The following is a 57,671-nucleotide window of genomic DNA, read 5'->3' as shown; positions in this document are numbered from 1 at the left end:
TTTTAACGAAAACAGAATCCGGCTTATGGCCTGCTTTTTTAAAGTTTTAGAAGATTTTTTCTACCATATTTTTCGGCTCTAAATTTTCATCCAGAACTATTTCGAAATCAATAACTCCCAACACCAATTCTTCCGTAGTAATTACTTCAACCTTCCACCTTCCTGGCCAAATATTGCTTTTGTAGGTGTACCCCCTGAACCCATTGTCCCTTCCACCAGTAATTTCATAGCCTATATCTTCCACTAATTCCCATTCCATGGTGTCATCATTATACCATTTCCAGCGATGAATTATAGATTTCTCCAAATCGGTGGGTGCGAAAACAGAAGAAAAGATATATACTTTTTCCTTAGGTCTAAATATAAATTGGGTACGATGCGATCTCCAAAACAGATAGGATTCATTTTTTTCGTATGCAACTATGTAACGGTTTCCTTTTTTTTCCACATTATGAGCAACTATTCCTTCATCGAGTGCTAATGGTACCGGTGGAATTAAACGAAAAAAATAAAAAAGATTGATTATAACATAGATGGAAAGTACTAAAGCAACTAGTTTACCTAAATGTATTTCTAGGCGAGTACTTGGGCTAAGTGAATAAATAATTGTTATCAAAGTAATTGTACTACCAAGACTTATGAATCCTGAAATAAGAAAGACAGTAGGATTTATCTCTGCAATGAAAACTGGAATCATAAATGTGAAGAATGTAAAACTAATAAAGAAGTAAACACTAAACTGTAAATACTTATTTGATATCCGCTGTTTCAAAAACTCGTTGGCAACCAATAAAAAAATGAGGATTACAAAAAAGGAAACGGTTTTGGAGAGGGATACGCTCCGGGAAAAATAAATCACATAGGCACTGGATAGGGCTCCAAAAAAGAATTGTATAGCTAAAGGTAAATATTCTTCAAAGCGTTCAAGGAATGTATTTTTCCATTTTCCGTCATCCGCTAAATTATAAAGATAAAGTGCTATACTTAAGTTGGTCATATGCAAACACAACATAACCAAATCATAAGTTCTATCTATACGTCCCAAAGTAAGAACATCGAAAATAAAACCACCAATAAAAAAGAGTATAGGAGCATATTTTTCATGCCTTCTAATAAATTTACGGAAGGCACTATTTCTGAACTGGACTATTGTTCTTTTCATGCGAATTATTCGGCCATCAAAAGTAGTTTTATTAGTTGATTATAATAGACTTAAATAATCGTATTTTTAGCTTCTTGGGTAAGCTTTTAAAGTATTATTATGACTTGAAAAAGCTAAAGACACTACTTCCATATTTTCTAAAATTATCAAAATGGGGTAAATGTTCCAAAGAAGTCTGTTTAGCATGTTCTACTACCAATACACCATCTTCCAAAAGCATATTATTTTCGAAAACCAAAGCTGGTATTTTTTCAAAATCACTAAGTTCCATGCTATAAAATGGGTCGGCAAAAATGATATCGAATCTGTCATTATTTTTATCCAAAAAAGTAAAGACATTGTTTTTGAACGTTTTTATACCCATATCCAGCTCCTTGGAAATTTTAGAGATGTAATTAATGCAGCCCTTATCTAAGTCAACCGATACAATATCCTCAACGCCCCTAGAGGCAAACTCAAAGCTAATATTTCCTGTTCCCGCGAAGAGGTCCAAGACCTTTAAATCAGGAAAATAATATCTATTGTTTAGAATGTTAAATAGTCCTTCTTTTGCCATATCCTTTGTAGGCCTTACCGGCAGGTTTTTAGGAGCTATTAGTTGTCTTCCTTTATGTTTTCCTGAAATTATTCTCATTAAAGACTATTTATTACTGTAAAATCAATAGTAGATGATTCAGGATCGTCTAAATCTAAATGGTTGGGAGACAACGGAACAAATATGGAAAGATTTTGAATGTATGAATAGCATAATTGGAATATTTCGTCATCTTCATCAATGCTTCCAAAAAACTTAACTTGAATAGACGCTGGATCTAACTCCAATTGCTCTAAAACAAAAAGTAGATAATATGCAAAATCCTCTTTAGTGGTATAGGTAAAATTATTATAGAGCACCAGGCTTTTTTGTCTTAAGATGATGACATCCATTTGTTGTACACCGACTTGTACAAAACAGATAGGTTCTTTTTGATTACTATAATTGTCTAATAAGGACTGTATTAGAACCGAGCCATTGTGCATATACGTAAACTCGCCAAACAGTTCATAGATGTAATTATTTACATTCATGTAAGGGACATACACGTTTACAATATCAAGATTTTCCAACTCGTCGAAAGCTAGAGTATCTGTAGCTAATATTTTGGTATTGAACTTAAGGTAATTGGCAAGCTCATCCTCTTTAAACAATGGTTTGGGCACCAAACCAAAGAGATTGTTTTTATGAATAGCTACAACTTCATCGAATTGTTCATCTTTCACTCCGGTTGAAGTAAAAAGTTCTTTCAATTCCTCTAAAAGCGCCATAGGGTTTAATTCCTCGGAAAAAACTTTGTTTTTGGATAATATCACTTTGTGCGATACAGTATCCGCAATACAAAAAGAAAGTCCATTCAAGCTAACCTGAATGGACATTTTCTTAAAACTTTTTTCGGCTATGTCTAGTCCCTTATTGATCGTTCTTTTTGTCATAAATTGGAGGCCAGTTACCGCTGGTACTAACTTCAGTTAATGAACCTACCCTTATTTCAGTTCCGTTAACCTCTTCCACACTCACTTGTGCATTTTCACGCGCCAATAAATCCTTTGGTTGATCGTACAAGACCACACTTTTATCAACTTTGGCTTCAAAAACTGGAGCCCTGTAACCGCTTTTATCAATAACATCTGCATCCATGGTAAATTTTTCACCATTCGGTGCAGTAGGCACAGTAGCCAAATCCTTATATCTAGTGTCACTTTTAAATAAAGAATCCTTAACGGAAACAGTACCTAAAGTGTCAATAATTTTAACTTCTTGCAACATATCAATTTGATAGGTCTCATCATATTCCAAAAATGAGGAGTCTCTTTGTTGGGTAATTACGTAATTTCCGGTATCGATAAACTTTATTAGGCTCGGGAAGTCCTTTGCATACTTTCCATTAACAGTTTTATAAGCTTCTTGAGCGTTTCTAATATCCTTTAGTTTTGCTACTACTTTTCCAAAGCGTTCTACTTTAGCCTCGTTAAACTTAATAGGCCCTGTGATAGAGTTGTAAATCATGTAGCCTAAACCGATACATGCAATCCAAAGTACAATCTGAATTATGGTCTTCATTTCTTAAGTGTTAATTTAATTTAGTGGTTGTAACAAATCTACAATTTTTTTTTAATCGCAAAAGTTTTTCCCCTAAAAATCCTGTTATATTTGGGGTTCCATGAAAATACAGACGCCCACTGCTTTCTTTAAAGAGTTGGAAACCAAGTTTCCACATAAACCTACACTTAAGCAAGAGATTGCCCTTGAAAAACTGTCCAGTTTTACATTGTCAAAAAAGAAGGACGAAGTTTTCGTGCTTAAAGGTTTTGCGGGTACCGGAAAAACAACTTTGGTAGGTACTTTGGTAAAGTGTTTGTGGAAAACAGGCATGAAATCCGTTTTAATGGCACCAACGGGTAGGGCGGCCAAAGTAATGTCCAACTATTCCAAAACACAGGCGTATACGATACATAGGAAAATCTATTTTCCGAAAAAACAAAGTGGGGGTGGCGTCCAGTTCGTTATGGCGCCAAATAAGCATAGGGATACCCTTTTTATTGTGGACGAGGCATCCATGATTCCGGATACGCCTGCAGATTCCAAGTTATTTGAGAATGGTTCTCTCTTGGATGATCTGCTCATGTTTGTATACTCAGGTCATAATTGTAAATTACTTTTAATTGGGGATACTGCGCAACTACCACCAGTGCATTTGGAGTTAAGCCCTGCTTTGGATGAGGATAAACTTGCATTAAATTATAATAAGGAGGTGGAACGATTGGAGTTGGATGAAGTTGTACGTCAAGCCGAGGATTCCGGTATTTTAGTGAATGCAACTATGTTGCGAGAACAATTAAATGGAGATTATTTTGATCGCTTTAAGTTTGATGTTTCATCTTACACGGATATTGTACGGCTGATAGATGGACACGACATACAAGAGGCCATAGACGAATCTTATTCCCAAAACGGAAAGGAAGAGACTGCTATCATCGTTAGGTCAAATAAGCGGGCAAACCTTTATAACCTTAATATTAGGGAGCGCATACTATTCTTAGAACATGAATTGGCTCCAGGCGATTTCATGATGGTCGTTAAAAATAATTACTTCTGGCTTAAACCAAATTCGGAAGCAGGATTTATAGCCAATGGCGATATTATAGAAATTTTGGAAATCTTCGCCTTTAAAGATTTGTATGGTTTTAAATTCGCAGAAGTAAAAGTTCAAATGGTGGATTATCCTAATATGAAACCTTTTGAAACCGTTCTTTTATTGGATACCATAAAAGCAGAATCCCCATCACTTTCTTATGAAGATGGTAATCGACTCTATCAAGAGGTAATGAAAGACTATGCTAACGAAAAATCTAAGTACAAAAAATTCTTGGGAGTAAAGAACAACAAATACTTTAATGGACTTCAGGTAAAATTCTCCTATGCAATAACTTGTCATAAGTCCCAAGGTGGACAATGGAACACAGTGTTTGTGGAGCAGCCCTATCTTCCAAATGGCCCAGATCGGGAATATCTCCGGTGGTTATATACAGCAATAACAAGAGCTAAGGAAAAACTGTATTTAATAGGCTTCAAAAGTGATTTTTTTCTTGAATAGGAAAAAAGTACATTAGTAGAGGAATTTGAAGAATCGTTGAATATTTAGATCTCTTATTCGGTTGAAAACAGAATTTATGACCTCAGAAACCATAATAAGTATTTTTTTGGGAGTAGGACTAGCCGCATCTGTCGGATTTAGGGTTTTCTTACCATTGTTCGCATTAAGTTTGGCTGCCTATTTCGACGTTTGGGCACTAAATGAAAATTGGCAATGGATTGGAAGTTTGGCTGCCCTCATTACGTTAGGGGTCGCTACTTTGGTCGAAATCTTTGCCTATTTTATTCCATGGGTCGATAATTTATTGGATAGTTTTGCAGTTCCGTTGGCTGCAATTGCCGGTACGGCGGTAATGGTTTCTACAGTGGCCAATTTGGATCCTGTTGTAACATGGTCTTTGGCTATAATTGCAGGTGGAGGTACGGCAACTGCAATTCGGGGAGCAGGAGCAACAGGTAGAATGGTGTCTTCAACAACTACTGGAGGATTGGCTAACCCTGTATTTGCTGTTGTGGAAACAGGAACGGCAACCGTAGTGAGTATAGCCTCAATTTTCGCTCCAATACTGGCTGCCGTTCTGGTCATCATTATTTTAATAATTATTTTTAGGATTTATAGAAGTTTAAGACCTAAAGCAAAAACTTAAAAATTACGTGAAGATTATAGCCATGATACCGGCCCGATACGCAGCTTCAAGATTCCCTGCAAAATTGATGCAAGATCTTTCTGGTAAACCCGTAATTGTTCGTACTTACCAGGCGGCGGTGAAGACTGGACTTTTTGATGCCGTTTATGTCGTTACGGATAGTGATGTAATATTTGATACCATAAAGGCAGAAGGAGGTAAAGCCCTGAAGAGCAAGAAAGAACACGATTGTGGAAGCGATAGAATTGCCGAGGCCGTAACGGATATGGATGCCGATATTATTGTAAACGTACAAGGCGATGAACCCTTTACCGATAGGGAAAGCCTTGCCGGGGTAATCGATGTTTTTAAGAACGATAAGGAAAAAGAAATAGATTTGGCCTCTTTAATGGTTAGAATAAAGGATGAGGAAGAGATAAAAAACCCAAATACCGTAAAGGTTATTGTTGATCATGAAAATTTTGCACTTTACTTTTCTAGGTCGCCCATCCCATATCCCAGGGCAAAGGGAGATGATACGGTGTACTACAAACACAAAGGAATTTATGCTTTTAGAAAAAGAGCATTGATGGATTTTCAAAGACTGCCTATGTTGCAATTGGAAGCAACCGAGAAAATAGAGGCTATAAGATATTTGGAATATGGAAAGAAAATTAAAATGGTGGAAACGACGGTTACCGGTATAGAAATTGATACGCCAGAGGATTTGGAAAAGGCACAGGCAGCATGGAAATAAGTCTTGAGGAGATAAAAGTCGTAGGCTTTGATGCTGATGATACACTTTGGGTTAATGAAACCTATTTTAGGGATGCCGAAGAAAGATTTGCAGAGCTCTTGGAACCTTATGAAACCAAAAATAAAATAGACCAAGAGCTGTTTAGGATGGAAATGAAGAATTTGGAGCTCTATGGTTATGGAATAAAAGGCTTTATGCTTTCGATGATAGAAGCGGCCTTGGAACTTTCGAATAATGAAATTTCTCAAAAGACATTATCTGAAATCATAAATCTAGGAAAAAATATGATAGCCCATCCTGTTGAAATTTTAGATGGTGTAGTGGAGGTTTTGGATGGGTTGGAAGGAAAATATAGATTGATAGTTTTGACGAAAGGAGACTTATTGGACCAAGAGAGAAAACTTGGTAGGTCAAACTTGTCCGAATACTTCCATCATGTAGAAGTCCTTAGTGACAAGAAGGAGAAGAATTATCAGGATTTGTTGGACCATTTGGAAATAGATGTGAAAAATTTTCTTATGATTGGCAATTCTTTAAAATCTGATGTGCTGCCTTTAGTAAATATCGGTGCTAAGGCGGTCCATGTACCTTTTCATACAACTTGGAAACATGAGGAAGTAGAAGAACCAAAAGAGAAAGAAGGATATATTACCGTTTCAAAACTGACGGATATCCTCAAGTACCTTTAAAATGAATCAATGGAAATAAAAAAGGATATAACACTAAAAAATATTCCCACCAGGGCTTCGGAAAAGTATAGAAACTTTCCTATGGTTCCAAGGGTTGTTTTCGGTAGTGGAAGTTTTGATCAATTAGGGGACATACTTCTGGAAAAAAGAAAGAATTCCGAAGCTCCTGTTATCTTTTTGGTTGATGACGTTTTTGAAGGGTCAGAGTTACCTACAAGAATTCCACAGGTGTTTTGCGATCAGATAATTTTTGTTTCCGCTGATGAAGAACCAAAAACAGCTCAAGTTGATGCTTTGGTGAAAATGATTAGGGAGAATTACTCGGAGCAACCTACAGGGGTGATTGGTATTGGAGGTGGTACACTATTGGATTTAGCTAAAGCGGTTGCCATTTTGATTAGCAATGAAGGCAGTGCAGCAGATTATCAAGGTTGGGATTTGGTTCAAAGAAAATCAATATACCATGTAGGAATACCAACCATAAGTGGTACGGGTGCTGAGGTATCTAGAACTACTGTACTTCTGGGACCTGAAAAAAAATTAGGAATTAACTCGGATTATACCACGTTTGATCAAGTGATATTAGACCCTGAATTGACAAAAGGTGTGTCCAAGGAACAATGGTTCTATACCGGGATGGACTGTTTTATTCATTGTATAGAAAGTTTAAACGGCACCTATCTAAATGCATTTAGCCAGAGCTATGGCGAAAAAGCTTTAGAACTTTGTAAAGAAGTCTTTCTTAATGATTTGACTGAAAAAGAATCTAGGGACAAGCTAATGATGGCCTCGTGGCATGGAGGTATGAGCATTGCATATTCCCAAGTAGGTGTAGCGCATGCCATGAGCTATGGATTGGGATATCAATTGGGGGTTAAGCACGGTTTAGGAAATTGTCTAGTTTTTCAGTACTTGGAAGAGTTCTATCCAGAAGGTGTTGCGCTTTTTAATAAGATGAAGGAGAAGCATCAAATTGAATTACCCAAAGGAGTTTGCAAAAATCTCAAGGAAGGTGAATTGGATGCCATGATTACTGTAGCTATGGGTATGGAGCCATTATGGGAAAATGCCTTGGGAGACCATTGGCGTTCAATTATTACACCCGGAAAATTAAGGGCTATATTCAAAAAGATATAGGCCAAAACCTTCATATTATTTACCATTTAAATAGTACAATGCAAAAATTTGCCAAGTTCATCTATTTTAAGCTTATGGGCTGGACGGTAAGTGGAGACTTCCCATCCCATTTGGATAAATGTGTCATCATTGTTGTACCACATACCAGTTGGTGGGATTTTTTATTAGGACTCATTATTCGAAAAGTGTGGAACGAAGAAATCAATTACATTGGCAAAAAAAGTTTGTTCGATTCTCCTTTTGGCTGGTTTTTTAGATGGACAGGCGGGGCTCCGATAGACCGAAGTAAGAATAGTGATACGGTTAGTGCGACGGTTAAAATTTTTAAGGAACGGAAAAAATTCAGATTAGCCCTTTCACCGGAAGGCACCCGAAAAAAGGTGGAAAAATGGAAGACAGGATTCTATTACATTGCTAAACAAGCTGAGGTTCCCATTGTTTTGGTAGCTTTTGATTTTGGAAAAAAGGAGATTAAGGTATCCGAACCTAAATGGCTAACAAATAATATCGAGACTGATTTTAAAACCTATGCCCAATTTTATGAAGGTGTAATGGGCAAAACGAGATAGATTATGTCAAAGTAAACAACATCATGTTTGTATGAATATTCACTTTTTTACTTTGACATAATTTCGTAATTATTAAAATACATTTCACTAATTAAAAGCGGCACTCAATTTCCTACATCAGTACTACTCCTCCATAGTATGATAAACGTTCTGCACGTCATCATCTTCTTCTATCTTCTCAAGAAGTTTTTCTACATCGGCAGCTTCCTCTTCGTTTAATGCCTTCGTAACTTGTGGAATACGTTCAAATCCAGAGGAAAGTATTTCAATATTTCTATTCTCCAATTCTTTTTGTATGGCACCAAAACTCTCAAATGGGGCATAAATAAGTATACCATCATCGTCCACAAAAACTTCTTCGGCACCAAAATCAATCATTTCCAATTCCAATTCTTCGGGGTCTATACCTTCTGCTGGAATCCTAAAGTTACAGGTATGGTCAAACATGAACTCCACCGACCCCGAAGTTCCTAAACTACCGTCACATTTATTAAAATAACTTCTGATATTGGCAACGGTTCTAGTGTTATTATCCGTCGCCGTTTCAATTAATATGGCAATACCGTGGGGGGCATATCCTTCAAAAAGTACTTCTTTAAAATCCCCAAGACTTTTGTCGCTCGCTCTTTTTATAGCACGCTCAATATTATCCTTGGGCATGTTCACTGCCTTTGCATTTTGTATAACGGCTCTCAATCTAGAATTTGCATCTGGATCTGGTCCTCCCTCTTTTACCGCCATTACAATATCTTTACCAATGCGAGTAAATGCCTTGGACATTGCCGCCCATCTTTTCATTTTACGTGCTTTTCTAAACTCAAAAGCTCTTCCCATAATCTTATTCTAATTTAATGCAAGCAAATTTAACAAAATTCGTAAATGTTGGAACTGAATTCTAAAATGCTGTTAGGAGTAATCAATCACTTTCAACGATATCTTCGATACTTCTAGCAAGTTCAAAATCCTTTTCCGTAACTCCATTGGCATCATGCGTGCTTAACCTAATATTTACTGTTTTGTATACATTGCTCCAGTCTGGATGATGACCCTGAGCTTCACACTCAAAGGCAATTCTTGTCATAACGGAAAATGCCTCTTTAAAATCCTTAAATTCAAAAGTGGTCTCAATTGCTCCGTCTACATATTCCCAGCCATCTAATTGGCCTAAGTAATCTTCTATTTGTTTATCTGTAAATTTTTCCATGAGTTAAGTTTTTAAAATTTATTTCAAAATATGATGGTCAATAATATCTTGGTACGTAAATCTTAAGTTCTTTGGGAGATTGTTCGATTTTGGTAAGACGGCTAAATACCTATCCTCGTTCGTTGTATAAACTCTTTTAATAATAGGGTTGAATTTGCCGACACGTTCCAAAACTTCTTTTACAAAGTCTTCATGATGAACTAAATCAGTACTACCAAGATGAAATATACCTGTTTTGTTTCTATTGATAAGATAATGAATTTGTTGGGTTAGCTTGTTATCATTAGTAACATTTAATATTAAGTTAGGAAAAACTTCAACCGGTTCGTTGTTCAAAATCAAATCTTTCATTTGTTTAATGCGAGGAGAGCTATTTCCAAAGACCATAGGTATTCTTAAAATACCCATTTTTCCCTTAGGTAGACGCATCAACATATTCTCTATTTTAATTTTTAACCTCCCATAAATACTTTCCGAAAGGGTTTTGTCATTTTCGTAGGAAGGGTACTTACTGTAGGCATCAAAAACATTCGCTGAAGAAAGGAAATAAAGCTTACAATCGTTGCGTCCTATATATTCCACCAAATGTTGATGGGCTATAATTTGAGCTGCAAAATTACCCCTTAAAGAAGAAATGATTACTTGGGGTTTTACTGATTCCAGAATTTCGAAAATGTCATCTTCTTCCAAATTAAATTGAAAAAACTGCTTATTCCTTTCAAAGGACCTTCTAGAATGGAAATAGGTACCATACGTATCAAAATAATTACAAAGTTCCTTGTAAATAGCGTTACCCAGGAAACCGCTTCCTCCTAATATTAAGACCTTTTTCTTTTCCAAACTAGAAAATTGATAAATCGGATAATGTAGTTAGTCTTTCCAATACCGCCATCCCCCTGGTGGAGTTTCCTTTTTTGTTCAGGCCTGGAGACCAAACTGCCACACAAAATTTTTTGGGTAACAAGGCCACAATGCCCCCTCCAACTCCACTTTTTCCGGGAAGGCCAACTCTAAAGGCAAATTCACCTGCCTCGTCATAAAAGCCACAGGTTAACATGAGGGCATTAATTCTTTTTACCTGATTTACAGTTAAAAAATCTTGTTGACGTTTACATTTACCCCGATTTATGAAAAGATAGAACGTGTCACACAATTGGGAACAGGACATGGATAAGGAGCACTGGTAAAAGTAAAAATCCAAAACTTCTAAAACATCATTTTTAAGATTGTCGTAGGACTTTAGCAGGTTGGCAGCTGCATAATTTTTGAACCCTGTTGCTTTTTCAGAATTAGCTACATGTTCATCATAAGCGATAGAGGTGTCTCCACTTATTTGCCTAACAAATTCCAAAAATTCCCTTTTAGGATTTTTTAGTTCACTAACCAGAATATCAGCGATGACAATCGCTCCTGCATTTATTAGCGGGTTTCTCGGTATTCCATTCTCCTGCTCCAAAAGGGACAAATGGTTAAATGGATCTCCAGAGGGTTCCACATCCAAACGATCCCAAACTTTTTCCCCGATTAGATTCATAGCCATGGACAATGTGAGGACCTTGGAAATACTTTGAATGGAGAAACGCTCTTGGGAATCACCCACATTATATTCATTCTTATCAATATCCAATAAATGAATTCCAAATTTTTCAATGTCTATGCATGCCAATTCTGGGATATATGTGGCCACCTTACCTGTATCAGGTTGGTTTGTAACCTCTTGAAAAACGGTATTTAAAATAGTATTGAAATCTGGCATTTAACCTTTGTAAAACGGAAGTTTAACTACCGTGGCAGGCACAGCGTTTTTACGTATTTGTATGTTGATTTTACTACCAATCTCTGAAAATACAGTTGGAACATAGCCTAAACCAATTCCTTTTCCTAAAGAGGGTGACATGGTTCCAGAAGTGACCATACCCATTTTTTTGCCTTGACCATCTACAATGTCATACCCTTGTCTGGGAATTCCCCTTTCGTCCAATTCAAAAGCAATCAATTTTTTTTCAGGACCATGTTGCCTTTCTTTTTCCAGGGCCTCACTATTAACAAAATCCTTTGTAAATTTTGTAATCCATCCAAGACCGGCTTCGATTGGGGAGGTTCCGTCATTTATATCATTGCCATAGAGGCAATAGCCCATTTCTAGGCGTAATGTATCCCTAGCGGCAAGACCGATCGGTTTTATGCCAAAGTCCGACCCAGCCTCGAAAACCTTGTCCCAAATTTGCTGTATTTCACTGTTTTTACAATAAATTTCAAAACCACCAGAGCCTGTATATCCAGTAGCTGAAATAATAACATATTCAATTCCGGCAAAATCGGCAACCTCAAAATGATAGAATTTTATAGCCGATAAGTCAATGGAAGTCAAGGACTGCATTGCTTCAACAGCTTTTGGACCTTGAATGGCCAATAACGAATAATCTTCCGATAGATTACGCATTTCTGCATTAAAATCGGAGTTGTATTTAGAAATATGCTCCCAATCCTTCTCAATATTCGAGGCATTTACAACTAACAAATATTGTTCTTCTTTTACCTTATATACAATAAGGTCATCTACGATTCCGCCTGTTTCATTGGGTAGGCAACTATATTGTGCTCTCCCAATAGTTAATTTAGACGCATCGTTGGAAGTCACTTTTTGGATAAGATTTAAAGCATTAGGGCCACTAATTAAAAACTCACCCATATGCGAAACATCGAAGACACCAACGGCTTTTCTAACCGTTTCATGTTCTGCATTTACACCTTCATAGGAAACAGGCATATTATAACCAGCAAAGGGAACCATTTTAGCTCCCAAATTCTCGTGTGTTTGTGATAGGGCGGTATTTTTCATAACAGTATTTTGTGAATCGCAAATTTATAGAATTAAATAGGATAACATTGGTAGGTCTTCTTATGATTTACTTAAATTTTGTTTTAACTTGACCGAGCATATTACATGGTTTAATTGAAGTATATGAAAGCACCTCTTTTATTAATAGCATATCTCTTTTCTCTAATAACAGCGGGACAAGATATTCCACAAGACTATTTGACCTCGGACTTTCATAAAGAAAGAAGGGAAAAGGTGCGCGAGCTGATGTCTCCTAATAGTGTATTGGTGTTTTTTTCCAATGCGGAAAGAAATAGGGCGAACGATGTCGACTATGTATATCACCAAGATCCAAACTTTTATTATTTGACAGGGTATAAAGAGCCAAATGCGGTTCTTTTAATTTTTTCGGATTCACAAATAAATGATAAGGGTAACAAATTTGATGAATTGATATATGTACAAAAGCGAAACGCCAGAGAGGAACAGTGGACGGGAAAGCGCCTAGGGGTAGAAGGGGTTAAGAATAATTTAGGTTTTGATATGGTTTTCAATGGGGAAGACTTTGTAAACTTACCCATAGATTTAAGTTCTTTTGAATTGGTTTCTTTCTTTGATTTCGAGAATGATTACCGAGATAATAGGGGCGATGCAGATTTATTCGATTTAATAAAGACTTTTAAGATGAAGGCCAATTATCCTTCGGATTATGACCCTATAAGGCAGCGACTTTATTCAATGATAAATGCAGCAAAACCAGATAATACAGCCGAAGTGGCAAAGATGGTTAGTAGGTACCTAGAACGTTATGAAAACTTACAGCGTGATGAGTTTTTGGTGGATTTTGTAAATGCCCCGGATGATTCCGATAGGCTGGAAGTGAAGGAAAAGGTAAACCTAGCGCTATCCTCTAATAATTTAGACTCTAGCATGATTGCAGAAATTATGAGTACCATGCGCGAAACCAAAACCTCGGAGGAGATGAAGCTTCTTAAAAAGGCCATTGAAATTTCTTCGGTAGGTCAAATAGAAGTTATGAAGGCCATGCACCCTAATATGTCAGAAACCGAAATCCAAGGCGTCCACGAATATGTATATAAAAAATATGGTGCGGAGTATGAAGGATACCCATCTATTGTGGGCGGCGGAAACAATGGATGTATTCTACATTATATAGAAAATAGTAAACCGGAAGTGGGCAATGATTTGGTATTGATGGATTTAGGAGCAGAGTACCATGGATATACGGCAGATGTTACCCGAACCATTCCTGCTAACGGGAAATTTACACCGGAGCAAAAGGCCATTTACGATATTGTCTATGAAGCTCAAGAAGCAGGAATAAAAGCAAGTGTTGTAGGGGCACCTTTTCAGGCCCCTGGAAAAGCCGCTTTAAAAGTAGTCGAAGATGGTTTAATGAAACTGGGAATTATAACGGAGTCTAGCGAAGCCAGAACTTACTTTCCGCATGGAACTTCCCACTATTTAGGTTTGGATGTCCACGATCAAGGAACGTATAGGCCATTTCAGCATAATACGGTCATTACGGTTGAACCTGGTATTTATATTCCGGAAGGCAGCGATTGCGATAAAAAATGGTGGGGTATTGCTGTGCGTATAGAAGATGACATCCTGATTACCGAAAATGGTCCAGAAAATTTATCGGCAATGGCACCTAGAACCACTGAGGCTATCGAGGCAATGATGAAACAACCGAGTCCCTTGGATGATTTTAAACTGCCCAAGTTGGATTAACGGTTTAACAAAAAATAATTTAAATCTGAATAGGTCTTTATTTTAAGGGACTTTTTTTCCTTATTCATTACTTTTTGAATTTGTGGAGGTAGTGGGAGCTTTTTCCCTATGGTTTCTTCCACCACATCCAAAAACTTTACAGGATGTGCCGTTTCCAAGAATATGCCATACGTATTCGGGTGGTTTTCCTGATATTTTTTCAACCCTAAATAACCTACTGTCCCGTGCGGGTCCGCGCAATAACCGCTGGACTCATAAATTTCCAAAAGCGCTTTTTTTGTTTCCAGGTCATTGAAGGAGTAGGAGGAAAGATGATCTTTAAGTCTATTAAAATCATCTTGGAACAGATGTCTTATCCTAACAAAGTTACTTGGATCCCCAACGTCCATGGCATTCGAGATCGTAGTCGTAGAAGGTTTAGGTTTATAGGATTGCGTTCTCATAAACTCCGGCACTGTATCATTTACATTGGTTGCGGCAATAAAATGTTTTACTGGCATACCTAATCTTTGCGCAACCATACCTGCACAAATATTTCCAAAATTGCCTGAGGGAACGGAAAAAACAATCTCTTTATTAACTGATTTCACCTGTTTGTAGGCAAACAAAAAATAAAAGAGTTGTGGTAGCCAACGGGCAACGTTAATGGAGTTCGCCGATGTCAGTTTCATTTCCTTTAAAAGTGTTTCATCCAAAAATGCTTTTTTGACCATGGCCTGGCAATCATCAAAAGTGCCATCCACCTCTAACGCCGTAATATTTTTTCCTAATGTTGTAAGTTGTCTTTCCTGGATGTCACTTACTTTTCCACTGGGGTAAAGTATAACAACTTTTACACCTTTTACACCTAAAAATCCGTTCGCTACGGCACCACCGGTATCTCCGGAGGTCGCCACCAATACAGTTACCTCATTCTTTTGATCCTTAGAAAAATAACCTAGGCATTGCGCCATAAAACGAGCGCCAACATCTTTAAATGCCATGGTTGGACCATGAAAAAGTTCTAACGTAGCGATATTGTTTTCTATTTCTATCACTGGAAATTCGAAGTCCAACGTATTTTTTAAAATTTCTAGAAGAACATCATTCGGAATTTCATCGCTAACGAATTGATGTATGGCGTTAAAAGCAATTTCAAGGTTTGATAACTCTTCTATTTTTTCAAAGAAACTGTTTGGTAGAGGCTCGATATTTTCAGGGAAATAAAGGCCTTTATCCGGAGCGATACCATTGATTACAGCCTCTTTGAAAGAAACCTTAGGGGCTTTTTTGTTTAAACTATAAAATTCCAACGTGCTTTTATTTTTAAGATTGAGTATACAATTCCTTTTAAAGAATTTTAATTCCTTGTTGATTTATTTTGGAAACATGTACATCATATTCAATACCTATCTTATCGTATACTTCAGCCATGGCAATAGCAACTTTTTGAGCAATTTCCAAGCCCTTACTAAAAGCAAATATGGAAGGCCCAGAACCGGAAATCCCTGCTCCGAGAGCTCCAGCTTGAAGCGATGCATTTTTAACTATGTCAAAACCGGGTATAAGAATGGATCGTATAGGCTCTACAATATGGTCTTCCAAAGAACGACCGATTAGTTCATAATCATTCTGTAAAAGCCCAGCAATTAAACCACCAACATTTCCCCATTGTTTTATTGCCGTTTCCATGGATAAAGTAGTCTTAAGAATTTTTCTGGAATCAGATGTTTTTATCTCTATTTGTGGATGTATGACAGTGGCATATAATTCACTCGGTGCTTTTATTGGCACGATATCCAAAGGGGTATAACTTCTTACCAAAGTAAAGTCGCCGAATAGGGCAGGAGCTACATTATCTGCATGTGCAACATCGCTTGCTAGCCTTTCACCCTCCATGGCAAAAGTCACCAATTCTGTTTTAGAAAAGGGATTTCCCAACAAATGGTTCATCCCCCAAACGGCTCCTGTTGAACTGGCCGCACTACTACCAATACCACTTCCTGGTTTTATTTTTTTATAGATTTCAATTTCAAAACCTCCAGAATAATCAGATGCTTTCAAAAATTCAAGCCCAGCGACACCGGCCACATTTTTTTCTGTTTCTAAGGGTAGTTCCTGTCCAACTACTTTCGTTATCGAAATCCCCTTTTTATCAACCTTTCTTACTACCATTTCATCTCCGACGGCATCCAAAGCTACGCCCAGTACATCAAATCCACATGAAATATTGGCAATGGTGGCAGGGCAAAATACCTTGATTTTTTCCATAATCAAAAATTACCTATTCTAATTATATCCGCAAAGATACCTGATGCCGTAACTTCTGCTCCGGCCCCAGCACCCTTAATGATTAAAGGCAGATTGGGATAACGCTCCGTATAAAATAAAACGACATTGTCACTTCCTTCCAAATTATAGAAATCATGCCCCTTGGGAATTTCTTGTAACCCTACACTGGCTTGTCCATTTTCAAACTGTGCTACATATTTTAACCTGCTGTTTTTTGCTTTTGCATCACCGTAGATTTTTTGGAAATCGTCCTCATATTTTACGAGTGACTCAAAAAAGGCTTCATTATTGTTTGTGGCCAAACTTTCTTGTGGCAAAAATGAATCGTTCTTAATGTCCTTAATTTCCAACATATGTCCGCTTTCCCTAGCTAGGATTAATATTTTACGCATTACATCGATTCCACTAAGGTCAATTTTTGGATCGGGCTCCGTATAACCTTCCTCTTGTGCTTGTTTAACAATATCATGAAAGGTTGTTGTGTCGTCGAAATTGTTGAATACAAAATTTAGACTACCTGATAAAACGGCTTGTATTTTAAGAATTTTATCTCCGGAGGCAATCAAGTTTTTTAAGGTATCTATAATCGGTAGGCCCGCACCTACATTCGTCTCAAAAAGGAAAGGCGCGTTATATTCCCTAGCCAATGATTTTAGACTTGCATAATTATCATACGCTGAGGAGCATGCTATTTTATTACAAGTCACCACTGAAATACTATTGCCCAAAAATGATTTATAAGTCCTAGCGATTTCCTCACTGGCCGTATTATCTACAAAAATACTATTACGTAAATTTAGGTCATTAACTTTTTCAATAAATAGGTCCTTATTAGCTTTTTCCCCACTGTCCAATTCATTTTTCCAATCGTTAAGGTTGATACCTTTTTCATTAAAAAACATAGTACGGGAATTGGAAATACCAACGACACGGACATTAAGTCTCAAATTCTTTTTTAAATACTTTTCCTGTGAATTAATTTGGTTCAGGAATTTTGCCCCAACGTTACCCACACCCATTACAAAGAGGTTAAGCTGTTTTATGTTTTCCTCAAAAAACTCTTCATGTAGTGCATTAAGGGCCTTTTTTACATCTTTTTCGTTGATTACACAGGAAATATTCCTTTCTGAAGCTCCTTGTGCAATAACCCTAATATTTACGTTGTTCTTACCTAATGTGCTGAACATTTTTCCACTCAGGCCTTGATGACTTTTCATGTTGTCACCTACTAATGCCACTATTGCCAAACCTTTTTCTGGAATTACCTTCTTTATTTTACCGCGTTCAATTTCATAGGTAAAAGCCTCATTTACTACCTCTACTGATTTTTCGACGTCATCGGAGGAAATTCCGACACATATAGAGTGTTCCGAAGATGCTTGCGTGATAAGAACCACGCTTATATCTGCCTGTGACAGTACTTCAAAAAATCTTTTAGAAATCCCCGGTATACCTACCATTCCAGGTCCTTCTAAAGACAATAGGGCCATATTGCCGATATGGCTAATACCTCTTACCGTTTTCCCGCCCTTGTTTTTGGATTTTGTAATCAAGGTTCCCGCTTCCTCAGGTTTAAACGTGTTTTTAATAATAATGGAAATTCCCTGGGATAATACCGGCTGTATGGTCGGGGGATACAAAACTTTAGCTCCAAAATGCGAGAGCTCCATGGCCTCTTCATAGGAAATGTGAGTTATAGCCTTGGCTTGTTTTACCATTTTTGGATTTGCGGTGTACATGCCACTAACATCTGTCCAAATTTCTAAAACATCGGCGTCTAGAGCTGCTGCATATATAGCGGCGGAATAGTCGGAGCCACCTCTTCCCAAAGTTGTTATATCCCCATTATGGGAAGAAGCGATAAAACCTGGGCAAACAGTTATGGCCGAAGCATTTTGATTAAAATAACTCTTACAATATGTATTTGTGCTTTCGAAATCAACTACATTTTTCCCAGCGACTTTGAGAGTTTTAATAAGTTCCCTACTATCCTTATAATCACAGTCTAGACCTTCTGAAACTAGGTTTTCGCTAATAATATAAGAAGATAGTAGCTCACCAAAACTTACAATTTTATCTGAAAGTTTAGGAGTTATTTCACCAATAAAAAAGGCTCCTTCCAATAAGGTTTCCAAAACATTTAATTCGGTCTTTACTTTACTCAATACGCTACTTTGCAAAGTAATCGGAATTAATTCCTTAACCATGTCTAAATGTCTGGTCTCTAAATCCTTGAGGGTATTTTTATATGCTGTATTCTGTGATGCCGCTAATTCCCCGGCATTTATCAATTGGTCCGTAACACCACCAAATGCTGAAACAACTACGATTATCTTGTCTTCATAGGATGTCAAGATATTTTTGATTTTTATAATGTTTTCAGGATTGGCTACCGAGGAGCCACCAAATTTTAAGATTTTCATTTATAGGATTACTTGAATATTAGCTTAATGGAGAAGGTGTTATAAAACACAGGGTCGGAAGTGAATAATTTTTTACCCCTTAGGGGTGAACATAACTTTAACTATATTAAAGTTAATTCTTAAGGTAAGAAAAACTGAATATGTGTCCTTACTTGTACAATTCATTGTTAAAATGATGAGGCTCAAAAGTAGTACATTTGGCTAGCTATTCAAATGTTTCCACAAATTTTTACGGAATCGTTAGTTTTTAATTCAATTTAAAATAGAAATGAAGATTTTTAGTGCAGAACAAATATATAAAGCGGATAAAGCAACCTTAGAAAAGCAGGACATTTCGAGTGAAGAACTTATGGAGCGGGCGGCAACCCAGATGTTCAACTGGATGCATGTAAGGATGCAGGGAGCGCCAGTTAAGATTCATTTGTTCTGCGGAATAGGAAATAATGGGGGTGATGGTATCGCTTTGGCAAGACATTTATTTGAGCACGGTTACGACATTGCAGTTTATGTGGTGAAATATAGTGACAAGCGGTCTAATGATTTTCTAGTCAATTTGGAAAGGCTAAAAGATCGTAAAATATGGCCTGTATTCTTAGATGATAAAAGTGATTTGCCTAATATTAGTCAAGATGATATTATAGTGGATGCCGTCTTTGGTATAGGGCTTAACCGAACTCCAGACGATTGGGTAACCAAGCTCATTAGTCACCTGAACGATTCAAAGGCTTTTATACTGGCGGTTGATATTCCTTCCGGGCTTTTTACAAATTGTGTTCCAGAGAATTTAGATTCTGTTATAAAAGCTAATTATGTGCTAAGTTTTCAAGTGCCCAAATTGGTATTTTTTTTACCACAGACAGGAGTTTTTGTAGAGCAATGGGAGGTTTTGGATATTGGTTTGGATTCTGAATTTTTAATGAAGGAAGAAACGGAATATGATTTAATAGCTAAAAGTGAAGTTTTACAGTTTTACCGACCCAGGACCAAATATTCCCATAAAGGTACCTATGGCCACGCTCTAATAGTGGGTGGAAGCTATGGGAAAATTGGTGCTGTAACCTTGTCCAGCAAAGCAGCTTTAAAATCAGGTAGTGGATTGGTTACTACCTATATTCCCGAATGTGGCTATCAAATTTTACAAACCTCAGTGCCGGAGATTATGGTACTTACCAATGGTAAAACTTCCCTAGAAACCATTGATTTTGATATTAAACCCACTGTTGTTGGTATTGGGATGGGAATGGGGATAGGGGAAAGGACTGCGAAGGCCTTGACCGAGTTCTTAAAAGTAAATAAGTTACCATTGGTTTTAGATGCCGATGCTTTGAATATTCTTTCCAAAAACAAGGAATCATTGAAGTATCTTCCGGAAGAATCTATTTTAACACCACATCCTAAGGAATTGGAAAGACTGATAGGTAAATGGAAAGATGATTTCGATAAGTTAAAAAAAGTAAAGGCCTTTTCTAAGAAATACAAGACCATCATCATCATAAAGGGAGCGCATACCATAACTTTTTACCAAGGTAAGGGATATATAAATACGACAGGTAATCCTGGGATGGCCACTGCGGGAAGCGGTGACACCCTTACGGGCGTTATAACGGGACTAATAGCCCAGGGATACACCAATATGCAAGCAGCAATTTTTGGTGTTTACCTTCATGGAAAATCAGGTGATTTGGCCCTGGAGAAAACAGGATATCAATCCCTAGTAGCTTCGGATATCATAAATGGATTAGGGCAAGCTTTTATCGACTTGTTTAAAGTGCCCGAACAGGTTTCGGAGCAGCAAGAGGAGGATAAAAAAGAGAATGTAAAATAATTACTTTCCTTTTATCCTGCGCTTTACCCATTTTAATGCATTATCATACTCGATAAAAAACTTCATAGGTTTTTTGTAGAATAATTTCTCAATCTTAAAGTTGTGCATGTCTATTTCCTTAACGGAAACGATTGCGAAAGCTTTAAGATTTTCTAGCTCTTTAAGATAATTATAAATTGTGGGGTCTATGGCATATGAATTTTTTCTTAGGCTTATAAAACCAAAATTCTTATTTCTAAAGTGGATTTCGGAAATTCCAATTATTTGATATGCCCTCTCTAAAGTTAGCGTGGCACCTTCATCAAAAATCGATACCATATAATCGTCAAAAACCTGAATTTTTCCAACTTCCAGGTTGTACTCACGTACTATGATCTTTTTATTCACAGATCCTACCTTCATTTCATTAGTATTATAGTGTCTAAGACGAAAGTAATTTTATTGGGTCCGTTTTGATAAAATTTTAGATTAAACGCGTAAATATCTCATGTACTGCTATAGGGCTCAAAACTTTGTATTTTTATTCTTACGTGTGCTGATGTATTGTATTAAAAATAAAGAAGGGAGCTTAAATCGGCTCCCTTCTTTAATGCAATGTTAATACTAATTTATTATTCTGATTTAGGGGATTCTTGGGGTTTCTTGATTTTTATAGTAAGTTCATCCTTCTTTTTATCAAGGTCCATTTTAATGGTATCTCCCTCTTCCAATTTTGAGTTCACAATTTCCTCTGCCAAGGCATCCTCAATGTATTTTTGTATCGCTCTTTTTAAAGGTCTCGCCCCATATTGCTTATCGAAGCCTTTTTCAGCAATGTAATCCTTGGCCGCTTCTGAAAGTTTCAATTCATATCCAATACCTTTAATACGCTTGTACAATTTAGATAGCTCTATATCAATAATTTGATGTATATGCTCTCTTTCCAAGGCATTAAAGACAATAACATCATCTATTCGGTTTAGGAATTCTGGAGCAAACGCCTTTTTCAAAGCGTTTTCAATAACGCCTTTTTGATGCGTGCTGGCTTGATCCTTTTTGGCAGCGGTTCCAAAACCTACGCCTTGTCCAAAATCCTTTAATTGGCGTGCTCCAATGTTGGAGGTCATTATAATAATCGTATTTCTAAAATCGATTTTTCTTCCAAGACTATCGGTCAAATAACCATCATCCAAAACTTGTAATAGCATGTTGAAAACGTCAGGATGTGCTTTTTCTACCTCGTCCAATAGAATAACGGAATAGGGCTTTCTTCGAACTTTTTCTGTCAATTGTCCCCCTTCTTCGTAACCGACATACCCTGGAGGTGCACCAACTAATCTAGAGATAGCAAATTTTTCCATATACTCGCTCATGTCAATTCTGATAAGTGCATCCTCAGAGTCAAAGAGCTCTTTCGCCAATACCTTGGCCAATTGCGTTTTACCTACACCGGTCTGTCCTAAAAAAATAAAGGAACCAATAGGCTTATTAGGATCTTTTAGACCAGCCCTGTTTCTCTGAATAGCTTTAGAAACTTTACCAACCGCTTCATCCTGACCAATTACATTGGCTTTAATGAGTTTTGGCAACTCTGCTAATTTGTTGCTTTCTGTCTGTGCAATTCTATTAACTGGAATCCCACTCATCATGGAAACGACGTCGGCTACGTTGTCCTCAGAAACGGTTTCTTTATGTAATTTACTTTCATCTTCCCATTTCTCCTGAGCAACCGCTAAATCTTTTTCAATCCTTTTTTCATCATCCCTTAACTTGGCAGCCTCTTCGTATTTCTGTTTTTTAACAACAGTATTCTTCAGTTCGCGAACATCTTCCAGTTTTTTCTCAAGCTCCAAAATTTGTTTGGGGACATCCATATTTACAATATGGACACGAGAACCGGCCTCATCTAGGGCATCAATAGCCTTGTCCGGAAGGAATCTATCCGTCATGTATCTATTTGTCAACTTAACACAGGCTTCAATAGCCTCGTCAGTATAGCTCACATTATGGTGGTCTTCATATTTGCCTTTAATATTATGAAGAATTTCTACGGTTTCCTCAACACTAGTAGGCTCCACAATGACTTTTTGAAATCTTCTTTCTAAAGCGCCATCCTTTTCTATATACTGTCTGTATTCATCTAAGGTTGTTGCTCCAATACATTGAATTTCTCCTCGGGCCAATGCAGGTTTGAACATATTGGAGGCGTCCAAACTACCTGTAGCACCTCCCGCGCCTACAATGGTGTGTATTTCATCAATGAACAGGATAACATCGTCATTTTTTTCCAGCTCGTTCATCACGGCTTTCATTCTTTCTTCGAATTGACCGCGATATTTTGTTCCTGCAACAAGGGATGCCAAATCCAAGGTAACCACTCTTTTGTTATAAAGAATCCTGGAAACTTTTTTATTGACTATTCGTAAAGCCAACCCCTCGGCAATAGCACTTTTACCAACGCCTGGTTCACCGATTAACAGCGGGTTGTTCTTTTTTCTTCTACTAAGAATTTGGGAAACCCGCTCTATCTCTTTCTCCCTTCCTACTACGGGGTCCAATTTGTTTTCTTCAGCCATATTAGTAAGGTCCCTTCCAAAATTGTCCAATACAGGAGTTTTGGATTTTTTAGTGCTTTTGGTTCCTGAATTGGTTCCAAAAGTACTTTCCTTACCCTCATTGGTATCATCCGAATCACTTGGAAACGATTCTGAAGTAGGCGAATCGACTATATCATCATCACTAGTTATCATAAATTTGAACTGTTCTTTAACCCCATCATAATCAACTTTTAACTTATGTAGCAATTTTGTGGTGGGATCGTTCTCGTTTCTTAATATGCACAATAACAGATGTGCAGTGTTTATTGAAGAACTCTGAAAAAGCTTAGCTTCTAAAAAGGTAGTCTTTAGCGCACGTTCAGCCTGTCTGGTTAAATGTAGATTTTTCTTGTCTTTTTGAACATTTCCGGCATTTGGGTTAGAGGGACTCAAGATTTCGACCTTTCTACGTAAATGTTCAAGGTCTACGTCCAATGCATCCAAAATACTTATTGCTTTTCCACTACCATCCCTTAAGAGGCCCAACATCAAATGCTCGGTACCAATAAAATCATGGCCGAGTCTTAAAGCTTCCTCCTTACTGTAGGCAATTACATCTTTTACTCTAGGTGAAAAATTATCATCCATATATCGTAGTATCAACTATAAAATTACTAAATCTCAATTAATCATGGGCAAATACTGTACCTATATTCGTTAAAGTTATTCTAAATGACGAAAAAAGATAACTAAATCAAAATCAGGGTGGGTATAATTATTAACTTTTTGGAATGGACATAGTGTTAATAAAATATTGAATAAATACTTTTTTGAGTTCTTCAAACCCTTCGATTTTGCGTATATTGGCATGCTTTTTTACTAATAAAAAAACAATTAATATTTTACAATGGCGGAAGGTGAAAAATTGATTCCTATCAACATCGAAGAAGAAATGAAATCTGCCTACATTGATTATTCAATGTCGGTCATAGTGTCACGAGCACTGCCAGATGTGCGAGATGGTCTAAAACCTGTACATAGGCGCGTTCTTTTTGGAATGCATGAACTTGGTGTAAGAAGTACTAGTTCCCATAAAAAATCAGCCCGTATTGTGGGTGAAGTTCTTGGTAAATATCACCCTCATGGTGATACTTCAGTTTACGATACCATGGTTAGAATGGCCCAGGAATGGAGTTTGCGTTATATGCTGATAGATGGTCAGGGTAACTTTGGTTCTGTAGATGGTGATAGTCCGGCAGCAATGCGTTATACCGAGGCACGTATGCGTAAGATTGCGGACGAGATGTTGGCGGATATTGATAAAGATACGGTGGACCATCAACTGAATTTCGATGATTCCTTAAAAGAGCCAACAGTTCTGCCCACAAGGGTTCCAAACTTATTGGTTAATGGGGCTTCAGGTATTGCCGTAGGTATGGCCACAAATATGCCTCCACACAATCTATCTGAAGTAGTGGATGGTACCATTGCCTACATCGAAAATAATGATATAGAAATCGATGAGTTAATTACCCATATCAAGGCCCCTGATTTTCCAACTGGTGGTATTATTTATGGATATGATGGTGTTAAAGAGGCATTTCATACAGGACGGGGAAGAGTAATGATGCGTGCTAAGGCCACCTTCGAAGAAGTTCAGGGGCGTGAGTGTATCATAGTTACCGAAATACCTTATCAAGTGAACAAGGCGGATATGATCAAGAAAACGGCCGACTTGATAAACGATAAGAAGATAGAAGGTATTTCAACCATTAGGGATGAGTCTGACCGAAAAGGAATGCGCATTGTGTATATTCTAAAAAGGGATGCCATTCCAAATATTGTTTTAAATACCTTATATAAATATACCGCACTACAAACTTCGTTTAGCGTAAATAACATTGCTCTTGTAAAGGGAAGACCTCAATTGCTCAATGTAAAGGATATGATTCATCATTTTGTGGAGCATAGACACGAGGTTGTTGTAAGACGAACTGAGTTTGAATTGAAAAAAGCTGAGGATAGGGCACACATTCTTGAAGGACTTATTATCGCTTCAGACAATATTGATGAGGTTATAGCAATTATTAGGGCATCTTCCAATGCAGATGAGGCAAGAGAGAACTTAATGGAACGCTTTAAACTTACCGAAATTCAAGCCAAGGCAATCGTGGAAATGAGATTGCGACAATTGACGGGCTTAGAGCAGGATAAATTACGTTCCGAGTATGAAGAGATTATTAAGACCATTGCTGACTTAAAAGACATTCTTGCTAAAAAAGAGCGAAGAATGGAAATTATCAAGGAAGAACTTCTTGAAGTTAAAGAAAAGTATGGTGATGAGCGTCGTTCCGAGATTAATTTTGCCGGTGGCGATTTGAGTATGGAGGATATGATTCCTAATGAACAAGTTGTCATAACTATTTCTAGGGCCGGTTATATCAAAAGAACGCCATTGACCGAGTATAAAACCCAACATAGGGGTGGAGTAGGTCAAAAGGCTTCTTCCACCAGAAATGAAGACTTCTTGGAGTATTTGTTTGTAGGTACTAACCATCAATACATGTTATTCTTTACCCAAAAGGGTAAGTGTTTCTGGATGAGGGTGTTCGAGATTCCTGAGGGAAGTAGAACTTCCAAAGGCAGGGCGATTCAAAATTTAATCAATATTGAACAAGAGGATACGGTAAAAGCCTTCATCTGTACTCAGGATTTAAAAGATGAAGAGTACGTAAATGGTCACTATGTGATTATGGCCACCAAAAAAGGCACGGTTAAAAAAACTTCCCTGGAACAATATTCACGACCAAGGCAAAATGGAATCAATGCTATTACCATACGTGAGGGAGACGAACTTTTAGAGGCTAAGTTGACAACGGGAACCAGCCAAATTTTCCTAGGTCTAAAATCAGGTAAAGCAATAAGGTTCGAAGAGAGTAAAACTAGACCCATGGGACGAAATGCTTCAGGTGTGCGTGGAATTACATTGGCCAGTGAAGAAGATGAGGTTGTAGGAATGGTTTCGGTACATAATTTTGAGGATGAACTTTTGGTGGTGTCCGAAAACGGATATGGTAAAAGATCAAGCATTGATGACTATAGAATTACCAATCGTGGAGGTAAAGGTGTCAAGACCATTAGCATAACCGAAAAAACCGGTAATTTAGTAGCTATTAAAAACGTAACCGATTCCGATGATTTAATGATAATCAATAAATCAGGTATCGCTATTAGAATGAGTGTGGAGGATTTACGTGTTATGGGAAGAGCTACGCAAGGCGTGAAACTAATCAATATTAAAGGTGACGATTCAATTGCCGCAGTGGCCAAGGTTATGAAGGAGGAAGATGATTTGGATGAAACGGATATTAACGAGATTGAGGTTAATCCGGAATAAAGTTGGCACGGGAATTGATTAATTTTGCACCGAACAGTAATAATTAACACTAATATTAAATATTTCAAAAATGAAAACTAAGATTTCAATCATAGCAGCGCTATCCTTTACTATTATGGGATTTGCTCAGAAGAGCGAGATAAGGGATGCTGAAAAGGCCCTAAAGGACGGAGATGCAGCAGCGGCAAAGACATCTATCGAGGCAGTCTCAGGTAGTATTGCCGGAGAAGACGAAAAGTTACAAGCTCAGTATTATTACACCAGGGGTAAGATTTATTCCGATTTGGCGAAGAAAGGAGACGATGCTGCTTACGAAGAGGCTGCTAGTTCCTTTAAAAAAGTTATTGATATTGAGGAAGCATCCGGTAAGAGCAAGTACTCTGAAGAAACGAAACAGTACATCGCCAGTATTACCGCAGATTTAGTGAATTCTGCTGTATCTGATAATGAACAAAAGAATTTCGACGAAGCTGCAGACAAGTTGTATATGAGCTATACCATAAGCCCTAAGGACACCTCTTATTTGTATTACGCTGCAAGTAGTGCTGTTAATGGTGGGCATTATGAAAAAGCTTTAAAATATTACAATGAGCTCCAGCAAGTTGGATATGATGGTAGCGGAACGGTTTATAAAGCCACAAACGTTGCAACTGGTGAGGTAGAAACAATGGATAAGATGCAGCGTGACTTAATGATTAAATCAGGTTCCTATAAGGATCCAATAGATGAGAAAACACCATCTAAAAAAGCTGAAATCGTTAAGAATACTGCATTGATCTATACTCAGTTGGGCCAAGATGATAAAGCATTGGAAGCTTACAAGGCCGCTAGGGTAAATGACCCAGAGGATGTTAATTTAATATTGAATGAAGCAAATTTGTATTTCAAACTGGGGGATAAGGAAAAATTTAAAGAGCTAATGGCAGAGGCAATTGCACTTGCACCGGACAATCCAGATTTGCACTACAATGTGGGGGTAATAAACATGGAGCAAGGTAATTTTGAGGAAGCAAGAGCTTCTTACAAGAAGGCTATTGAATTGAACCCAGGATATACTAATGCCTATTTAAATCTATCTACAACCTATGTAAATGAAGGAAACGAGCTTATAGACGAAATGAATTCATTGGGTAATTCTCGAGCGGATATTACACGCTACGACGAGCTAAAAGCCAAAAAGGATGAATTGTTTACTCAGGGAGCCAATATCTTGGAGGATGCTTTAAAGACTAATCCAGATAATCAAGGTGTTTTAACGCAATTGAAAAACATCTACGGGGCTATGGGAGACAATGAGAACTTTATGAGAGTAAAAAAGTTGTTAGGAGAATAATAACTTCAAAGAGCAAACAAAAAAGGCCCTGTAATCAGGGCCTTTTTTTATACTATTTTTTTAATGACTCTTAATTGATGAGAGTAACTTCTAAGGTCATTATTGAAAATACCGGTATGGTCCAAGCGGTCAATTCTTACCGTACCATTGACATGGATTATATAATTATTCTCCATAATAATGCCTACGTGATTAATGGAACCGCTCGCGTCATCAAAAAAGGCAAGATCACCTGCTTCGCTTTCCTCCACAAAACTTAAAGCTTCTCCTTGTGTTGACTGCTGTTCGGATGTTCTTAACAGTTCATATCCATTAATTTTGTAGACCATTTGTGTAAAACCGGATGCATCTATGCCAAAAGGAGATTTACCGCCCTTCAATTCCGGTGAATTCAGGTATAACAATGCAATATCGATTAGGCTATTCTTGGCTTGTTTTCCTCCGATTCTATTTCCTTCAAATGTATAAGGCATACATTCAATATCAGGGAGTGAAGAACCGACGAGTATCGTGGTCAACAAACAATTTTGTCGTTCAACATAACCGATTAAATCAGAAGCAGAGGTTTTGGCCTTTTGCTCTATTTCATCATAATCTTCTTCGGTAAGAAATAACAATTGATTGTTAGGTATCCATCCTTCACATTTATCATAAGAAACTCGTATTCTTGACCAATATTTTCTAGATTCTAAAATTTTAAAATGTTCGCCAAAGAGTAATTGACTAATCATTTCAGAAGTATCTTCAGGTGAGTTTCTTAGCGAGACTAAACTTAAAGGGCAAATACCGTATTGCATGAACTTTTAAAAGGAATTAGACGCTTTCCAAAATCAATGCTGAAGCACCACCACCTCCGTTACAAATAGCCGCAGCTCCTATTTTTCCATTTTTTTGCTCTAGAATATTCAGCAATGTTACCAGAATCCTTGCCCCCGAACAACCCAATGGATGTCCTAAAGATACCGCTCCACCATGAACATTCACTTTTTTGTCCGAAAGGTTTAAGATTTTCATATTGGCCAAACCAACGACTGAAAAAGCTTCATTGAATTCAAAGAAGTCAACATCGTTTAATTCAATATTGGCTTTTTTCAGCGCTTTGGGCAAGGCTTTAGCTGGAGCAGTAGTAAACCATTTAGGTTCGTGTGCTGCATCTGCGTAACTTTTTATTGTCGCTAAAGGTTTCATTCCCAATTCTTTGGCTTTTTCGGCACTCATCAAAACTAAGGCAGCAGCGCCATCGTTGATTGTAGAGGCATTGGCGGCAGTAACGGTTCCATCTTTTGAAAAGGCCGGTCTCAGATTTGGTATTTTGTCTAAAAATACATTTTTATATTCTTCATCTTCGGATACGATGATTGGTTCGCCACGTCTTTGAGGTACGGATACGGGTATAACTTCATTTTGGAATAGACCATTTTTCCAAGCCTCTTCTGAACGTTTATAGGACTGAATCGCAAATGCATCTTGGTCTTCCCTAGAAAATTCATATTCAAGAGCACAAGCATCGGCACAAACTCCCATAGCATTTTGATCATAGGCATCCACCAATCCATCCTTTTGCATACCATCAATCAGTGATGAAGGACCAAATTTAACGGGCTTTCTCAAATAGGTATAATGTGGAATCAAACTCATATTTTCCATTCCTCCAGCAACTATGATAGATGCATCGCCCAATGCGATAGCCTGTGCTGCCTGCATAACTGCCTTCATACCTGAGGCACATACCTTGTTAATGGTGGTACAAGGTACAGTATCTGGTATACCTGAATAAATGGCTGCTTGTCTTGCCGGTGCCTGTCCGGTTCCAGCCTGTACAACGTTTCCCATTAATACTTCCTCCACCATTTCTGGTTTTAGATTTATTTTTTCCAATGCTCCTTTGATTGCTTCAGCACCTAATTTTGGAGCGGGTACTGTGGAAAGTGCCCCCATAAAACTGCCTATTGGAGTTCGTACTGCTGAAACTATAACTACTTCTTTCATCTTATAATCGTTATTTAAAAGGTCGTGAATCTACTTAAATCACTACTCGGATATTTCTGTTCAATATCCTTTCTGATTTATATAAAGGTAGTTTTCCTCGCTTCACAACTAAATTCAATTTCCTCATGGCGAAATTACTAAATTCTCACGCAAACATTTGGTTATGCTTTCAAATCCTTAGTGGTAAGCTTATATTTTCTATTTTTGATATGGTCACATTAAAATCAAACGCTTGGATAACCTTTACAAAAAACAATCGCTCATATATAAATATGTCCTATATGTAGTGGCGGTAGGTTTTATCGTTTTCTTTTTTCCTAAAGGGGGTAAATTCAAATATGAATTCCAAAAAGGAAAACCTTGGCAGTTTGAAACCTTATACGCACCGTTTGATTTTTCCGTCAAGAAGACTGAAGCGGAAATAGCTGAAGAAAAACAAAATATAGATGAAACTAGCGGTCAATATTTTAGATATAATCAGCAAAAAGTTATTGAGGTATATGAAAATTTTACAGATGCTTTCAACAACCAATTTGATGATTCTGATTACACCAACGCTCAAAGGAACTATTTAAAGACTACCGGAACCGAACTTCTTGACTCAATTTATAAAAATGGAATTTTAGATAGTAGTGCCAAACAGATAAAGGGTAATTCTATTTTTCTATTAAGGAACAATGAGGCTGAAAGTAAACAGGTTTCCGCTTTTTATAGGGTTTCGGATATTGGAGAATTGGTTAGTGATAAACTACAGCAAAAAAATCTACAGCACCTTACCGAAGAATTTGAGGAAATATTCTTCAACCTAATAGTACCCAATGTTAGTTATGATGCCAATTTAACCCAGAAGAGTAGGGAGGATGCGCTATCCAAGATTAGTTATACTAGGGGAACGGTAGACGAGGGAAAACTAATTATTGCTAAAGGAGAGGTTGTTGAAGGGGAGAACCTCAAGGTATTGGAATCACTAAAAGCAGAATATGAATCTGAGCTATGGACGGCAAGTAATTATTATATCATATTAATTGGTTACACGGTGTTGGTAGCACTTGTTTTGTTGATGTTGCTATTGTTTCTAAAGAAATACCGCGCCACCATTTATGAAAACAATACTAAAGTCACCTTTATAATATTCAATATCCTACTCATGGTTTTTATAACGACCATGGTAGTAAAATATGATGATACCCTTGTATTTGTCGTTCCTCTTTGTATCCTTCCACTGATTCTTAAAACTTTTTTTGATGCCAGATTGGGACTCTTTTCCCACGTATTGACCGTATTGATATTGGGATTTGTAGTCCCGAATAGTTTTGAATACATTTTTTTACAGATTATTACGGGTATAGTTACCATTTTAACGGTTTCCGAGCTTTATAAGAGGGCTAATCTTTTTATCTCCATTGGGCAAATTATTTCTATATATGTGGTGGGATATTTGGCCTTCCATATAATTCATGAAGGCAATTTGAGTAATATTTCTTGGTTTACTTTGGGCTTATTCTTGCTCAACGGTATGATCACTCTTTTTGTACAACCATTGATATATATTTATGAAAAGGTTTTTGGTTTGGTTTCCGATGTGTCTTTATTGGAGTTGTCCGATACGAATTCAAAATTATTGAAGGAACTTTCCAATAAAGCGCCGGGAACATTTAATCACTCTTTACAAGTCGCTAATCTGGCTGAGGCCGCTGCCAATGAAATAGGTGCAAATGCCATGTTGGTAAGGGTAGGTGCTCTATATCATGATATCGGTAAGATGAATAACCCAACGTATTTTACAGAAAATCAGATAACCAATGTGAACCCCCATGATGAAATAACTCCCAAAGAGAGCGCCAAGATTATTATAGATCATGTTATAAAGGGTATTGAATTAGCACGAAAAAACAATTTACCCGACCGCATAATCGATTTTATTCGATCACATCATGGAACAACGTTCGTGTATTATTTTTACAAGAAACAAAAGGAACGGGAAATTGAAATTAATGAGAAGGAATTTAGGTACCCCGGGCCTTTGCCATTTTCTAAGGAGACAGCGATATTGATGATGGCCGACTCGGTGGAGGCTGCCTCCAAGAGCTTGAAAGATCCTACATTTACAATAATCGATGAGTTTGTGGATAAAATTATTGCCGGTCAAATGAAAGGGAATCAATTCTTGAACGCCAATATTACCTTCAAAGAAATAGAAATCATTAAAAAGATCTTTAAGCAAAAACTAACGAATATCTACCACCTACGTGTAGAGTACCCGGAGTAATTAGTTTGTTTTCAGCAGCTTATCTGTTAAAATTTAGTTATGCCCCTGGGGTTTGGGCGAGCTATTAATTATATTTAAAGGACTCCCCCAAGTTTTAAACCCTTTAAAACAGTTCTGTATGTCTAAAAATATTTATTCTTTTTTCATCGCAATACTCTTCATATTTCTACATAATTCTTTAATATCACAAAGTAGTGGTCCCTTCCCTTATGATTTGAAAAAGATGTTCAACGGGGAGAAGGTCAGCCTTATTCAAAATAGTGATAAGGACTTTTTAAGGACTTGGCAGGAACACATTGTGCTGCATACGGACAGGAATGAATTTGTTGGCGACCAATCATTGTTTTTCAAGGCCTTTATCCTAACGGGACCGGATCGGGTAAGGGCTACTTTGAGCAAAGTATTGAGGCTGGATCTATTGGACAAGAATGACCTTGTAGTTTCGACCCAGTACCATCGTATTTTGGAGGGTATGGCACAAGGGTCTATTTCGGCCCCACGAAAAATGGAAGATGGCAATTATACACTTAGGGCGTATACCCAATGGATGAAGAACTATGGTGATGATGGATACTCTGAAAAAGAAATAATCTACCAGAACAAAAACCGGAACAAAAATGCAGGTAAAGAGGAAAACCAGCCTCTGAACGTGGCCTTTTATCCTGAGGGTGGAAGACTTGTTGAAAATTTGGACAATAGGCTCCTTATCAAAACTACGGACACAGATGGTGAGGGGCTAAATATGGAAGGAGAAATAATTGACGAAACTGGTGCGGTCAGCATTCCCGTAAAAAATTATGATGACGGCGTATCTTCCCTGAGATTTGTGCCCAAAGCGAATAAAAAATACTTTTTCAGGGCTCAAAACGGAGAGACCTTTGTTTTACCAAAAGTTGAAGAGGATGGGTTTGTTATACACGTGAGCACCTTAAATTCTGGAAGCCTAGCTGTTCGAATACAGACATCAAAACAACTGTTGGGTACCAAGATTTTTTTGAGGGGGGTCATGAACAGTGTTCCTTATTTTGAAAAAGAACTGGACGTAAAGGACACAAATTTAACTTTAGATATACCAAAGAAAGGTATACCTGCTGGAGTCCTCGAGATACAGTTGGTTGATGAAGATGATACCCTAATTGCAACAAGGCCCGTAGAAATTGGTTTGGAGCATTTGAATATCACTATTGCGCCAACTGAAGGGGCAAATCCAAATGCCTATGTAGTAAAGGTTCAGGACCCGGAAGGAAGACCAGTAGAGACGGTCGTGAGTCTTAGTATTTCTCATATTGAAGGTACGGAGGATACCTTTTCAAAAAAACTCATATCTGATGGGTGGAGAAGCGGGACGGGTATGCTAACAGGCGATAATAAAGGAAGGGCAACACTTTATAAAAAGGATTTGGAAGTTATGACCTCTTACGGCGATTTGGTAGAGGATAGGGTGAAGGAACTCCCCGATACTATTATGTACCCTTTTCAAAGAGGGCTTAATCTGTATGGGTTTGCCTACAATCTGAACGATGAGCTACTCACGAATACGGATATCCAAATTTTTGGTGTTTCTGGGAGTGGAGTCTTTACCAAGGAAGTTAAGACGGATGCATCGGGATTATTAAAGTTGGAGAACTTACAATTTGAAGGGGAGACGGAATTGGTTTTTAGGACAAGTGGGGATGATACAAAATCGAGACTTGTCAATTTCCAGCCAAAAGAACAGACTTTGAGTAAAATTGATAAGGAAATGGTAGATGGTTTGAAAGAAAAAGGCCAACCAACCAAAAATGGAGATGTTGTGCAGTCCTCATCTTGGGAACCTGTGGACCCGGACCGTTTGATCGAATTGGAAGAAGTATCAGTTATTGATAAAAAACAACAAAAGAGAAAAACGGCACCTTCCGTTTACGGGATAACCCCAACGAAAGTCAAATATCAGGATTTTGAAAGACCCCAAACCATACCACAATTGTTTTTAGGAATACCGGGAGTACAGGTACAGGGCATTGGAACTTTTGAGCCTACGATATTTTTACCAAAATCAGCGGGGCTGGGACCAGTTTTATGGGTTTTGGATGGAATGCCGTTAGTTCAGCCTACGAAACTTTCGGAAATTATTTCTATGGTAAGTTATGTTGATGTTGATAAAATAGAAATATTGTATGGGGCTCAGGCATCGATTTATGGTACACGTGCTGCAGGCGGAGCTATACTGATTTATACGCGATCAGGTTCTTTTTTGGATTCCTATAACAGAAAGGATGCTAATATTAAATTTCAGGGCTACCATGAATCCCTAAATTTTGAAAACTACTTAGAAGATTTGGGGAAAAAATCAATAAGACATCAAAATAATTTAAGTACACTTTACTGGAACCCTAATTTGAAGACCAATAAGAATGGAGAAGCTTTAGTAGAACTCAAAGTACCCGTTGAAAAAGATTCGCCTTTGAAACTGGAAGCTACCGCAGTAACCGAAAATGGAGAATTGGGTAGTTTAAAGGTAATTTATTGATTTTGAAATCGTAGCTATTCTTTATCTATTTGATACTAGGAAAGTTAATATTAGGGACGGGCTATTTTTTTAAAAAACCTTCTAAAATAGTTGCGTGCTTCTAAGGTAAAATTTACATTTGCATCCGCAATTTGAGCGAACGTTCATAAAAATAAATTATTGGAGAGGTGCCGGAGTGGTAACGGAGCAGATTGCTAATCTGTCGACGCGCAAGTGTCGCATGGGTTCGAGTCCCATTCTCTCCGCAATTTTCTTATAATTTTTAGGATAACCTCGGGGTGTAGCGTAGCCCGGTTATCGCGCCGCGTTTGGGACGCGGAGGTCGCAGGTTCGAATCCTGCCACCCCGACGAACCTAGAAATAGGTCACAACAAAACACTGTTAATCATTTGATTTTCAGTGTTTTTTGTTTTTTATGCATTCAATTGATTTCATTTAAAACCAAATAAAAGGTGTGCAATTCGGTGTACAACCATTAATCCGAAATGTACTAACTTTAAAGGACTTTAGGGTACGATTTGACTTTCGTCTTTACAATTTATTGTTTAACCAAAGTCATGTACAATGAAATCAAAACACACTTTCACCGTAATTTTCTTTACCAGAAAATCAAGGAGCGTCCCAAACCAATTATCCATCTATGTACGGATTACTGTGGATGGTCAACGTTCCGAGATCAGCCTAAAAAGAAACATTCCTTCCAAGGAGTGGGACAGTTCACGGAACCGGGGCAGGGGAGGTTCACAGAGAATAAGGACATTGAACGCGTATCTGGACAGCGTTTATCGTGGACTGTTGGACTGCCATAAAGAACTTTTGGAAGAGAACAGGGTCGTTTCATCAGATGCCATCAAGTCCCGTTATCTTGGCGAAGATGACAACAGCAAGACCTTAAGGGATCTTATAAAGTACCATAATGGGAATATGTCGATTGTCCTGAAAAAAGGGACGATGAAGAACTATTATACGACGGAAAAGTACCTGTATAGGTTTTTAGCCAAGAATAGAAAGGTCAACGATGTCCGCCTCAAACAGTTGAACTATGCCTTTGTAACGGATTTTGAGCATTTTTTGCGCAATTACAGAGATTCAAAGAAAAGGCTCTTATTGGGCAACAATGGGGTAATGAAACATCTGGAAAGGTTCAAGAAGATGCTCAACCTTGCCGTCAAATTGGAATGGATGGACAAGAACCCGTTCAACCAGTTCCAGTTGAAATATAACAAATATGACCGCCAGTTTCTGGACGAAGAGGAACTGGAGCAATTGGAAAGCACTGAAATGGGTAACGAACGCTTGGAGAGGATAAGGGACTGCTTTGTGTTTTCCTGTTATACAGGTCTTTCCTATGTGGATGTCAAGGAGCTGAACAGTGACAATATCGTGAAGGGGATAGACGGAAACCATTGGATAAGTACCAAGCGTGAAAAAACGGACAAGCCCGTGAAAGTCCCTTTGCTCCCAAAAGCACGGGAAATCTTGGAAAAGTATATGCAATGTCCAGAAATGGAAAATAAAGAAAGCCTGTTGCCGATCAGTTCCAACCAAAAGACCAACGCCTATTTAAAAGAGATAGCGGATTCCTGTGACATTGACAAAAACCTGACCTTTCATGTTGCAAGACATACCTTTGCAACAACCGTCATGTTGTCAAATGGTGTACCCATCGAAACAGTCTCGAAACTTCTCGGGCATAGCAAACTATCCACTACACAAATTTATGCCAGGGTCGTGGAATCCAAGATAAGTGAGGATATCGGAAATCTTTTGATTAGGTTCAAGGAAAAGACAACCAAAAAAAGTGCAGCTACTTAACTAAGAAGGGAGCGTATTTTTCGCTCCCTTTCCTTATTTATATAACTGAAATCAAACTTTAAAAAAAGCGAACGAAGCAGAGCGAAGTGCTGCAAGGCCCAAATCTTACCGAAACTAATTTACTGGGCGAGGCAGGATATCTCTACTTTATCTGCTTTTGTACCGTGAAAGTAGGTTTGACCGAAATGACTTGGAGCAAATTGTTTTGCTTTTCTCCTGCCATATTTTATTGATTTTCTTTTTTCTTAGAAATCTATACTTTTACAACGGTTACTTGTGTTGTGTACAGTTATTTTTTACGATTAAATTGTATATCCGTCTGCCCTTTGCGGATATTTGCATAAGCCCAAGGCACACCCTCAGCTTTGTTTTGTTCAGTAAAGAATTCGAAAAACAATACTTTACCTTCATTAAATAAATTCTCTTTCAGATAATTAATTAAATTTTCTAATTCCGACTTATTTAATTCTTGTTTCAATAATACTTTAAACTCTCCTATTCCACCATAGTTGAAAATTTTACTTTTCAAGATTTCAAATTCTATAATCTTCCCATTAGAAATAGTAATTGGTAATTGCTTTAAATATTTAGATTCATGAGAATTATCGGACTCAAGTTTTACTGCTTTAAAAGAATAGCTGTTCTTTTCTAGTTCAATTTGATAGAATTGAATTCCTCTTGATTTAAAAAGGTTTATAATTTTACTTTTATCTGATTCCTTGATTTTTAAACCAAAATAGATTGATTTCAGGGCTTTATGATAATAGGAATTAAGTCCAATTTTACTAGTTACAATTCGATGTTCTTGCTCATATTCCCACCTTTTTGATTTATGAAAAGCGAACTTTTTTATATAGTTGTTTTGTTTGTTTTTTATAATGTCCAAAAAACCAATGCTAGGAGGCTTTTTTGAATATATAACAGGAAAGGAATGAACGTGATTTTTTCCGTCGTTTTTGAGTAAAATATCCAAATCATATTCTATGCAGAATCCTTTATGAGAATTAGCATAATGAGCCCAAAGTAATTCGTCTAAAGGAGTTTTAGAAAGTGAATAAATACCCATCTTATTATCCATTGACAAAACGTCGTCAGTATTATCATTAATTAATTTGACACCCTCTCTTGTTTTGGCTGCAACTTTTTGCCCAATGTAATTCAGAAATCTTTTTACTCGTTTAGCATCGGTAATGGCCTCACAAGGGTCATTTAATTGCTCAATAGAAGATGACCAATATTGATTGTTTTCAAGAGCTTTTAAATCATTCTCTGTACCACTTCTATACTTAAATACGAGCATTGATTTTGAAGGTTTTGGTAATTGTACACAGCGCCCTGCTAAACGCAGTGACGTTCTGGGTTTTGAATTATGTGAATTTATTTGCAAATAATTTAAAAGACAAGTAGAACGTTGCCAAATTGCCTTTAGGTGCTGTTGGGTCGGGTTTTTGGTGTTTTCGATCGTGGGGCCGTAGGTCTCGGGTCCCGACCGCATTGGCAATTTGGTTTAGCAGGTCATTGTAACACGTTTTTTCTCCGATCTATTTTTCAATTCCTGCTCCTTAATTTTTGAGATTTTCATTTAGCTAGAATTACTTTTCTTGAGATTCATTTATTTTTTCCATTCGTGAAATCGCCTCGGTCAAAAGTTCAATAAATTCCATTTGTTTATTTACAATGGGTAGTTTTCTATTGTAAATTCTTTCTGGATTAATTCCGTCACTTGGGTATCTAGTCAATGAACTATGTTGAATTGTTAAAATAGCACAAATATATAATGTGAAATTAATGAACATTATATCAAACATTGGATATATGACTGTCTTTAATGATTCAAATAGTTTTTCAGATTCTTCTATATTTAGAAAATCCTGTATTTCCTTTTTAAATGTTTTTGCCTTTTCAGTATCGAATTGACCAATCCAATTGCTAAGTGCAATCATTTGAGTTCTTAAGATTGAATTAAAATCTTTAGGCAACTCTAGTTTAAAATTTTTGAGTTCATTAATTTCATTTATATAGTAGTCTAGGTCTTCACTAGTAATATTGATTAAATCGCAATTTCGTAAACTATCTATAAATGATATGCTTTTTTTAATTGAGTCGTGACGTATTTTTAATTGTTTTGGTGATAATAACTCTAAGTTTTTATGAATTTCAATCTGTTTAAACAACTCAATTGATTCCAAAATATTTTTTTCTTGCTTAACAATTGCTTTCCTATAAATTTTAGTTTGGTCGTGCTGTATAGTTTTGAGTTCTGTTTCAGTGAGTATTTCAGAAATTAATGCAAAAGCCTTATTTGCCTTTTCTGTCGTTTGCTGAAACAAAAAATAAGAATTTCTATAATGTCCATTTTCGTGAAGGATTTTGGAAGAGTTCAAATCACTTTTTGAAAGGTCAATCCATACTTTTATTGTGCTATACATTCTTTTTTATACGTAGCAAGATAGGAATCTTTAATGCTTTTGAAGGAAGTTTCGGCAACATGGGTGTAATCATTTCTATTTTAAAATAAATGGAAATGCCATAAAAAAACCTCAATCCATGGCAAGATTGAGGTTCTTTTAATTTAAAATAGGGGTGCTTATTTGTTCTTCAATAGTTGTTCCAAATAACTGACCTTATCTTTTTCTGCTTGAACAAGACGTTCATAAAGTTTTTTATTCTCCTCATAAGCTTCGACCAATTTATCCAAAGGGTTGAAAGTACAAGTATTGTTGTGGCCAAAGTTACTGCTTGACACCTTATCATTAAAGGTGTTGAAATAGTTAATCATTGATTCCTCCGAAAAATTCTCAATCGCCTCCTTGGTCACACCCAATGCCTTGGCGATCTCCTCCAACTTGGCATCGTCCACCTTCTCGCTGTTCTCAATGTTGGAAACGGCCTGTTGGCTGATACCCAGTTCCTCGGCAAGGGTCTCCTGTTTCATGCCCCGTAGTTCGCGGATGAGGCCTATCTTTCTTCCTATGTGGTTTTTGGTCTTGGTCTCCATACCTCAAATATAGGGTGTTTCGCACAATAATCCGATGGTAAAATACAAAACTGGTTCAATAAAATACAAACGTCCATGGTGGGATACTTGGAAATGTGGCCTTAATATGATCGTTGATTCTCGAACCCTTTAAAACACGTTCCCATGACACATTACACGAACATACTGGAAAACTTTGAAAGAGCGGAAGAGCTGTCCGAACTGCTCAATGGCATCCTGAACATCATTACCATAGACAGGGCCTTCCTGTCCAGAAAACAAAATGAGGGAAATACCGAATATTATTTCCTGACCCTTTTCGTGGACGTCAACAATGACCCGTTGCCCAACGAAATCCGTTCACTAGTTGCAAAGAAAGCAAAGAAGCACCCCGATTTCAGGATAAGGGTCTACACGGAGAGCCAATCCGAAACCGGCCTTGAAAGGGGTTCGCTCTATTTCCTGGAACATTGCTGTCTCGGGGAAAACATCTTCGCCCATCCCGAAGGGGAGAACATTATGGATTTTTCGACCATGGCATACCGGAACCTCATGAAGCGGGCTTCCCGCTATTACAAATCTGAAATAGCAAAAGTAAATGCCTTTGCCAATATTGCGGAGATACTTATAAAGGAAGGGGATTATGCCATTGCCACCTTCAACATGCACCAGGCCTTTGAGCTTGCGTTCAGGTTCATCGAACAGATGTGCATCGGAAAGGGCATGGTGACCCATAGCATCATCAGCCACATCAATTACTGCAAACACTACTTTCCCACCCTCCAACCCTTTGTGGAACCTTCCGGAACGGAAAACAATGAACTTTTGCTCCTATTGGAACATGCCTATAGCGTTGCCCGTTACGGTACCGAGTTCGAGATTACAAAGCTACAGACCAAGGCCATCCAAAAACAAATGAAGGATTTCATCAAAGAAGTAGAGTCCATTTTCCAAAGGCATCTTGATGAGTGCAAGGCCCAAATCGATGGAATCGGAAAGGATTCTAAGAAAGCTTTCCCGAAGGTAACGGAGAACATAGAAAACAATGATAAAGAATCATTTTTTAATGAGTTAAAAGAACTGGAAAAAATGCATTTCCATGCCCTGAAGCCCTATCTCCCTGAAAAGGGATTGTACGGCATCCAACTTATAACCGAGGGGTATGAGGAAACCTCCTTTATGATGTCCAATTTGATCAAGGTCTGTATCGTGGCTTTGGAAAATGAATATATCCCTACGCGAGCAGTTGCCCGACCCCACCACAATGTAAGTGAGGTGCTTGGATATATCCTAGATCTGATCCCCCATGAGGAAATGGAGTTCCTGGACACGGTCAGAAAACTGCTTTCGGAACAAAAGACAACCACAGCGCAATAAATCCATTCACATGAAATCAAAGAAGAAAAGGTTAAGGATCTTGGAGGATATCCAACAGCTCAGGAACAATCTTTCGGGACTGTTGGGAAACAAAAAGGCCAATGACCAGAAGGGAAATTATGTGACCTTCGAGGTCAGGGACAACAACCAAAAGTAATTTCAGATCATGACAACGGTATGTCAGGAGTCTTGAATTTTTTTTCTTTTTCAGCCAAATACTCCTGTAATATGAGCGTATGAGGATTAAACTTTAATTTTGTTTGATGAATTTTCAGGATTCTGTCCAACCGAAACATTCTGTGTTTGCAGTTGGGTTAAAATTGCAGCCAGTCTTGAAATTCTCATAATGTCATTATCTTTCATTGTAGGTGTGACGTTTTATTTTTTTGGCGTTACCGCTAACGGTCTCGGCTCGTATGTTTACGAGCGTATTATCTATTATTTATACATATAGTAGTTTCACTATAATTAATAAGAGCTAGAATAGAAGGGACAGCGAGGTCTCGGCTAGATATGGAAACGCCGCACCTAGTATAGCACTCTCGCCGGATTAAATTAAGCACCTTCCATCATAATACAAAAATCTGACTTTCAAATCACTAAAACCAAATATTGCATGGCTCGAATATTCCGTTTTCGGAGGTCACAACCATCCGGTTCATCCAACTGGTGAACATTCTTTAAAGATTTACATATTTTTTAACTCAAATAGTTTTGTTTTTAGTAAGCTCATTTAACGTTTTTAACCCTTTTACCGACACCAACCTATGCAAAAACAATGAGTTTAAAAACTTAAGTACATTTTGGTTTATTTCTGGATTGACGAATCCATCCAGAAAAATAATTTTAGAAATATCATTAAAAGATTCACAAAATTCTTCTGTGTTTATATCCATTTTATAAAATCCTTCTTCTTTGCCCTTGCTGATATTTTCTATAAGAAAATGGGTTATTATAGTGTTTTTGTGTTTTATAACTTCTAAGAAAATTGTTGGGTAGTATTTTTTTAATTCCTTACCAAAGGAAGCAGATATCTTAAAGGAAAGCTCTTTTATATAGTCAAAAAAAAGTATTAATTCTTTTAATGCGTTCTCGCTTACTTGTTTATTTTTAAAAATTTCTTCTTTTAGTTCTTTTAGCTGCACTCCTATAACTTGATGTACTAAATCATCTTTATTTTCAAAATATTTATAAATTGTTTTTTTAGATACTCCACATTTTTTTGCAATATCATCCATTGAGATATTTTGAATTCCATAATTGAAAAACATATTGGCAGACCGTTCTAAAATGATATTTTTACTATTGTTTCGCATAATGAAAATTTAAAAAACGGATATTTTTTACCATTGTATGTGCTTTTAAGGTTACTCTGTATTTATTTAAAATCTCCAATTACTTTTTTATAATTGGCTTTACTTATTCTATGATTCGCCTTAGCATCGCTAACGTCTGAATGGGCTTTCTGCCAAAGTACCTGGGCTTCTAAAACATCTTTTCCGGTTACGGTTCCTGCATCGAATCTATCTTGATTTAATCTTAAATTTTCGTCGGCTTGTTGCAATGATTCTGTGGAGATGTCAACTTTTTGTATGGACTGTTGAAGCTCTAAATAGGCATTTTGAATTTGAAGTGCCACCAATTCTTCTGTCTCTTCCAATTCTAATTTTTGTGCTTCAATTTTGAAGTCTTGCTCCTTCACTTTTTGCTTTCTGCTTCCCCAATCAAATATGGGTATATTGACATTCAACAAGCCGTAATAAGAGGTCAAATCATCACTTCCGTCCGTGAAATTAACTTGTTTACCGTTGGCATAGACTCCACTTACATTCAGTCCAATTGTCGGCTTTCTGTCTGCTTCTAAAACTTTAGATTGTAATTCTTCAATTTCAATAGCGCTTTTAAGCATTTTTACTTCGGGTCTATTCACAATAGCCATTGATGGCGACACCTCTTCCAATAAAACAACATCATTACCAATAGTATCTTTTACAAAAAAATCGATGTTGGACATACCGGTTAATTGTGCCATCTTAAGCTTTAGCAGTTTTAGCCCATCGTTTGCCTTTGTTAAATCCAGTTCTGCTTGGTTCAGTTGCACTTGAACACGCAAAACATCGTTCTTATATATAATGCCAGCATTGTATGAATTGGTTAAATCTTTTAATAGTTCTGTTAATAGCGCTATATATGTATTAGCCAGTTCAACTTTACTTTTTACATTTATTAGTTGCCAATACGTTGTTTCAACCTCCAAAAGCACTTCGCTATCGGTTAATTCTTTTTGTGAAGTATACAAATCCACTGCTGTAGCACTCATTTTTTTAGCCGTGTTTATTTTGCCACCTGCATAAATTACTTGGGTTACGCCTAAAGATGCATTGGCAAAAAACTCTGGTAGTAGTGTATTTAATGGGTCTCCAACATGAACTCCCATAGCACTTGCCTCCACAAAGGGTTTATTTGATGCATAAACCGATGCCTTTTTAGCCTTGCTGGCTTCAATAGTTTTATCTGCTTTTTTAATTTTTTTATTATTGGATAAGGCCATTGATTTTGCTTCTTCTATACTCAATAACCGATCTTGGGCTATGGCTTGCTGAAAAGAGGCAAAAACCAGCAAAAAAACTACCGATAGCGTATATTTATATGTACTCATAATTCATTTTATTTTTTTCCAAAAGAACTATAGAAACTACTGCCTATTCAAAAAGGGGGATTATTTGATTAGATTAATTGCGATTAATCTTTTTAAACAGTAGCTCTATAGTCTTTCTTTTTATTTCTTGATTCGTTTTTTTAGTTTATGCTTCATCACTTCCAATTTGCGAAGTGTTCTATTTTTCTTTTTAGGCTTATACAAAATGGGTTCAAATACTTCTGCATTAGGATGAGGGTGTGCTTCATCTGGTTGTGGGTTGACAAATTTGTAATAAAGGATGGGCACTATAAATAAGGTCAACACCATGGAAACTATTAAACCAACGGCTAGCACACTTCCCAAAGGTGCCCATAATGGTGATTTGCCTATAATCATAGGTACAACGCCTATTGCTGCTGCTGCAGATGTTAAAAAGATGGGACGCATTCGTCTTTTACCTGATGCTTTAGCTGCTGCTTTTACGGTATAACCATGTACCAACACCAACTCATCTGCATAATCCACCAAAATAATTCCGTTTCTCACTACAATCCCTATGAGACTGATAATTCCCATAAATGCTGTAAAACCAATGGGGTTACCTGTAAATAATAGCCCTAAGAACGCTCCTAATAAACTCAATGGAAATGTTGCCAGCACAATCAATACTTTGGTAAAATCTTTAAATTGAAATAAGAGCACTAAAAAGATGAGTATTAAACTTATGCCCAAAGAAGCCATCATATGGGGTGCGGTTTCATTGGTACTTTCATACTCCCCTCCATAGTTAATTGAAATTCCATCTGGCAATGCCAATGCATCAATTTGAGGCATGATTTCATTTTGTATGGTAGCTGCCTTTATACCCAATTGAGCTTCTGTGCGAACTGTTAATGTCCTTAAGCCATTTCTATGTGTTATGGCTCCTGTATGCCATTCAGGAGTAATGTCTGCCACCTCTTTTAAAGTCACTTTTGTCCCAAATACCGTAGGTATGTTTAAAGCTGCCAAATCGTTAAAATTCTCCCGATTTTCTGCGTCCAAACGCAAGAGAATATCTATAGCTTTATCTCCTTCATATAATGTAGATACAGGATACCCTTTTAAGCCCGCTCCCAAAGTTTGAGAAACCATAGCATTTGTTACTCCTAAACGATTTGCCTTATCGTCGTTTAGATTTACTTTTACGCCATAATAATCATCTTGATAGGATGTTCTTACCCAATTTGTGCCGGGCGTCTTTTCTAAAATTGTTGTTACTTGCTCCGCTACTTGTTTTTGCTTGTTTAAATCCGCACCCACAATTCTTACTTCAATAGGTGCAGGGGTGTCTTTCATGGACAGTTGTCTTATACGTATATAACCATCCGGAACAAAGCCCTCGAATTTTTTAATGTACGCATCTACCAATTCTTGTGTAGCTTCTTTACCGCTTGTGGTTATAAATATTTGGGCAAAGTTTTTTCGGGGAAATTCTGGCGCATACGTAGAATGAAATCTTGGGGAACTGGTACCCACAAAACTTGCCACACCTAAAACCCTTTCGTCTTTTTCTATTTCATTCTCAAGACGTTTTACTACATCTTCAGTTTGATTTAAATTTCCTCCATTAGGTAACCAAACTTCTATATTAAACTGGTTTCTTTCGGTATTGGGGAACAATTCCTGGTCCAAGCCCATGGCTACTATAATTGCCAATACCACCGATAAAAAACCAATAAATAAGGTGGCCTTTGGCCATTTAAAACTATAATCTAAAGCATTGTTAAATACATGTTGTAACCTGTCTAACATGCTTTTTTTATTTCCATCACTTACCTTATGTTTTAATCCTTTTTTAATAAAGACATAACACATATAGGGCGTTAGCAATAAGGCGACTAACAATGATGCAAATAGCGCAACTGCTACAGCTATGGGTAAGGCTTGTATAAACTCTTTAGCTAAGCCATTTAAGAAAAAAGCCAAGGGTAAAAAAGCAAAAATAATGGCCATTGTTGCGGTAAAAATTGGCACCATTAATTGTGTGGCACTTTGCCAGGCAGCTGTCCATCGGTCTTCTCCTTCATCCAATTTTTCTATATAATTATCTACAACTACAATGGCATTATCTACCACCATACCCAATACTATGATTAAAGCCGCCAATGTTACCTGATGAATTTCTGTACCAATAACATTTAAAGCTCCAAATGTTATAACAATAGCTATAGGGCATGCCACCGCAGAAACTATCGCTACCCTAAATGGCAACAATAGAATGACTACAATAATTACGGCCACGATTGCTATAACAAATTCCAGCATGAAGTGGCTAATACTCCCTTTTACCACGGTAGGCTGATCTACAATGGTAGCCACCTGGACATCTTGGGGTAATTGCTTTTTTACTTCATCGATTTTTTCTGATATTTTCTCTCCAAATTGAACGATGTTATTACCTGGTTGCATCTCTACCGTCAGCATCATTACTTTTTGATCACCTACTTTTATATAGCTTGACACTTCCTCGTAACGACGTTCAATAGATGCCACATCTTTTAAGCGAACTACTTTACCATCTGGACTGCTGTATACAATTTGATTGCCTAAATCAGCTTCATTCTTATATTGATTTTTTGCAAAAACAGATACTTCAGCATTTTCTAACGTAATTCCTCCTGAATAACCGGTATTATTTTGCCCTTGGATAACTTGGGCAATCGTTGAAAAATCGAAACCGTACTGTTTCATTTTTTCATCTTGAACCGTTACATAAATTTGTTGTTTTTGACCCCCGTAGCGCTTTATTTTTGAGGTTTCGTTAATTGTTTTTAAACCATCTTCTAATTCATCCAAATAGGTTTCAATTTCCGCATAACTACGTCCAGGTGCGGAAACGGTTATCATTTGTGCAACCACATCACCAAAGTCACTATTAACAATAGGACCTATCATACCTTGTGGCAAGGTGTAATTTTGCCTAAATGTAGTATTTAAACCATGTTGTAAAGTCGCCCAAAAACCATCAGTATCTTTTACATTTTCATTTAATTCTACCGTAATAACAACTTGTCCTTCTTTGGTTTCCGAGATTGTTTTTTCCTTTCTAACCTCCTCAAAACCAAATAAAAACTGCTCTATCTGATTGGTTAATTGTTGTTCTACCTGTAACTCATCTGCACCAGGATATGCGGCTATTACCAAACCTTTACGAACGGTAATTAACGGGTCTTCACTTCGAGCCATAGTAGCCAAAGAATATATCCCCAAAATCATTAACAATAGGGTAAGTACAATGGTTACCTGACGGTATTTCATTGCAGCCTCTATAAAGTTTATTTTTACTTTTTTCATCATCTTATTCAGTTCTTTTATAGAGACACTGTTTGCCCGTCTTTTAAATTTTTGTTTCCTGCAATTACAACGGCATCACCAATTGACAAGCCATTGGTTACGATGACTTCATTTCCTTTAAAACTCCCTAGGGATACTCTTTTTTTAATGGCTTTATTTTCTTTGACGACAAATACATACAGGATATCGTTGGCATCTCTTACCACACTTTCTGAAGGAACTGTAATAACATTTACGGTGTTACCGGTATTGATTTTTAGTTTACTAATCATTCCCGGTAATAGTTTATCGTCTTTATTGTCAAGACGAACTTTTACATTAAAAGTTCTGGTTATAGCATCTGCACTTGGATTTATAATAGCTACTTTACCATTGAAAGTTTCATTTAATGAAGCGATTTCAACCTCAGCATCTGTACCCATTTTAAGTTTGGATATTTCAGATTCAGCAATAGAGGCCTTAGCATATACTTTATCTGTTTTCATTACCGTAAAAGCAGGAACGCCAGGGGCTGCCGTGGCTCCCATTTCTGTCATTTTAGCTGTAATAATCCCAGAGAAAGGGGCGTAAAGCTTAGTGTCTGTTAAATTTTTTGCGGCTAAATTTTTGTTTGCGTTAGCTTGAGCTACAGCTACTTTAACCGCAATAAAATCGCGTTCGGGCAAACTACCTTTTTCATATAAACCACTTAATCTTTTGAAGTTGTCATTTGCTTGTTCCAAGCCGGCATTTGCTATATCGAATGCATTTTTATAGGTAGTTTGGTCTATAGATGCCAGTAACTGCCCTCTTTTTACTTTTTGCCCTTCTTGAACATTAACTTTTGAAATCCTGCCCGGAACGGAGAAGCCCAAAGACACGGTATTGTCCGCTTCAATGGTTCCACTATAGGTTAGGGATTCCTTTTCTTCTGTTGCCTTAATTTTTTTAACAGTGACCTTTGGAATCGCAACTTCTTTTACAGTTTCCTTTTTTTCTGAACAACCTATTACTAATAAAGCCAAAGTTGTTAAGGTGATAATTTGCTTCATATTTACTGCTATAATTTTATAATAATAGGGGACAAAATTCCTACTATTGCTATAATTACAACAGGTCTACAAAAGGAAAGTATTGGTCAAAATCGGTTATTTTATAGTAAAAAAACAAGAAAAAAGCTAAAAGATATGGGCTATAAAGTATGTTTATTGGTCTAAACCTAACTTTTTAAACTTAATTTTCCTGAACTTTGAAGGCGAATGACCAGTATGCTTTTTGAAATATTTACCAAAGAAGGATTGGTCGCTGAATTGAAGTTCGTCCGCAACTTCTGAAATGGACAGGGTTTGATTTTTTAAGAGTAGTTTGGACTCCATTATTACTGCCTCATCAATTAACTGTCCTGCTGTTTTTTTTGAAACAGTTTTTAAAACCTTAGATAAATATCCAGGTGTTAAACATAAAATATCCGCGTAAAATTGAACCGTTCGTTCTTGCTTAAAATTTTCGTTTAACAGTTTCAAAAAACGAAGGGCCAGCTTTTCTTGCCTGGTTAAATCTGCCTCTAAATTAGGAAACTTGATCTTTAACAATGAAGCATATTGATACACTAATAAGTTAAAACAGTGCGTTATTATTTCACTATTATATGGGTTGTTTTTTCCAAGTCGATTATTTTTTCTTTCCAAAAATTTTGAAACAGAAATAAACGTTTGTAAATCCTCCTTGGACAATTTTAATTTAGGAATACTATTGGCTGTAAAAATATCTAAAGTATCAATGTCATTTTTACCAATAGCGCCTCTCAACACAAAATCAACATTAAAATTAATGATGACGATTTCAAGGTTTTTACTCATTTCTTGAACATGAGTGACCGTTTGTGGATTTACGACTATTATCTCAGCATTTTTTATAGTATATCCCAATAAATTAAATTGGATTTTCAAACTTCCTTTAACCACCAATAAAAAAGCATACGAATTTCCTCTAAAAGGATAACTTATAGGGATTTCTTTAAACTTATTTTTTGATAAATGAACATGTAATCCATTTTCTTCCTGTGGTATATCTCCAATGATTCCCACCAAGTCATCTATTGTAAGGGTTTTTATTGAAGATTGTGGATTCATTTTAAGTGGGTTTTGTAACCAAATATAGGGTATTACTTTAGTTTGATTTAGAACGAATCTTTTAATACTGTGTGAAAAGGGGAATCATATTATTTTATACATTTACATAGTGGAAACGCCGGACCTACTATATTACTCTCCCCGGATAAATTGAGCACCTTCTATCACAACACAAAAATCTGAATTTCAAATCATTACCACCAAATATTGAATGGCTCAAATTTTCGCTTTTTGGTGGCCTCAACCATCCGGCTCATCCAGGAATGTCACAGTATAGGAGTATGAAAAAAAAGTGTGTTTGTTCCCAATTTGATATCAACATCCTCTGGATCGCTACCAAAAAGATTACTCCATTCCGTTAAATTGGTTGTTTCCCTACAAGAAGCCATTGTGTTTTGGTCATGGAAGGCGGCGCCCTGTCAGGCGCTCTTTTGTGGAAAGGGAAAAAGAATAAAGGATCGGAAATCTCTTAGGATTTCCAATGTTCCTAATCGTATAATCTCAATTACTTAATATTGAATTACATTTGGGTATCATGTTCTTGGGCCATTTTAACCCTTGAAAAAAAAGGATATGCAGCGGTCAGGATGGGATTTAGGTGTCAATACGGTGCAGGGCTAAGTACAAATGTATGATCATTTATATAATCATGTGCTCCAAGGAAAGCATGAGGACCTCATATCAAAAGAGGTCTTTCTTAAACTCCATAATTTACTTCACGTGGGTGAATCTCTCAGAAGGTATTCTTTTGAGGATGAAAACCTGCCAATGAAAATGTTTGTAAGGTCTTCGGTCTGTGGAACACCTTATACTGGATTTACCGTGAGGAAAAATATAAGAACAGATGTAAGGGCAGCAAGGAAAACAAGAGTTTCAAAAAGCTCCATGAAGAGTTTTTGAATTTGTTGGGCAATTATACCTTAGCTGACAAAAGTATATCGAACCCCTGACGGATATTATCCACGACACATTGATCGATAAAAACCAAGAAACACTCCAGGACCAAAAGCGGTTGACCTGTGAATTGGCAAAGCTCGAAGAACAGATAAACACTTTGGAAAGAAGGTATGTGGTACTGAACAAGATTACAAGGTAACAGTACGACCTTTTTATGCCGGAACTTAAGACAAAGCAAAGGGAATTGGAGGCAAGATTGAGCAATGAGGGAATAAATAGTTCAAACTTCAAAAAATCGGTGAAAATGACGCTTGATTATGCTTGTAACTTACGGTAATTGTGTAAGTTAGGGGATTTGGAAACTTAACGGGTCATCCAATATATGGTCTTCCCAGACGGATTTAGGTATGATTTCAAAAATAAGCTGGTTCAAACTTTTCGGGTCAATGAGATATTTGGTGCAATCCGTTCGTTTTCAGGCAATTTGAAGGAAATAAAAAAATGGGACTCCCTACTCGATTTGTAGAAAATACCATTTAGTGACCTCGACAGTATTTAAACCTACTTCCTCAATCACCCTATTTTATGGGTTTTAACCTTGCTTTAAAAATCTGTTGACCGAATTTTTGACGGTCCATTTGATTGCAAATGATACCATTAGACTTTCAAAGAATAAAAATAATGAATCTACTATACTTTTCCTATAACCCGCTCAGCACATTCCCTTCCATTTCGTTGTACTTCATTCCAGGAAAAGAGCTTCACTAAAAATCTTAGACACAATCCCCGTTTTTAGCTTTCCATTCCGCTAGCCCTTCCCGCCCTGAAAAATCTCAGACTGGGAAGGAACGCTTCATTTTCGAGCTAAAAAGAGGATTGAGTCCGCTTCCCAACGGAAAACCGAAGCACTGTCTTACACATTTTAAGGGGTTTATAATGGATAAAGCCTTTGTTGCTTTTCGGGGCATCGAAAAGCAGGCAGGACATAACCAATTCTAATTTAAACCCTATTTGCCGCACGCGCTTAACTTCCCGTACGCTTCCTTGCAAATGGTCTAAAAGAATTGTTAATGCCCCTATGGAACTTGTCAAGACCAAGACAGGTTCTGGCAAAAAACAAGGTTTCTACTTCCTTGAAATCCCAAGGGATTTACTACGTCGCAGACACTCCTGATTTTTCACCGAAAGTCTTGACAAAACCCACTTTATCCATTGTGCTACGCACGAATGAAATCAAACAAACACCCCTTAAAATTTAATCACAATTGAAAAGGGAAATTATTAATCTTTTAAATCTTTAAGTTATGAGTACTATTAAAAATCATGTACAGTTAATCGGGAACGTTGGACAAGAACCGACCATTACGAACCTTGAAAGCGGAAAGAAAGTAGCTCGCTTTTCATTGGCGACCAATGAGTATTACAAGGATGGCAAAGGCGAAAAGCAAACGGACACCAATTGGCATACCATTGTCGCTTGGGGAAAGACCGCCGAAATTGTTGAAAAATATGTCGAAAAAGGCAAGGAAGTGGGCATCATGGGGAAATTGAAAACTAGAACCTACACCACCGATGATGGCAACCAACGCTACGTAACCGAAGTGGTAGCCGATGAAGTCCTATTGTTGGGAAGCAAAGGCGACAAGTAACATCAAAAAAGAAAGAGGGCACTTAAACCAGTTTTCAATTAGTGTGTGCCCTCTTTTCATTATCCAAATATAAAATTTTAGAACAATGAACACATAAGTTAACAAAATCCAAGCGGAACTGCGATACTTTACGGGAACGGAAATGTACTATTTCATTCCGCTATTAAGAACCCGATACACGGACGGGCTGAAATATTTGGCGAGCGTGGCGGACTGCTATTGGTTGATTACCGATGCATCCGTGATTGCCAAAAGTTTGAAGCACCGAAGCCGATGGGTAACCATAGACTTCAAACGCTTGTCAATGGAAAAACAGGAAACTTCAGGCTATGAAGCCGAAATCACTTACAGCGATGGAAATGACAACGTATTGGAAAGGCACGGTTATGGCGTTACCGATTTTCCGTTGGACGAACTGCGGTTGTTCTTCGTAAACGATACGCTGATGTTACCAAGCTAATATTAAAATTGGGATGTTATGATTTATCTGAATTTTACCGATTTGAGCGAAGAGACCCAAGAGCGGTTGCTTGCCGATTCCAAGGAAGATGTGAAAAGGAAATACGGCAAGGATTTGATGGACTACGCCACCAAGCACCATACCAATTTGGACAGGATGCTTGACGAGGAAGCCATACGGAACCTCTATTCCTATACCTTTGTATTCAATATTTGAAACACCAAATAACACCAAACAAGCCCTTATTAAATGAGGGCTTTTTCTATGCCCAAAAGGTTGAAAACAGTATCTTTACTTCGCTGAAATTCAGCACCAAAATTTTAAACGGGATTATCCAATTTTTGACTTTCGCCGATAATCCTGTACATCGAAAAATAGCATATCGGAAAATTATTTTCCCTGAAATGGCAATCTGGGCAGGAAGCAGATTGTATGGAATTTTGTCCCGCGAGCGGGACGAAATGGAATAGCAAGAGGGTGATGCGCAGATTGCGCCATCACGTTTGTTTTTGGGTATTCAACACGTTGAAAACCAGTCAATTGAATAGATTTTGGAATACCCTGAAAAAACAGGGGCTACAGTAGACTTTTCCGAAATCTACAGTAAACCCTTTGGGAGACCCTGTAAACACTGGAAATTTTTGGCGGAAAAGTTGTCGCAATTTCACTAAAAAACAAAATTCGTCCTATGGAAAAGCAATCAACAAATAATAAAACAAAGAAGGGAGCCGGGGGCTATTCCAATATCACCGTAAAGAAAGAAACGGCCGTACACTTTCGAACCTATTCCAAAAAGTTCAACAGATCCCATAGCGAGTTGTTGGACGGAATGGTACGCCACTTCAAGGAGAACGACCTTTACCCTTTTGGGGAGGGAACAAAGATCGTGGTCGATAATATCAAAAAGTTGGAGATTAAGATGATGAAGAAATTCGATAGGATCATCGCCATAATCAAGAACATGGAAAGGACCAGTATCCGGCCCACCTATGAAATGGTACTCATTCTTTATGAGGCCTATGTAAAGGATGGGAGGAAACGTAAGCCCGAACAAGTTAAAATTCAGGAAGAGCGAATGGATTTTTTGGAGCCTAGAAACACTGTTCCGAAAACAGAGCACGATAGAATACTCCGTGAATTTGAAAACTATAAAAAGCGCTGCAATAAAATCCTCAAAAAGGTGGAGAAGGTGGAGCCTATGATGGGAAAGCCGTATCTAAAGATCAATATGGGCATCGGGGATTTTGAAAGCCTGAAATACAAATTAAAATAACGCTTATGTACCTTACCATCTCGGCACAGAAAATGGGCAGTACCTACAACTCCAGTGTAGGGAACTATGTGGACTATCTGGAAAAGGAAAACGAGGACAGATTGCCCGAACAGAGGGAGGAATTCTTTGACCATGAAAATGACAGCGTAAGCCCTGAAACGGTCATCGATGAAATAGATGCCAATACCGCCAAATTAAGGCAGAAGGACCCGAAATTCTACTCCATAGTGGTCAGTCCCAACCAAAGGGAACTGAAGGCCATCGGCAATGATCCAAAACTGTTAAGGGAATACACAAGGAAGCTCATGGAGGACTATGCCAAGAGTTTCCATAGGAACCAAGAGGTCAAGGCCGAGAACCTGAAGTACTATGCCAAGATAGAACATGAACGCACCTATCGGGGCCTTGACAGGCAGGTACAGGAGAATGCCCCCTATCGAAAGGAGATAGCAAGGCTCAGGAACGAGATACGGAAAGTGGAACGGGGCGAGTCCATCGGCAATGTCAAAGAACTCGAAAAAAGAATCAAAGAGCAAGAAAGAATGGCCCCGCACAAACAGAACGGGCAACTGGTGGCCGCAGGGATGCAAAAAGAGGGGCCACAGACCCATATCCATATCATGGTAAGTAGAAGGGACGTGACGAATACCTATACCCTTTCCCCAATGGCCAAGCACAGGGCATCCGAAGTAGAACTGAACGGAAAGACGGTCAAAAGGGGATTTGATAGGGACAGTTTCTACCAAACCGCAGAGAAGACCTTTGATAGGACAACAGGATTTAAAAGGAACTATGTGGAATCCTATGTTGGTAGAAAGGCCCATGCCAAGGAACCGGGGAAGTTTTTTGCAAAGGTGATGGGACTGCCCACCAAGGAAAAGGACATGGCCTTTAAACTACTTAAAACGATGGGTGTAAAGGCTCCCAGTATACCGACCAATAAGGTACAGATGGCTGCCAAGATCATCAAGGCACTTGGAAGGGGTATTGATAAAGCAAGGGGCACGGGTGATGACATGGGCTACTGAAATCCAAAAACTAGGTTGCGCCCTTTCGGGTTTTTGCTTTACGCTTATCTAGCGGAACACTACAAAAACCCAATAGGATCCATGCGCAAAAGTTGGGGGTAAGATTTGGGGTTCTTATCGTTCTACTTTCAAACAGTTCGGTTTTAATAGGAGGAGGTCAATACATAATTATTTACCTTTAGAAATTGTTAAATAACATATAAGATTAAAGAAAAACAAAATGAAAATCAAAAGATTATTGACCAGGGCTCTTTTTATGGCCTCGGCCTTAGTTGTTGCACAATCTGGCACATCTCAAAGATGGTCCATAGAAAAGGCGGAAAAATGGTATGACCAATATAAATGGCTTAATGGTGCTGATTTTATCCCGAGTACGGCAATCAATCAATTGGAGATGTGGCAAGAGGATACTTTTGACCCTGAAACCATTGAGAAGGAGTTGGGATATGCACAAGATATTGGCATGAATGTGATGCGGGTATACCTCCATAGTTTGGCATACAAACAAGATTCAAAGGGTTTCAAGAAAAGAATGGACCAATATTTGGATATCTCAAATAGTAAGGGAATCAAGACCATGTTCGTCATCTTTGATGACGTATGGGGGAAAGAGCCAAAAATCGGAAAGCAACCGGAACCTACGACTGGTACACACAACTCAGGTTGGATGCAGGATCCAGGTGATCCGGCTTCCAAGGATAAAGCAAATTTTCCTTTTTTGGAAACATATGTAAAAGATATTCTGACAACCTTCAAGGATGATAAAAGGGTTTTGCTTTGGGATTTGTACAACGAACCTGGAAACTCGGGGAAGATTAACGATTCCATGCCTTTGTTGGAGGCAGTTTTTTCATGGGCAAGGGAGGTTAATCCTTCCCAGCCCATATCGGCAGGAATCTGGTCCTGGGGATTGAGGGACCTTAATGCCTTTCAGGCGCTACATTCCGATATCATTACCTACCATCATTACGGAAACCCACAAGACCACAAACTGATCATAGAGCTTTTAAGGACCCATGGAAGACCTATGATCTGTACCGAATATATGGCCCGAACTCGAAATAGCCGATTTTCCAACATCATGCCGATGTTGAAAGAGGAAAATGTAGGAGCCATAAATTGGGGATTGGTGAAAGGAAAGACCAATACCATATACCAATGGGACACACCAATTGATAGTGGGGAGGAACCTGTGGAATGGTTTCATGATATCTTCCGGAAAGATGGAACCCCTTATCGTCAGGATGAGGTTGATTTAATTAAAAAATTGAACGGGATTGATTAAGGTCTATTACCATAAATATTAACTTATTGACCAAACCATTATGGATTTATAAGAACTTGATAAGGATATAGTGGATAAATCAAAAATAAGTGTATAGTTTCAGTATTCCCTTTGCTTAGGGCACTTTTCAATATCATAAGGAAAGACGGGCAACTCGACGAACCAGATTACATATAGCGTGCCGATAGGTCGAGTAAAAAAGCCGTAGCGGCGGTCCTGGCAAGAATGTCCATTATCCTACGGCTGCAGTAATCTGCCAAATTGCCTTTAGGTGCTGTTGTGTGTAGTTTTTTATTCAATTCAATACAGTGAAAAAATCTCTCAAACCGCTTAGAACACTTTGAACAGCATAAGAAGCTAGAATAAGTCCCATTATTTTACTTATAACTGTTATTCCATATTCCCCAATTCTGTTTTGCACAACATTTGCAGCTAAAAGCAATAGCATAGTCATGGAGACTACTAATAATACCAGTAATGTCGTAATAGCTTGTTCTTGAATGGTGTATAGATGATTATCTGTCATTAGCACGACAGCCATAATTGCGCCTGGAGAAGCAATTGAAGGAATTGCAACTGGGAAAATTGTAACGTGCTTATAGTCTTTGATAAGATGTTTTTCTGACTCAGGTTTCCCTTCGCCAAAAATCATTGTTAACGCGAACAAGAATAGAATCACTCCACCAGAAATTTGGAATGCGTCCAGAGAAACATCCATTCCTTCAAGAATGATTTGACCAACTAAAATGAAAAACAGTAGAATTAAATATGCAATTAATGAAGCTCTAATTGCAATTTTGCGTTTGTGTTTTTGGTCAAAATGTTTAGTAGCTTCCAGATAAACTGGTACGGAACCTAGAGGGTCAATTACAGCAATAAGGAATAATATTTTAGTTAATATTTCAGTAGCCATATTAATTTATCTTTTTGCCTTGAGTAGTAAATGAAAGTCCCTGTTGACCAGAAGTTGAAATCATTATCGCTTCAAAGATAGGGTCATTGGAATTTGGCTTTATTGTCCAATCAAAAAGGAAGTTTGCACCAGTTCCGCCTTCTTGGTCTCGCTCATCAATTACGATTTCTACTGTTTCCATTGGAGCAATGAATATGGGTTTATCAAAATAGGTTCTAATAGAATTACCTTTTGTATTATAATATTCAGCTTTGTTAATATAAACCGAGTCGGCTTTATTTACATTTCTTATGCTTACAGTTGCGGTCAAATCATGAGTTTTATGTTCTGTCTGACTATAAATCTGTGAATAGACTGATAGATAAGTTGTTCCATGTGGCAAAGAGTCAGGAAGGTTAAATTCTATAGTCCTTATTTCCCAATCAACAGGATTGATTGAGCTTATCTCAACCTTCTCTTTGCAAGATTGAAATATTAGTAGAAGTAAAAGTATTTTAATTGTATTCTTCATAATTCTTCAAATTACCGCCAACGCCCTGCTAAACGCAGTGACGTTCTGGGTTTTGAATTATGTGAATTTATTCGCAAATAATTTAAAAGACAAGTAGAACGTTGCCAAATTGCCTTTAGGTGCTGTTGGGTCGGGTTTTTGGTGTTTTCGATCGTGGGGCCGTAGGTCTCGGGTCCCGACCTGATTGGCAATTTGGTTTAGCGGGGCGTTGGGACGGATGCCCAAGGGGCGGGAATTGCGCAGCAATGTAGCGACTTGGTTGAGGCCGGAGGCTTTCAAAATCCGTCCCAACGGTCTCGGCTATGAATAGTTGCGTGGTTTAGCACTTAACTTTGCAAGTACACACCAAACTGAAAATCCGCGAGGATTTTCAGAAGTAGGCGAGAACAAGCAATTATTTATAGCCATTGTGCCTGTTGCACAAGTTAGGAAAAAATCGGTTTTGATCATTGCCGATCCGGGGATCGATCGTAACTTGAGGTATGCAAGGAAAAAAGGACTACCAAGAAAAGCTG

Annotated in this window: 49 protein-coding genes, 2 tRNA genes and 1 other RNA gene (1 of these 52 running past the window's edge); 26 read left to right on the top strand and 26 right to left on the bottom strand. The window is 37.6% G+C overall.

What is annotated here, in order from left to right; genetic code table 11:
- Nucleotides 1–41: RNase P RNA component class A (rnpB, locus tag PP182_RS14735), an RNA gene on the top strand; it begins 269 nt to the left of the window's first position.
- A gap of 5 nt (nt 42–46) precedes the next feature.
- Here the strand turns inward: rnpB and PP182_RS14730 are convergent.
- The 4 genes from PP182_RS14730 to PP182_RS14715 form a co-directional block, all read right to left on the bottom strand.
- Nucleotides 47–1,162 (bottom strand): DUF2914 domain-containing protein, encoded by a 1,116-nt coding sequence (locus PP182_RS14730; RefSeq protein WP_272652035.1) that lies wholly within the window; start codon nt 1,160–1,162, stop codon nt 47–49.
- A gap of 97 nt (nt 1,163–1,259) precedes the next feature.
- Entirely contained in the window at nt 1,260–1,796 is a 537-nt protein-coding gene (locus PP182_RS14725) for an RsmD family RNA methyltransferase (RefSeq protein ID WP_272652034.1), read from the bottom strand.
- On the bottom strand, nt 1,796–2,632 hold the full coding sequence (locus PP182_RS14720) for a DUF3822 family protein (protein ID WP_272652033.1): 837 nt from the start codon (nt 2,630–2,632) through the stop codon (nt 1,796–1,798). The genes PP182_RS14725 and PP182_RS14720 overlap by 1 nt, the downstream gene beginning before the upstream one ends.
- Nucleotides 2,610–3,260 carry a hypothetical protein gene (locus tag PP182_RS14715; RefSeq protein WP_272652032.1) on the bottom strand — a complete coding sequence of 217 codons (651 nt, stop codon included), beginning with the start codon at nt 3,258–3,260 and terminating at the stop codon, nt 2,610–2,612. The genes PP182_RS14720 and PP182_RS14715 overlap by 23 nt, the downstream gene beginning before the upstream one ends.
- A 100-nt stretch (nt 3,261–3,360) precedes the next feature.
- Here PP182_RS14715 and PP182_RS14710 point away from each other — a divergent pair, with 100 nt between their 5' ends.
- The 6 genes from PP182_RS14710 to PP182_RS14685 all read left to right on the top strand — a co-directional run bounded on the left by PP182_RS14710 (nt 3,361) and on the right by PP182_RS14685 (nt 8,571).
- Nucleotides 3,361–4,794, top strand: coding sequence for an ATP-dependent DNA helicase (locus PP182_RS14710; RefSeq protein WP_272652031.1), 1,434 nt, complete (start codon nt 3,361–3,363; stop codon nt 4,792–4,794).
- Nucleotides 4,795–4,870: 76 nt separating this feature from the next.
- Nucleotides 4,871–5,440: a DUF4126 domain-containing protein gene (locus PP182_RS14705; RefSeq protein WP_272652030.1), complete on the top strand. Its 570-nt coding sequence runs from the start codon at nt 4,871–4,873 to the stop codon at nt 5,438–5,440.
- 22 nt (nt 5,441–5,462) lie between these two features.
- On the top strand, nt 5,463–6,176 hold the full coding sequence (kdsB, locus tag PP182_RS14700) for a 3-deoxy-manno-octulosonate cytidylyltransferase (protein ID WP_272652316.1): 714 nt from the start codon (nt 5,463–5,465) through the stop codon (nt 6,174–6,176).
- Complete coding sequence (locus tag PP182_RS14695) at nt 6,167–6,865, top strand: HAD family hydrolase (protein ID WP_272652029.1); 699 nt, start codon at nt 6,167–6,169, stop codon at nt 6,863–6,865. The genes kdsB and PP182_RS14695 overlap by 10 nt, the downstream gene beginning before the upstream one ends.
- A 9-nt stretch (nt 6,866–6,874) precedes the next feature.
- The gene (locus PP182_RS14690; RefSeq protein WP_272652028.1) at nt 6,875–8,002 is read left to right on the top strand and encodes an iron-containing alcohol dehydrogenase family protein; all 1,128 of its coding nucleotides are present in this window, start codon (nt 6,875–6,877) and stop codon (nt 8,000–8,002) included.
- 38 nt (nt 8,003–8,040) lie between these two features.
- Nucleotides 8,041–8,571, top strand: coding sequence for a 1-acyl-sn-glycerol-3-phosphate acyltransferase (locus tag PP182_RS14685; RefSeq protein ID WP_272652027.1), 531 nt, complete (start codon nt 8,041–8,043; stop codon nt 8,569–8,571).
- A gap of 123 nt (nt 8,572–8,694) precedes the next feature.
- Here PP182_RS14685 and PP182_RS14680 read toward each other — a convergent pair whose 3' ends face one another.
- The 5 genes from PP182_RS14680 to gcvT form a co-directional block, all read right to left on the bottom strand.
- A complete protein-coding gene (locus PP182_RS14680; RefSeq protein WP_272652026.1) occupies nt 8,695–9,405 on the bottom strand; it encodes a YebC/PmpR family DNA-binding transcriptional regulator in 711 nt (236 codons plus the stop codon).
- Between the two features lie 82 nt (nt 9,406–9,487).
- A complete protein-coding gene (locus tag PP182_RS14675; protein ID WP_272652025.1) occupies nt 9,488–9,775 on the bottom strand; it encodes a 4a-hydroxytetrahydrobiopterin dehydratase in 288 nt (95 codons plus the stop codon).
- 18 nt (nt 9,776–9,793) lie between these two features.
- Nucleotides 9,794–10,615, bottom strand: a complete 822-nt coding sequence (locus PP182_RS14670; protein ID WP_272652024.1) for a sugar nucleotide-binding protein — start codon at nt 10,613–10,615, stop codon at nt 9,794–9,796.
- A 1-nt stretch (nt 10,616) separates the two neighbouring features.
- The gene (locus PP182_RS14665; RefSeq protein WP_272652023.1) at nt 10,617–11,531 is read right to left on the bottom strand and encodes a glutaminase; all 915 of its coding nucleotides are present in this window, start codon (nt 11,529–11,531) and stop codon (nt 10,617–10,619) included.
- A complete protein-coding gene (gene gcvT, locus PP182_RS14660) occupies nt 11,532–12,617 on the bottom strand; it encodes a glycine cleavage system aminomethyltransferase GcvT (RefSeq protein WP_272652022.1) in 1,086 nt (361 codons plus the stop codon).
- A gap of 123 nt (nt 12,618–12,740) precedes the next feature.
- Between gcvT and PP182_RS14655 the strand changes: the two genes are divergently transcribed.
- Complete coding sequence (locus PP182_RS14655; RefSeq protein WP_272652021.1) at nt 12,741–14,351, top strand: aminopeptidase P family protein; 1,611 nt, start codon at nt 12,741–12,743, stop codon at nt 14,349–14,351.
- Here PP182_RS14655 and thrC read toward each other — a convergent pair.
- The 3 genes from thrC to thrA are packed head-to-tail and all read right to left on the bottom strand — an operon-like array spanning nt 14,348 to nt 19,045.
- Nucleotides 14,348–15,643, bottom strand: a complete 1,296-nt coding sequence (gene thrC / locus PP182_RS14650; protein ID WP_272652020.1) for a threonine synthase — start codon at nt 15,641–15,643, stop codon at nt 14,348–14,350. The genes PP182_RS14655 and thrC overlap by 4 nt on opposite strands.
- Before the next feature lie 37 nt (nt 15,644–15,680).
- Nucleotides 15,681–16,601: a homoserine kinase gene (locus tag PP182_RS14645; protein ID WP_272652019.1), complete on the bottom strand. Its 921-nt coding sequence runs from the start codon at nt 16,599–16,601 to the stop codon at nt 15,681–15,683.
- Nucleotides 16,602–16,603: 2 nt separating this feature from the next.
- Entirely contained in the window at nt 16,604–19,045 is a 2,442-nt protein-coding gene (gene thrA, locus PP182_RS14640; RefSeq protein ID WP_272652018.1) for a bifunctional aspartate kinase/homoserine dehydrogenase I, read from the bottom strand.
- Between the two features lie 268 nt (nt 19,046–19,313).
- Between thrA and PP182_RS14635 the strand changes: the two genes are divergently transcribed.
- Nucleotides 19,314–20,870 (top strand): NAD(P)H-hydrate dehydratase, encoded by a 1,557-nt coding sequence (locus tag PP182_RS14635; RefSeq protein WP_272652017.1) that lies wholly within the window; start codon nt 19,314–19,316, stop codon nt 20,868–20,870.
- Here the strand turns inward: PP182_RS14635 and PP182_RS14630 are convergent, their stop codons facing one another.
- Entirely contained in the window at nt 20,871–21,272 is a 402-nt protein-coding gene (locus PP182_RS14630) for an STAS/SEC14 domain-containing protein (RefSeq protein ID WP_272652016.1), read from the bottom strand. It lies immediately after the preceding gene.
- Nucleotides 21,273–21,481: 209 nt separating this feature from the next.
- Nucleotides 21,482–24,034 (bottom strand): ATP-dependent Clp protease ATP-binding subunit, encoded by a 2,553-nt coding sequence (locus PP182_RS14625; protein ID WP_272652015.1) that lies wholly within the window; start codon nt 24,032–24,034, stop codon nt 21,482–21,484.
- Nucleotides 24,035–24,293: 259 nt separating this feature from the next.
- On the opposite strand from PP182_RS14625, the gene gyrA reads away from it, so the two are divergent.
- Nucleotides 24,294–26,783 (top strand): DNA gyrase subunit A, encoded by a 2,490-nt coding sequence (gene gyrA, locus PP182_RS14620; RefSeq protein ID WP_272652014.1) that lies wholly within the window; start codon nt 24,294–24,296, stop codon nt 26,781–26,783.
- A 70-nt stretch (nt 26,784–26,853) separates the two neighbouring features.
- Nucleotides 26,854–28,116, top strand: coding sequence for a tetratricopeptide repeat protein (locus tag PP182_RS14615; protein WP_272652013.1), 1,263 nt, complete (start codon nt 26,854–26,856; stop codon nt 28,114–28,116).
- A 47-nt stretch (nt 28,117–28,163) separates the two neighbouring features.
- On the opposite strand, the gene PP182_RS14610 is transcribed toward PP182_RS14615, so the two are convergent.
- Both PP182_RS14610 and PP182_RS14605 read right to left on the bottom strand, forming a co-directional pair.
- The gene (locus PP182_RS14610; RefSeq protein WP_272652012.1) at nt 28,164–28,913 is read right to left on the bottom strand and encodes a C40 family peptidase; all 750 of its coding nucleotides are present in this window, start codon (nt 28,911–28,913) and stop codon (nt 28,164–28,166) included.
- A 16-nt stretch (nt 28,914–28,929) separates the two neighbouring features.
- Nucleotides 28,930–30,105, bottom strand: coding sequence for an acetyl-CoA C-acyltransferase (locus tag PP182_RS14605; RefSeq protein WP_272652011.1), 1,176 nt, complete (start codon nt 30,103–30,105; stop codon nt 28,930–28,932).
- 232 nt (nt 30,106–30,337) lie between these two features.
- On the opposite strand from PP182_RS14605, the gene PP182_RS14600 reads away from it, so the two are divergent.
- The 5 genes from PP182_RS14600 (at nt 30,338) to PP182_RS14580 (ending at nt 36,698) form a co-directional block, all read left to right on the top strand.
- Nucleotides 30,338–32,374, top strand: coding sequence for an HD family phosphohydrolase (locus PP182_RS14600; protein WP_272652010.1), 2,037 nt, complete (start codon nt 30,338–30,340; stop codon nt 32,372–32,374).
- Between the two features lie 118 nt (nt 32,375–32,492).
- Nucleotides 32,493–34,883, top strand: coding sequence for a TonB-dependent receptor (locus PP182_RS14595; protein WP_272652009.1), 2,391 nt, complete (start codon nt 32,493–32,495; stop codon nt 34,881–34,883).
- 161 nt (nt 34,884–35,044) lie between these two features.
- A tRNA-Ser gene (locus tag PP182_RS14590) sits at nt 35,045–35,128 on the top strand.
- A gap of 29 nt (nt 35,129–35,157) precedes the next feature.
- A tRNA-Pro gene (locus tag PP182_RS14585) sits at nt 35,158–35,232 on the top strand.
- Between the two features lie 215 nt (nt 35,233–35,447).
- Nucleotides 35,448–36,698 (top strand): site-specific integrase, encoded by a 1,251-nt coding sequence (locus PP182_RS14580; protein ID WP_272652008.1) that lies wholly within the window; start codon nt 35,448–35,450, stop codon nt 36,696–36,698.
- Nucleotides 36,699–36,987: 289 nt separating this feature from the next.
- Here the strand turns inward: PP182_RS14580 and PP182_RS14575 are convergent, their stop codons facing one another.
- The 3 genes from PP182_RS14575 to PP182_RS14565 all read right to left on the bottom strand — a co-directional run bounded on the left by PP182_RS14575 (nt 36,988) and on the right by PP182_RS14565 (nt 39,696).
- Nucleotides 36,988–37,998, bottom strand: coding sequence for a DUF2971 domain-containing protein (locus PP182_RS14575; protein WP_272652007.1), 1,011 nt, complete (start codon nt 37,996–37,998; stop codon nt 36,988–36,990).
- A gap of 292 nt (nt 37,999–38,290) precedes the next feature.
- A complete protein-coding gene (locus tag PP182_RS14570; RefSeq protein ID WP_272652006.1) occupies nt 38,291–39,127 on the bottom strand; it encodes a HEPN domain-containing protein in 837 nt (278 codons plus the stop codon).
- A 158-nt stretch (nt 39,128–39,285) separates the two neighbouring features.
- Nucleotides 39,286–39,696, bottom strand: coding sequence for a helix-turn-helix domain-containing protein (locus PP182_RS14565; RefSeq protein WP_272652005.1), 411 nt, complete (start codon nt 39,694–39,696; stop codon nt 39,286–39,288).
- A 144-nt stretch (nt 39,697–39,840) separates the two neighbouring features.
- Between PP182_RS14565 and PP182_RS14560 the strand changes: the two genes are divergently transcribed.
- Nucleotides 39,841–41,052, top strand: a complete 1,212-nt coding sequence (locus tag PP182_RS14560; protein ID WP_272652004.1) for a HEPN domain-containing protein — start codon at nt 39,841–39,843, stop codon at nt 41,050–41,052.
- A 10-nt stretch (nt 41,053–41,062) separates the two neighbouring features.
- Complete coding sequence (locus PP182_RS14555) at nt 41,063–41,209, top strand: hypothetical protein (protein ID WP_272652003.1); 147 nt, start codon at nt 41,063–41,065, stop codon at nt 41,207–41,209.
- A gap of 547 nt (nt 41,210–41,756) precedes the next feature.
- Here PP182_RS14555 and PP182_RS14550 read toward each other — a convergent pair.
- The 5 genes from PP182_RS14550 to PP182_RS14530 all read right to left on the bottom strand — a co-directional run bounded on the left by PP182_RS14550 (nt 41,757) and on the right by PP182_RS14530 (nt 49,140).
- Entirely contained in the window at nt 41,757–42,368 is a 612-nt protein-coding gene (locus PP182_RS14550; RefSeq protein WP_272652002.1) for a TetR/AcrR family transcriptional regulator, read from the bottom strand.
- Nucleotides 42,369–42,430: 62 nt separating this feature from the next.
- Nucleotides 42,431–43,711, bottom strand: a complete 1,281-nt coding sequence (locus tag PP182_RS14545) for a TolC family protein (protein WP_272652001.1) — start codon at nt 43,709–43,711, stop codon at nt 42,431–42,433.
- Between the two features lie 120 nt (nt 43,712–43,831).
- The gene (locus tag PP182_RS14540) at nt 43,832–47,032 is read right to left on the bottom strand and encodes an efflux RND transporter permease subunit (protein ID WP_272652000.1); all 3,201 of its coding nucleotides are present in this window, start codon (nt 47,030–47,032) and stop codon (nt 43,832–43,834) included.
- A 14-nt stretch (nt 47,033–47,046) separates the two neighbouring features.
- Nucleotides 47,047–48,060, bottom strand: coding sequence for an efflux RND transporter periplasmic adaptor subunit (locus tag PP182_RS14535; protein ID WP_272651999.1), 1,014 nt, complete (start codon nt 48,058–48,060; stop codon nt 47,047–47,049).
- Between the two features lie 153 nt (nt 48,061–48,213).
- Nucleotides 48,214–49,140 carry a helix-turn-helix domain-containing protein gene (locus tag PP182_RS14530; protein ID WP_272651998.1) on the bottom strand — a complete coding sequence of 309 codons (927 nt, stop codon included), beginning with the start codon at nt 49,138–49,140 and terminating at the stop codon, nt 48,214–48,216.
- Between the two features lie 651 nt (nt 49,141–49,791).
- Between PP182_RS14530 and PP182_RS14525 the strand changes: the two genes are divergently transcribed.
- From PP182_RS14525 to PP182_RS14495, 7 genes are all read left to right on the top strand, one after another.
- Nucleotides 49,792–50,040 carry a hypothetical protein gene (locus PP182_RS14525; protein ID WP_272651997.1) on the top strand — a complete coding sequence of 83 codons (249 nt, stop codon included), beginning with the start codon at nt 49,792–49,794 and terminating at the stop codon, nt 50,038–50,040.
- A gap of 1,301 nt (nt 50,041–51,341) precedes the next feature.
- Nucleotides 51,342–51,686, top strand: coding sequence for a single-stranded DNA-binding protein (locus PP182_RS14520; protein ID WP_272651996.1), 345 nt, complete (start codon nt 51,342–51,344; stop codon nt 51,684–51,686).
- A gap of 106 nt (nt 51,687–51,792) precedes the next feature.
- Nucleotides 51,793–52,146 carry a DUF6876 family protein gene (locus PP182_RS14515; protein ID WP_330098003.1) on the top strand — a complete coding sequence of 118 codons (354 nt, stop codon included), beginning with the start codon at nt 51,793–51,795 and terminating at the stop codon, nt 52,144–52,146.
- 18 nt (nt 52,147–52,164) lie between these two features.
- The gene (locus PP182_RS14510; RefSeq protein ID WP_272651994.1) at nt 52,165–52,362 is read left to right on the top strand and encodes a hypothetical protein; all 198 of its coding nucleotides are present in this window, start codon (nt 52,165–52,167) and stop codon (nt 52,360–52,362) included.
- Between the two features lie 472 nt (nt 52,363–52,834).
- A complete protein-coding gene (locus PP182_RS14505) occupies nt 52,835–53,419 on the top strand; it encodes a BfmA/BtgA family mobilization protein (protein ID WP_272651993.1) in 585 nt (194 codons plus the stop codon).
- Nucleotides 53,420–53,424: 5 nt separating this feature from the next.
- Complete coding sequence (gene mobB, locus PP182_RS14500) at nt 53,425–54,447, top strand: MobB family relaxase (protein ID WP_272651992.1); 1,023 nt, start codon at nt 53,425–53,427, stop codon at nt 54,445–54,447.
- A 220-nt stretch (nt 54,448–54,667) separates the two neighbouring features.
- Nucleotides 54,668–55,732 (top strand): cellulase family glycosylhydrolase, encoded by a 1,065-nt coding sequence (locus PP182_RS14495; RefSeq protein WP_272651991.1) that lies wholly within the window; start codon nt 54,668–54,670, stop codon nt 55,730–55,732.
- A gap of 295 nt (nt 55,733–56,027) precedes the next feature.
- On the opposite strand, the gene PP182_RS14490 is transcribed toward PP182_RS14495, so the two are convergent.
- Entirely contained in the window at nt 56,028–56,645 is a 618-nt protein-coding gene (locus PP182_RS14490; RefSeq protein WP_272651990.1) for a MarC family protein, read from the bottom strand.
- A 1-nt stretch (nt 56,646) separates the two neighbouring features.
- Nucleotides 56,647–57,156: a DUF3124 domain-containing protein gene (locus tag PP182_RS14485; protein WP_272651989.1), complete on the bottom strand. Its 510-nt coding sequence runs from the start codon at nt 57,154–57,156 to the stop codon at nt 56,647–56,649.
- 310 nt (nt 57,157–57,466) lie between these two features.
- Here PP182_RS14485 and PP182_RS14480 point away from each other — a divergent pair.
- Nucleotides 57,467–57,671: hypothetical protein (locus tag PP182_RS14480; protein WP_272651988.1), on the top strand; the 205-nt coding region annotated here is incomplete at its 3' end.

Origin of the sequence: Maribacter sp. PR1 (assembly GCF_028464145.1) — a bacterium.
Classification (GTDB): domain Bacteria; phylum Bacteroidota; class Bacteroidia; order Flavobacteriales; family Flavobacteriaceae; genus Maribacter.
Note: the sequence above shows the minus strand (reverse complement) of the source record. Positions and strands in the feature narration are given on the sequence as shown.

Excerpts from the sequence above, each read along its gene's own strand:
- PP182_RS14730 (WP_272652035.1), bottom strand. The coding sequence starts at position 1,162 with ATGAAAAGAACAATAGTCCAGTTCAGAAATAGTGCCTTCCGTAAATTT.
- PP182_RS14725 (WP_272652034.1), bottom strand. The coding sequence starts at position 1,796 with ATGAGAATAATTTCAGGAAAACATAAAGGAAGACAACTAATAGCTCCT.
- PP182_RS14720 (WP_272652033.1), bottom strand. The coding sequence starts at position 2,632 with ATGACAAAAAGAACGATCAATAAGGGACTAGACATAGCCGAAAAAAGT.
- PP182_RS14715 (WP_272652032.1), bottom strand. The coding sequence starts at position 3,260 with ATGAAGACCATAATTCAGATTGTACTTTGGATTGCATGTATCGGTTTA.
- PP182_RS14710 (WP_272652031.1), top strand. The coding sequence starts at position 3,361 with ATGAAAATACAGACGCCCACTGCTTTCTTTAAAGAGTTGGAAACCAAG.
- PP182_RS14705 (WP_272652030.1), top strand. The coding sequence starts at position 4,871 with ATGACCTCAGAAACCATAATAAGTATTTTTTTGGGAGTAGGACTAGCC.
- kdsB (WP_272652316.1), top strand. The coding sequence starts at position 5,463 with ATGATACCGGCCCGATACGCAGCTTCAAGATTCCCTGCAAAATTGATG.
- PP182_RS14695 (WP_272652029.1), top strand. The coding sequence starts at position 6,167 with ATGGAAATAAGTCTTGAGGAGATAAAAGTCGTAGGCTTTGATGCTGAT.
- PP182_RS14690 (WP_272652028.1), top strand. The coding sequence starts at position 6,875 with ATGGAAATAAAAAAGGATATAACACTAAAAAATATTCCCACCAGGGCT.
- PP182_RS14685 (WP_272652027.1), top strand. The coding sequence starts at position 8,041 with ATGCAAAAATTTGCCAAGTTCATCTATTTTAAGCTTATGGGCTGGACG.
- PP182_RS14680 (WP_272652026.1), bottom strand. The coding sequence starts at position 9,405 with ATGGGAAGAGCTTTTGAGTTTAGAAAAGCACGTAAAATGAAAAGATGG.
- PP182_RS14675 (WP_272652025.1), bottom strand. The coding sequence starts at position 9,775 with ATGGAAAAATTTACAGATAAACAAATAGAAGATTACTTAGGCCAATTA.
- PP182_RS14665 (WP_272652023.1), bottom strand. The coding sequence starts at position 11,531 with ATGCCAGATTTCAATACTATTTTAAATACCGTTTTTCAAGAGGTTACA.
- gcvT (WP_272652022.1), bottom strand. The coding sequence starts at position 12,617 with ATGAAAAATACCGCCCTATCACAAACACACGAGAATTTGGGAGCTAAA.
- PP182_RS14655 (WP_272652021.1), top strand. The coding sequence starts at position 12,741 with ATGAAAGCACCTCTTTTATTAATAGCATATCTCTTTTCTCTAATAACA.
- PP182_RS14645 (WP_272652019.1), bottom strand. The coding sequence starts at position 16,601 with ATGGAAAAAATCAAGGTATTTTGCCCTGCCACCATTGCCAATATTTCA.
- thrA (WP_272652018.1), bottom strand. The coding sequence starts at position 19,045 with ATGAAAATCTTAAAATTTGGTGGCTCCTCGGTAGCCAATCCTGAAAAC.
- PP182_RS14635 (WP_272652017.1), top strand. The coding sequence starts at position 19,314 with ATGAAGATTTTTAGTGCAGAACAAATATATAAAGCGGATAAAGCAACC.
- PP182_RS14630 (WP_272652016.1), bottom strand. The coding sequence starts at position 21,272 with ATGAAGGTAGGATCTGTGAATAAAAAGATCATAGTACGTGAGTACAAC.
- PP182_RS14625 (WP_272652015.1), bottom strand. The coding sequence starts at position 24,034 with ATGGATGATAATTTTTCACCTAGAGTAAAAGATGTAATTGCCTACAGT.
- gyrA (WP_272652014.1), top strand. The coding sequence starts at position 24,294 with ATGGCGGAAGGTGAAAAATTGATTCCTATCAACATCGAAGAAGAAATG.
- PP182_RS14615 (WP_272652013.1), top strand. The coding sequence starts at position 26,854 with ATGAAAACTAAGATTTCAATCATAGCAGCGCTATCCTTTACTATTATG.
- PP182_RS14610 (WP_272652012.1), bottom strand. The coding sequence starts at position 28,913 with ATGCAATACGGTATTTGCCCTTTAAGTTTAGTCTCGCTAAGAAACTCA.
- PP182_RS14605 (WP_272652011.1), bottom strand. The coding sequence starts at position 30,105 with ATGAAAGAAGTAGTTATAGTTTCAGCAGTACGAACTCCAATAGGCAGT.
- PP182_RS14595 (WP_272652009.1), top strand. The coding sequence starts at position 32,493 with ATGTCTAAAAATATTTATTCTTTTTTCATCGCAATACTCTTCATATTT.
- PP182_RS14580 (WP_272652008.1), top strand. The coding sequence starts at position 35,448 with ATGAAATCAAAACACACTTTCACCGTAATTTTCTTTACCAGAAAATCA.
- PP182_RS14575 (WP_272652007.1), bottom strand. The coding sequence starts at position 37,998 with ATGCTCGTATTTAAGTATAGAAGTGGTACAGAGAATGATTTAAAAGCT.
- PP182_RS14570 (WP_272652006.1), bottom strand. The coding sequence starts at position 39,127 with ATGTATAGCACAATAAAAGTATGGATTGACCTTTCAAAAAGTGATTTG.
- PP182_RS14565 (WP_272652005.1), bottom strand. The coding sequence starts at position 39,696 with ATGGAGACCAAGACCAAAAACCACATAGGAAGAAAGATAGGCCTCATC.
- PP182_RS14560 (WP_272652004.1), top strand. The coding sequence starts at position 39,841 with ATGACACATTACACGAACATACTGGAAAACTTTGAAAGAGCGGAAGAG.
- PP182_RS14555 (WP_272652003.1), top strand. The coding sequence starts at position 41,063 with ATGAAATCAAAGAAGAAAAGGTTAAGGATCTTGGAGGATATCCAACAG.
- PP182_RS14550 (WP_272652002.1), bottom strand. The coding sequence starts at position 42,368 with ATGCGAAACAATAGTAAAAATATCATTTTAGAACGGTCTGCCAATATG.
- PP182_RS14545 (WP_272652001.1), bottom strand. The coding sequence starts at position 43,711 with ATGAGTACATATAAATATACGCTATCGGTAGTTTTTTTGCTGGTTTTT.
- PP182_RS14540 (WP_272652000.1), bottom strand. The coding sequence starts at position 47,032 with ATGATGAAAAAAGTAAAAATAAACTTTATAGAGGCTGCAATGAAATAC.
- PP182_RS14535 (WP_272651999.1), bottom strand. The coding sequence starts at position 48,060 with ATGAAGCAAATTATCACCTTAACAACTTTGGCTTTATTAGTAATAGGT.
- PP182_RS14530 (WP_272651998.1), bottom strand. The coding sequence starts at position 49,140 with ATGAATCCACAATCTTCAATAAAAACCCTTACAATAGATGACTTGGTG.
- PP182_RS14520 (WP_272651996.1), top strand. The coding sequence starts at position 51,342 with ATGAGTACTATTAAAAATCATGTACAGTTAATCGGGAACGTTGGACAA.
- PP182_RS14510 (WP_272651994.1), top strand. The coding sequence starts at position 52,165 with ATGATTTATCTGAATTTTACCGATTTGAGCGAAGAGACCCAAGAGCGG.
- PP182_RS14505 (WP_272651993.1), top strand. The coding sequence starts at position 52,835 with ATGGAAAAGCAATCAACAAATAATAAAACAAAGAAGGGAGCCGGGGGC.
- mobB (WP_272651992.1), top strand. The coding sequence starts at position 53,425 with ATGTACCTTACCATCTCGGCACAGAAAATGGGCAGTACCTACAACTCC.
- PP182_RS14495 (WP_272651991.1), top strand. The coding sequence starts at position 54,668 with ATGAAAATCAAAAGATTATTGACCAGGGCTCTTTTTATGGCCTCGGCC.
- PP182_RS14490 (WP_272651990.1), bottom strand. The coding sequence starts at position 56,645 with ATGGCTACTGAAATATTAACTAAAATATTATTCCTTATTGCTGTAATT.
- PP182_RS14485 (WP_272651989.1), bottom strand. The coding sequence starts at position 57,156 with ATGAAGAATACAATTAAAATACTTTTACTTCTACTAATATTTCAATCT.